Consider the following 57,671-nt stretch of genomic DNA (forward strand, 5'->3'; position numbering starts at 1 on the left):
GATTCTGGTGACAGTGCCATCACGGAAAAATCGCTGGCCGCAAATAATTACTTCAAGGATTTCTAAACTATCGGGAGCGGGTAAGATGCCGGCTTGCCGAGCGGGCGACTGCTTTCTGTAGGGGTGAATGAATTCGCCCCTACATCGTTCAATCATCCTCGGAGCTATCGATGTCCACCTCCATGCCCGACCTGAAACTCCTGCGCATCTTCGCCAGTGTGGTTCGCCACCAGGGCTTTGCCGCCGCCCAGCAGGAGCTGAACCTCTCCACCTCGGCCATCAGCACCTACATGAGCCAGCTGGAAGGGCAGGTGGGGCTCATCCTCTGTCACCGGGGGCGGGGCGGCTTCCGCCTGACCAGCAAGGGCGAGCTGTTCTATCAGGAGACCCTGCGTCTGTTGGGTGAACTGGAAAGCTTCGAGCGCTACTCGGCGTCGCTGAAGGGCGAACTGCGCGGAACGCTCAACCTCGGCGTGCTGGACTCCACCGTGAGCGACCCGGCCCTGCCGCTGGCGGAAGTGATCGGTGCCTACAGCCAGGAGCACGCGGCGGTGCACCTGCACCTGTCGGTGATGAGCCCATACGACCTGCAGCTGGGGGTGCTGGACAACCGCCTGGACCTGGCCATCGGCGCCTTCTCCACGCGCATGAACGGCCTGGTGTATCAGCCGCTCTACCGCGAGCAGCACTGGCTCTACTGCAGCGAGCGCCACCCGCTGTACAGCGAGCGGCGCATCCCCGCCGAACTCATCACCCAGCAGCGCATGGTGGGGCGCGGCTACTGGAGCCAGGCGGAACTGGCGCGCCACGGCTTCAAGCACAGCGCGGCGACGGTGGAGTCCATGGAGGCGCAACTGATCCTCGTGCTGTCCGGCGCCTATATCGGCTATCTGCCGGAGCATTACGCCCACCCCTGGATCGAGCAGAAGCGCCTGCGTGCATTGCTTCCGGCCACCTTCGGCTACCAGGCGCCGTTCTCCATGATCCTGCGCCGGGGCAGGGCCAAGGAGCCGCTGATTCTGACCTTCCGCGACCTCCTGCGGGCGCAACTCAACCTGCGTTGAACTCGTCTTTCTGACGACGGGCGGCGCAATCGGTGCTTTGCTGATAGTGCAGGCCGGAACTCACGCGCCAGCGGCTTGGATCGAGGGCCAGCCCCTCAAGCAACAACTCCAACAGGGAATGATTAGCCATGCGCCAGAACCTGCCCGTCACGCAGCGGGAACGCACTTTTGCGGCCGATGAAAGGCTGATCACCACCACCGATCTCAGCAGCAAGATCACCTACTGCAACGACGCCTTCGTCACCATCAGCGGCTTCTCTCGCGAAGAGCTGATCGGCCAGCCCCACAACATCGTCCGCCACCCCGATATGCCGCCCTCGGTCTTCGTCCACATGTGGGAGACCCTGAAGCAGGGCAAACCCTGGATGGGGCTGGTGAAGAACCGCTCCAAGAGCGGTGACTTCTACTGGGTCAGCGCGTATGTCACGCCGATTCTCGAGAACGGCCGCATGGTGGGTTACGAGTCGGTGCGTTCGCTGCCTACCCGCGAGCAGGTGACTCGCGCCGATGCCCTCTACACGAGCTTGCGGGACGGCAAGGCGCCATCGACGAACCTGGAATCCTGGACCCATGATCTGGTCCGCTCCTGGCCCGTGATCCTGACGGCATTGGTCCTGGTGGGCGGCAACCTGCTGCTGCAAGGCTGGCCCTTGATGGCGCTGACCCTGGTGACCCTGTTCGCCCTGGGGGGCTTCCAGCAGCAGCGCTACCACCAGACCATTCGCCAGCTGCTGGCCCAGCACCCGAAGGCCCTTACCAGCGCCCTGGTGGCTTTGACCTACTCCGACAATCGCGGGGCACAGGGTCTGCTGGACATGGCCATGATCAGCGAGAAGGCGCGCGTACAGGCTGCCCTGACGCGCCTTGAGGATGCGGGGGTAAGCGTCAAGCAGCGCGCCGCCGAGGCCGCCCGTCTGTCCCGCTCGGAAGCGGACCTGCTGGAGCAGCAGCGCAGCGAGACGGACCAGTCGGCCACCGCCATCAATGAGATGGCCGCCACCATCCAGGAGGTGTCCCATAACGTCACCCAGACCGCCCACGCCGCTGAAGAGGCCGAGCGCCTGGCGCGCCAGGGCAGCGATCTGGCCGGCGAGAGCCTCGGCGCCATGCGTCATCTGGCCGACGCGGTGAGCGAGATCGGCCGTGCGGTGCATGACCTGGCCGAGTCCACCCAGTCCATCGGCAGCGTGGCCGACGTGATCACCGCCATCGCCGAGCAGACCAATCTGCTGGCGCTGAACGCGGCCATCGAGGCGGCGCGGGCGGGGGAGCAGGGCAGGGGATTCGCCGTGGTGGCCGATGAGGTGCGCACCCTGGCCTCGCGGACCCGCCAGTCCACCGAACAGATCCACCAGATCATCGGCTCCCTGCGCTCCGGCGCCGAGCGCGCCGTGGCCACCGCCAGCCGAGGCGAGGACATCTCCCGCGAGAGTGTGGGCAGCGTGGAGGCGGTGCGCGAGGCCCTGGAAGGCATCAGCCAGGCGGTGACCCGCATCTCCGGCATGAGCCAGCAGATGGCTGCCGCATCTGAGCAGCAGAGCCATGTGGCGGAGGACATCAACCGGCAGATCACCCGCATCGCCCAGCTGTCCGACCACAGCGCCGGCCAGGCCCAGGAGGGCGCCGCCATCGGCCAGGACCTGGAGCGCATGGCCGATTACCTGCACAGCCTGGCGGAGCGTCTCAACCGATAGCCCACCGCTGGAGCGGATGGGGGCCTTGTAGGGGCGAATTCATTCGCCAAGGGTGGCGAAGCCGCCCCAGGCAGGGTTCAGGGCGAACCTGCGGTTCGCTTGGCGATTGCAATCGCCCCTACAGCATGCGGCCGGAGGGTCTGGCAGAATGCTCGCCCCAGGAGATTCGCCATGCCCCGCCCACACTGCCCGCGCTGCCAGCGCCCCGAAAGCCACTGCCTGTGCCCGCTGATCCCCCATCTGCCGAGCCGCACCCGTGTGCTGTTGCTGCAGCATCCCAGCGAGGTGAACCACGCCTTGAACACCGCGCGCCTGGCGGCCTTGGGGCTGGAGAACGCCGAGCTGCGGGTGGGCGAGCGTTTCGAGGATCTGGGCGAATGCCTGGCCGATCCCCGATACCGCGCCTGCCTGCTGTTTCCGGGCGAGGAGGCCCGATCCCTGGTGCATATGGCCGCCAGCGACCCGCGCCCGCTGTTGCTGGTGGTGCCCGACGGCACCTGGCGCAAGGCGCGCAAACTGCTGCACCTGAATCGTGAGCTCAGGGCTCTGCCCCGGGTGACCTTGCCCGCTGGATTGACCTCCCGCTACCGCCTGCGCAAGGCGCCCATGGCGGAGGCGCTGTCCACCATCGAGGCCATCGCCGCGGCGCTGGATATCCTCGAAGCGCCGGCGCGTTTCGATGAGTTGCTAAGGCCGTTCGAGGCGCTGATCCAGGGGCAGATCGAGGCGATGGGGGAGGAGACCTTCAGGAAGAACCACGGCCAATGACGAGCGATAGGGACGTAGGGTGGATGACGCTCTTTTCATCCACCATTGGCGTCAGCCCGGGCACCGATTGGTGGAAATAAAAAGCGATTTCCACCCTACGGGGGGCGGCGCCTTACCGCTTCCACCTGGTGTTCTGGTGTGCCTTGAGAAGTAGGGTGGATGACGCTCTTTTCATCCACCATCGGCGTCAGCCCGGGCACCGAACGGTGGAAATAAAAAGCGATTTCCACCCTACGGGGGGCGGCGCCTTACCGCTTCCACCTGGTGTTCTGGTGTGCCTTGAGAAGTAGGGTGGATGACGCTCTTTTCATCCACCATTGGCGTCAGCCCCGGCACCGAACGGTGGAAATAAAAAGCGATTTCCACCCTACGGGAGTATTCCCGCCTTACCGCTCCCGCATGGCTTCCTGGCGAGCTTTCAGCACGGGTTTGAGCAGGTAATCCAGCACGCTTTTCTCGCCGGTGATGATGTCCACGGTGGCGACCATACCGGGGATGATCAGCAGCGGGTGGTCGTCCTTGCCCAGGTGGTTCTTCTCAGTGCGCACCTGGATCAGGTAGAAGCTCTTGCCTTCCTCGTCCGTGATGGTGTCGGCGCTGATCAGTTCCAGGGAGGCCTTGAGGCCGCCGTAGATGGTGTAGTCGTAGGCGGTGAACTTGACCATCGCCTTCTGCCCCGGATGGAGGAATGCCACGTCCTGCGGGCGGATGCGCGCTTCGATGAGCAGGCTGTCCTCAAGGGGCACCACTTCCACCAGGTCGCTGCCGGGCTGCACCACGCCGCCGATGGTGTTGACCTTGAGTTGCTTGATCACCCCGTGCACCGGCGACACCACAGTGGTGCGGCTGACGCGGTCGTCGATGGCCTTGCTGGTTGAGGTGATCTTCGACAGTTCGGTGCGTGTCTCGTTGAGTTCCTTGAGGGAGTCGGAGCGGAAGGACAGGCGGCTTTCCTCCATCTTCCGCTCGATTTCCGACACGGCCGCCTCGGCGCGGGGGATGGCCAGGTTGGTGGCTTCCAGCTCACCCCGGGTTTCCACGGCGCTGCGTTGCAGGCGGAGGATTTCCACCTGGGAAATGGCGCCGGCCTTCACCAGCGGCTGGGACATGTTCAGCTCCTGCTGGATCAGCCCCAGGCTGGAGCGGTACTGCTGGCTCTTGGAGCGGAACTCGGCCAGTTCCTGCGACTTCTGCCGCAGCTGCTCACTGAGGATGTGCTGCTCACTGTCCAGGCGTTGCATGCGGGCGCCGTAGAGGGATTTCTCGTCTTCGGCCAGTTGCGGCGCTTCGCGGGTGATTTCCTCGGGCAGGTTCATCTCCCGGCCTTCGGCCTCGGCGGACAGGCGCTCGACGCGGGCCACCAGCGCCAGCCGGTCGGCTTCGGTCTCACCCTTGTTGGAGCGGAAGCGCGTGTCGTCCAGGCGCAGCAGCACCGCGCCCTTGTCCACCACCTGCCCCTCGCGCACGAGGATTTCCGAGACGATGCCGCCCTCCAGGTTCTGGATGACCTGGACCTTGCTGGAGGGGATGGCCTTGCCTTCGCCCATGGTGACTTCTTCCAGCACCGCGAAATGCGCCCAGACCAGCGCGACCAGCAGCAGGGTGCAGGCGACCCAGACGGTGATGCGGGTGGCCCGTGGCGAATCCTCGGCCATGGCGCCGGCCACTTCGGGCATGAACTCGGTGTCGGCGCTGGGGCCGTGCCCGAAATAGGGGTTGGGGGCTTCTGCGCGGGCCATGGCCGGTCTCCTCAAGAATTGCCTTGACCGACGCGGCCTTTGCGCAGGGCGTCGATGACGGTGTCTTTCGGCCCGTCGGCGACGATCTGGCCGTTGTCCATCACCACCAGACGATCCACCAGCGCGAGCATCGAACTGCGGTGGGTGATGAGGATCAGGGTCTTGCCCGCCGACCAGTTGGCGAGGCGTTGGCGCAGTTGCTCCTCGCTGCTGTTGTCCATGGCGCTGGTGGGTTCGTCGAGCACCAGCAGCGTCGGGTCCAGCAGCAGTGCGCGGGCCAGCAGCACCGCCTGGCGCTGGCCGCTGGAGAGCAGCTGGCCGCGCTCGCCCACCGGGCGGTCGTAGCCTTGCGGGTGCTGGCGGGCGAGGTCGGCGACGCCGGTCATTTCCGCCACCTCCAGCATGCGTTCGTCACTGACGTAGCGCGCGCCCAGGGTCAGGTTGTCCCGCAGGCTGCCGGCCAGCAGCGGCAGGTCATGGCTGACGTAGCCGATTTGCTGGCGCAGGTCGCCGATGTCGGTCTGCCGCAGGTCGATGCCGTCCAGCAGGAGCTGGCCCTGGTCCGGTGCGTAGAAACCGAGGATCAGCCGCGCCAGGGTGCTCTTGCCCGAGCCGCTGCGGCCGATGACGCCAACCCGCTCGCCGGCCGTCACGCGCAGGCTGACTTTGTTCAGGGCCGGTGCGTTCTGCCCCGGGTAGCGGAATTCCACCTGGCGCACTTCCAGGTTGCCCTTGAACGACTGGTGTTCCAGGGGCTGCTGACCCGCTTCGCGCTCCTGGGGCAGGGCCATCAGGGCGTCGGTGGATTTCATGGTCAGCCGCGCTTGCTGGTAGCGGGTGATGAGGCCGGCGATCTGCCCCAGGGGCGAAAGCACCCGGCTGTTGAGCATGTAGGAGGCGACCAGGGCGCCGACGCTGAGGTCGCCGGCGATGATGCTGTAGACGCCGCAGACGATCATGCTCAGGCCGGCGAATTGCTGCATGAACATGGTGCCGTTGGTGGCCAGGGCCGAGAGGAAGCGGGCGTGGCTGTCGAGGCGGGTGAGGGCGCCGTGGGTGCGTTCCCAACGGTGCTGGCGCTCGCTTTCGGCGCCACAGGCCTTGAGGGTTTCCAGGCCGGACAGGGTCTCGATCAAAAGTGCCTGGCGTTCGGCACCGAGGGCCAGGCTGCGCTGCACCGTGTCCCGCAGGCGCGCCTGGATGATGAAGGCGAAGATCGCGGTGATGGGGAAGGCGAGGATCGGGATCACCACCAACCAGCCCCCCAGCAGGCCGATCACCAGCAGCATGATCACGGAGAACGGCAGGTCGATCAGGCTGGTGAGGGTGACGGCGGTGAGGAATTCCCGCAGGCCCTGGAAGTCGTGGATGCTCTGGGCGAAGCCGCCGATGGTGGCGGGCCGCGCCTTGAGCGACATGCCGGTAATGCGCTCGAATAGGGTGGCCGAGAGTACGACGTCGGTCTTTTTCCCGGCGTTGTCCAGCAGGTTGGCGCGCAGCACGCGCAGCAGCAGGTCGAAGCCCGTGCCGATGAGCAGGCCGATGGTCAGCACCCAGAGCGTGGAGGTGGCCTGGTTGGGCACCACGCGGTCGTAGGTCTGCATGACGAAGATCGGCACCATCATGCCCAGCAGGTTGATCAGCAGGCTGGCCAGCATGGCGTCGGCGTAGAGCCAGCGGGACAGCGAGAGCGTGTCGCGGAACCAGGATTGCACCCTGGGCACCAGGGGGCTGTGGGCGTCCTCCAGTTCGTGGCGCGGGCGGGCGAACAAGGCCTGGCCGCTGTACTCCAGGGCCAGCATTTCACGGGGCACCCATTGTTCGCCGCCATCCGCCTCGCACGGCAGGATCAGTGCGCGGCCCTTGCCATCGAGCTGGGTCAGCACTGCGCTGCGGCCGCCCTTGAGGAGCAGCAGCAGGGGCAGGTTGAGGGGGGAGATGGCGTCCAGCTCGCGGCGCAGCAGGCGGCCCTGGAGACCGGCGCGAGCCGCCGCGCGGGGCAGCAGCTCAGCGGACAGCCGCTGGCCGGGCAGCGGCAGGCCGCTGCTCAGGCTCGCCCGGCTGGCGGGGCGACCGTGCAGGCGGCAGAGGATCAGCAGCCCGTCCAGCAGCGGGTCGTCATGACCCTGGCGCGGGTCTCGCGGTTTGTCAGCCCGCTCCATGGTGGTCATGGTTACGGTCTCCCACCTTGGCTCACTTCATGTCCGGCAGCTTGGCCTCGCTCTTCACTTCGGTGACAGCGACGGCTTCGGCGGGAACGACGACATTCTGATGGCGCAGCAGGTCGCCCATGGCGGAGAGCACTCGGTACATGGAGAACTCTTCGGTGTAGCGCACGTCCACGTAGCGGCGGTTGGCGGTGAAGAGTTCGTTCTCGCTGTCCAGCAGGTCCAGCAGGGTGCGCTGGCCGAGGCCGAACTGCTGCTGGTAGGCCTCGCGGACGCGGGCGGTGTAGTCGGCGTAGGCGCGGGCTTCCGGCGTCTGCTTGCGGGCGTTCTCCATGGCGTTCCAGGCCAGGTTGAGGTTCTCGTTGAGTACCCGCAGCGCGTTGTTGCGGATGTCCATGGACTGGTTGATTTCATAGGCGGCGGCCTGCAGCCGGGCCTTGTCGCGCAGGCCGTTGAACAGGTTGTAATTCATCACCACGCCGGCCCGCCACGTGTTGTTGTGGCCTTCCTCACCCCCGATGTCATTGTCGGCGGTGGTGGCCAGTTCGGCGTCAAAGCGTGGGTAGAAAGGCGCCTTGGCGGATTCGTACTGGCTTTCGGCGGCATGCACGTCCGCCTGGGCCGATTTCAGCAGGGGGTTGGTGTCCATCACGCCCTGGCGCGCGGCGGCCAGGTCGGCGGGCATCTCACCCTTGATGGTGGAGGGCGCCACCAGCTCGTCAGCGGGGATGCCGACGGCGCTGATGAAATTGGCTTCGGCGTCGGCCAGGTTCACTTCTTCCGTGTAGAGGTTGTTCCGCGCCAGGGCCAGGCGTGCTTCGGCCTGGTCGAGGTCGGCGGTGCTGCCCACACCTCGTTGGCTGCGCAGACCAATCTGGTCATGGATGCGTTCGTGGGCCATCAGGTTGTTCTTGGCCAGCGCCACCATTTCACGGCGCTTGAGCACGTCCAGGTAGACCTCCACGGTGCGCAGCGCCAGGCTTTCGGCGGTGCCCAGGGTGAAGTAGGCGCGGGAGTTGACCACGGCCTTGGTGCGTTCCACTTCGTTGGGCGTGTTGAAGCCGTCGAAGAGCATCTGCCGCAGGCGCAGTTCGGAGTCGCGGAAGTTGAGGGTTTCCTTGTTGTGATCGCCGAGTGCCCGGGTAGTCGGGCTGTCGGTCCCCTCGCGACCCGCACCGGCTATCAGGTCGACGGTCGGCAGGTATCCCCCTTTGGCGACTTTCGCCTCTTCGTCGGCGACGAGCCGATTCTGGCCGCTGGCCAGGAGTTCGGGGTGTTTGTCCAGGGTGCTCTGGATGGCGTCAGTCAACGTCATCGCCTGGATTTGCGTGGCCGTCAGCGCCAGCAGGAAGCCAGACAGCAGGGGGGTGGAAGTGCGCATTTCTAGTCGTTCTCCATGTCAGAGTTCTGATTCCTGGCGCCATTAATCTGGCGGAATTCCCTATCCAACCGTTTCAGGCCTGTAACATCAGAGCTAAGAACAACTTTTGCGCGGGCTAAGAAAAAATCGGAACAAGGCTTAGCAGGAAAAATTCTTATGCAGCCGTCGGATTTCCAAGACATCTTTTTGCCAGCACTTCGCGCGTTTTGGGGCTCGTGGCTCACGCGTGCGAATGCGTACTGTGGTCAAGCACAAATCAAGAGACTTCAGGGGCGGGGTTAAACCGGAGAAGTGGTTCGGCGCCGGATCGCGTGACGATTTATTGACTGCGTGATTTCTGTGGCGCTGTTCTTCGCCCTTTCGATGCTTCTTTTCGTACCCGTGGTTCGGTCCGGACGTGCTGTGACCCTCATTGACTGGGACTGGCGCTGTCCGGCTGACAGCACGCAGTGCGGGAGGAAGGATCATGGCAAGATCAATCGGGGTCGTGCGGCAGGTCGTGGGTGAAGTCTTTGCGGTGGGCGCGGACGGCTCACGCCGCATGCTTACCGAAGGCGACCGGGTATTCGCAGGCGAGCAACTGGTCACGGGCGACAACGGTGCAGTGGCCGTGGCCCTGGCCAACGGCCAGGAGCTGGTGCTCGGACGCGACAGCAGCGTGCCGCTCAACACTGCCATGCTGGCTGGCGACTCAGGCGCTGCACAGTCCAGCGCGGACCACGCGCCGGCTGCCCCCAGTCAGCAGGACCTCACCGACGTCGAGAAGCTGCAGGCCGCGATCCAGGCGGGCGCCGACCCGAGCCAGATTGGCGAAGCGACCGCAGCCGGGCCGGGCGCAGGTGGCGGCGCGGGCGGCGGCAATGCGGGCGGCGGCCACTCCTTCGTGCTGCTGGGCGAGACTGCCGGCCGGGTTGATCCCAACATCGGTTTCCCCACCGGCCCCATCGGCTTCGTGCCGGAATTCCCCGCACCCGAGGTGGCCGCACCTGCCGAAGAACCGGCACCCATTAATGGCGTGCCGCTGGCGCGGGACGATGCCCAGACGATCCAGGAGGGCAGCGACGGCATACAGGGCAATGTGCTGGACAATGATGATGGCGGTCCGGACGTGCCCACCGAGTTCGTGTCGTGGCAGGCCACCGGTTCTACCGCAGGCCCCAACGGCAGCCTGTTGGTGACGACGCCCTATGGCCAGGTGACGCTGAACCCGGACGGCACCTACAGCTTCGAGCTGGCCAACGGTACGACAGCGGTCGAGGGGCTGGCGGAAGGCGAGCGGGTCGATCTCAACTTTGGTTACACCATCCGGGACGGCAACGGCGACCAGAGCTCGGCGTCGCTGACCATCACCATCATCGGTCAGAACGACATTCCCACCATTGAGGTCAACTTCCCGGATGCCGAGGGCGGCGTGGTTCAGGTGTTCGAACGCGGCCTACCCGACGGTTCCAGCGCTGGCGATGGCAGCAACGTGGTGCACGGCACCTTCAAGATTGCCGACCCGGACGGGCTGGATACGCTGAAGAGCCTGGCCGTGGGTGGCCTGGGCCTGCAAATCGACTCGGCACATCCACTGGCAAGCCTTATCGGGCGGGGCTTTGATGCGGCGTTCGGCCGGGTGCAGATCACCGGGTTCGATCCCGATACAGGCACCTTCAGCTTCAGTTACACGCTGACCCGCCCCATCACCGACCTCCCCGCCGGTGCGGAGGCGGATAGTTTCCTCCTCAGTCTGAGTGATGGCCTGGGTCTGCCCGTAACGACCAATATCCGCATTGAAATCGTCGATGACGTGCCGCAGGCCAATCCGGATAGCCAGAGCCTGACCGAGAACGGTACCCCTTCCACCGTCAGCGGCAATGTGCTGGGCAACGATGTGGGCGGCGCGGACCAGCCGAAGGCCCTCACCAGTTGGAATGGCGTCGCAGACGCCGCCCCCGGCCCGAATGGCAGCCTGCTGGTGAACACCGCCTATGGGCAGGTGACCCTGAATGCCGATGGCAGCTACAGCTTCACCCTGGCCAACGGTTCGGCCGCGGTGGAGGCGCTGGACGACGGGCAGGTGGTGACGCTGCAGTACGCCTACACCATGCATGACGCCGACGGTGACCTTTCTGACTCCACGCTGACCATCACCATCAATGGCAGCAATGACGTTCCCACGGTGACCGTCAGTTCCCCCAACGGCGAGGGCGGCCTGGCCCAGGTGTTCGAGAAAGGCCTGGCGCCGGACGGCAGCAGCGCCGGGGACGGCAGCACCGTGGCGACCGGCACCTTCAGTGTCGGAGACGCCGACGGGCTGGGCGACCTGAAGAGCCTGACGGTTGGCAGCCTGACCCTGAACCTCGCTGGCGGAGGCGCGTTTGCCGACCTGGTGGGCCAGAGCTTCAACACCGCTCATGGCACGGTGGCGATCACCGGCTATAGCAACGGCACCTACAGCTTCAGCTACACCCTGACCGAGGCCACCACCGATGGCGCGGGTCTGGAAACCGACGGCTTCCAGATCACCGTGAGCGATGGGACGGCTCCGCCGGTGTCGGGCTCGGTAAGTATCGAAATCGTCGACGATGTGCCGCAGGCCCTGGCGGACAGCCAGAGCGTGACCGAAGACGTTGCCCCTTCCACCGTCAGCGGCAATGTGCTGGGCAACGATGTGGGTGGGGCGGACCAGCCGGCGGCCTTCACCAGTTGGAACGGCGTGGTCGGCGCAACCCCCGGCCCGAATGGCAGCCTGTTGGTGAATACCGCGTACGGGCAGGTGACCCTGAACGCCGATGGCAGCTACAGCTTCACCCTGGCCAACGGTTCGGCGGCGGTGGACGCGCTGGTCGATGGGCAGGTGGTAACACTGCAGTACGCCTACACCATGCACGACGCTGACAGTGATCCCAGCAATTCCGCGCTGACCATCACCATCAATGGCAGCAATGACGTTCCCACGGTGACCGTCAGTTCCCCCAATGGTGAGGGCGGGCTGGCCCAGGTGTTCGAGAAGGGCCTGGCGCCGGACGGCAGCAGCGCCGGGGACGGCAGCACCGTGACGACTGGCACTTTCAGTGTCGGTGACAAGGACGGCTTGGGCGACCTGAAGAGCCTGACGGTTGGCAGCCTGACCCTGAACCTCGCTGGCGGAGGTGCGTTTGCCGACCTGGTGGGCCAGAGCTTCAACACTGCTCACGGCACGGTGGCGATCACCGGCTATAGCAACGGCACCTACAGCTTCAGCTACACCCTGACCGGGGCCACCACCGATGGCGCGGGTCTGGAAACCGACGGCTTCCAGATCACCGTGAGCGACGGTCTGGCTCCGCCGGTGTCGGCTTCGGTGAGCATCGAGATCGTCGACGATGTGCCGCAGGCCCAGGCGGACAGCCAGAGCGTGACCGAAGACGTTGCCCCCTCCACCGTCAGCGGCAATGTGCTGAACAACGATGTCGGCGGGGCGGACCAACCGAAGGCCTTTACCAGTTGGAACGGCGTCGCAGACGCCACCCCTGGCCCGAATGGCAGCCTGCTGGTGAATACCGCGTACGGGCAGGTGACCCTGAACGCCGATGGCAGCTACAGCTTCACCCTGGCCAATGGTTCGGCGGCGGTGGACGCGCTGAACGATGGGCAGGTGGTGACGCTGCAGTACGCCTACACCATGCATGACGCCGACAGTGATCCCTCTGACTCCACGCTGACCATCACCATCAATGGCAGCAATGACACCCCCACGGTGACCGTCAGTTCCCCCAATGGCGAGGGCGGCCTGGCCCAGGTGTTCGAGAAGGGCCTGTCGCCGGACGGCAGCAGCGCCGGGGACGGCAGTACCGTGACGACCGGCACCTTCAGTGTCGGTGACCCGGACGGGCTGGGCGATCTGAAGAGCCTGACGGTTGGCAGCCTGACCCTGAACCTCGCTGGTGGAGGCGCGTTTGCCGACCTGGTGGGCCAGAGCTTCAACACCGCCCACGGCACGGTGGCGATCACCGGCTATAGCAATGGCACCTACAGCTTCAGCTACACCCTGACCGAGGCCACCACCGATGGTGTGGGGCTGGAAACCGACGGCTTCCAGATCACCGTGAGCGACGGCCTGGCTCCGCCGGTGTCGGCCTCGGTGAGCATCGAGATCGTCGACGATGTGCCGCAGGCCAACGCAGACAGCCAGAGCGTGACCGAAGACGCTGCCCCCTCCACCGTCAGCGGCAATGTGCTGAACAACGATGTCGGCGGGGCGGACCAGCCGGCGGCCTTCAGCAGCTGGAACGGCGTGGTCGGCGCAACCCCCGGCCCGAACGGCAGCCTGCTGGTGAATACCGCCTATGGGCAGGTAACCCTGAACGCCAACGGCAGCTACAGCTTCACCCTGGCCAACGGTTCGGCGGCGGTGGACGCGCTGGACGACGGGCAGGTGGTGACACTGCAGTACGCCTACACCATGCACGACGCCGACAATGATCCCAGCAGTTCCACGCTGACCATCACCATCAATGGCAGCAATGACGTTCCCACGGTGACCGTCAGTTCCCCCAACGGCCAGGGCGGGTTGGCCCAGGTGTTCGAGAAAGGCCTGTCGCCGGACGGCAGCAGTGCCGGGGACGGCAGCACCGAGACGACCGGCACCTTCAGTGTCGGTGACAAGGATGGCCTGGATGACCTGGCTTCCCTCAACGTCGGCAGCCTGACCCTGAACCTCGCTGGCGGAGGCGCGTTTGCCGACCTGGTGGGCCAGAGCTTCAACACTGCTCATGGCACGGTGGCGATCACCGGCTATAGCAACGGCACCTACAGCTTCAGCTACACCCTGACCGAGGCCACCACCGATGGCGCGGGTCCGGAAACCGACGGCTTCCAGATCACCGTGAGCGACGGGACGGCGCCGCCGGTATCGGCCTCGGTGAGCATCGAGATCGTCGACGATGTGCCGCAGGCCCATTCGGACAGCCAGAGCGTGACCGAAGACGCTGTTCCCTCCACCGTCAGCGGCAATGTGCTGGACAACGACGTGGGCGGGGCGGACCAGCCGGCGGCCTTCTCCAGCTGGAACGGTGTGGCCGGTGCTATCCCCGGCCCGAATGGCAGCCTGTTGGTGAATACCGCGTACGGGCAGGTGACCCTGAACGCCGATGGCAGCTACAGCTTTGCCCTGGACAACAGTGCGGCGGCGGTGAACGCGCTGAATGAAGGGCAGGAAGTGTCGCTGCACTACGCCTACACCATGCACGACGCCGACAATGATCCCAGCAGTTCCACGCTGACCATCACCATCATCGGCAGCAACGACGGCCCCACGGTGGAGGCCAGCTTCCCGGACGCCGAAGGTGGCCTGGCCAAGGTGTACGAAAAAGGGCTGGAACCGGACGGCAGCAGCGCTGGCGATGGCAGCACCGTGGTCCACGGTATCTTTACCGTTGCCGATTCGGATGGGCTGAACGACCTGACGTCCATCAGCTTTGACGGCCTGAGCTTTGACCTGACCAGCCGCAGCCTCAACAGCCTGGTGGGTGAGATCTTCACAACTGACCATGGCACGGTGGAAATCACCTCGTACAACGGCAGCGGCACTTTCGGTTTCAGCTACACCCTGACCGAGGCCACCACCGATGGTGCGGGGCTGGAGACCGATGGCTTCCAGATCACCGTGAGCGACGGGACGGGCAGTGACTCGGTCAACGTCAGCATCGAAATCATCGATGACCTGCCGCAGGCCCAGGCGGACAGCCGCAGCCTGACCGAAGACGGCAGCCCCTCCAGCGTCAATGGCAACGTGCTGGGCAATGACGTGAGCGGGGCGGACCTGCCGAAAGCGTTCACCAGCTGGAATGGCGTCGCAGACGCCACCCCTGGCCCGAATGGCAGCCTGCTGGTGAATACCCCCTATGGACAGGTGACCCTGGGCGCCAATGGCAGCTACAGCTTCACCCTGGCCAACGGCGCGTCGGCCGTACAGTCGCTGGACGATGGGCAGGTGGTGACGCTGCAGTACGCCTACACCATGCACGACGGCGACAATGATCCCAGCGACTCCACCCTGACCATCACCATCAATGGCAGCAATGACGGCCCCTCGGTGACGGTCAGCTCCCCGGATGCCGAGGGCGATCGGGCTCTGGTGTACGAGAAGGGCTTGCCGAATGGCAGCAGCGCCGGGGACGGCAGCAACGTGGTCAGCGGCAGCTTCACCGTCGCCGATGCGGACGGGCTGGACGATCTGGTTTCCCTCAAGGTTGGCAGCCTGGCGACTGTTGATCTCACCACCAGCGGCTTCGCCAGTCTGGTGGGCGAGACCTTCAACACCGCCCACGGCACGGTGGAGATCACCGGCTATAACAACGGCACCTACAGCTTCAGCTACACGCTGACCGGGGCTACCACCGATGGTGCGGGTCCGGAAACCGACGGCTTCCAGATCACCGTGAGCGATGGGACAGCGCCGCCGGTGTCAGGCTCGGTGAGCATCGAGATCGTCGACGATGTGCCGCAGGCCAAGGCCGACACCGCCTCGGTCACGGAAGGCACCAGTGTCAATGGCAACGTGGTCACCGGCGTCGGAGCCGGTTCGGTGGCTGACGTCTTCGGCGCTGATAACGCTCCGCCGGCCTCGATCGGTGTGGTGGGCGTGCGGGTCGGTGGAAATACCGCCACTCCGGCGTCGGGCAACGTGGGCGTGGCGATCAACACGGCCCTGGGCACCCTGACGCTGCATGCCGACGGCAGCTACACCTACGTCAGCAATGACGACAGCGTCACCCAGGGCGCGGTGGACACCTTCACCTACACGATCCGCGACGCCGACGGTGATCTCAGCACCACCACGCTGACCATCAACGTGGCCAACGTCACGGTAACCGGCAGCGTGGAGGCCGGTTCCGACCAAGGGGTACGCGAGGCCGCCCTGAGCTTCGGCAGCGACCCGGGCAGCAATGACGAGATTGCCGAGGGCAACCTGCAGGGCAACGGCGGCTCCGGGCCGTACAGCTTCAGCCTGGCCAATGGCGCCGGGCAGTACGGGACGCTGACCGTCGACAGCGATGGCCACTACCAGTACACGCTGACCTCGGCACCCAAGGTGAACCCGGGCGATAACGGCAACAACCTGCAGTTCACCGAGACGTTCACCTTCCAGGTGACCGACGCCAATGGCAACACAGGGACCGGCACCCTGACCGTCGACATTACCGACGATGTGCCCGAGGCCCGTGCCGACACCGCCTCGGTCACGGAAGGCACCAGTGTCAACGGCAACGTGGTCACCGGCGCCGGGGCGGGTTCGGTGGCCGACGTGTTCGGCGCTGATGGCCGGCCGACCCCCACCACGGGTGTGGTGGGCGTGCGGGTCGGTGGAAATACCGCCACTCCGGCGTCGGGCAACGTGGGCGTGGCGATCAACACGGCCCTGGGCACCCTGACGCTGCATGCCGACGGCAGCTACACCTACGTCAGCAACGACGACAGCGTCACCCAGGGCGCGGTGGACACCTTCACCTACACGATCCGCGACGCCGACGGCGATCTCAGCACCACCACGCTGACCATCAACGTGGCCAACGTCACGGTGACCGGTAGTGTGCAGGCCGGTTCCGACCAGGGCGTGCGCGAGGCCGCCCTGAGCTTCGGCAGCGACCCGGGCAGCAATGACGAAATTGCCCAGGGCAACCTGCAGGGCAACGGCGGCTCAGGGCCGTACAGCTTCAGCCTGGCCAATGGCGCAGGGCAGTACGGGACACTGACTGTCGACAGCAATGGCCACTACCAGTACACCCTGACCTCGGCACCCAAGGTGAACCCGGGCAATAACGGCAACAACGTGCAGTTCACCGAGACGTTCACCTTCCAGGTGACGGACGCCAATGGCAACACGGGGACCGGCACCCTGACCGTCGACATTACCGACGACGTGCCCGAGGCCCATGCCGATACTGCCCTGGTCGTCGAAGGCGCCAGCGTCAACGGTAACGTGGTCACGGGCGCCGGAGCCGGTTCGGTGGCCGACGTGTTCGGCGCCGATGGCCCGACTACCCCCACCACGGGTGTGGTGGGCGTGCGGGTTGGCGGGGATACCAGCACCCCGGTGCTGAGCGGCGTGGGCGTGGCGATCAGCACGGCCCTGGGCACCCTGACGCTGCATGCCGACGGCAGCTACACCTACGCCAGCAACGGCGCCAGCGTCACTCAGGACGCGGTGGACACCTTCACCTACACGATCCGGGATGCGGACGGTGATTTCAGCACCACGACGCTGACCATCAGCATCGAGGATTCCTCGCCGGTCATCGGCAGCGTGGATGAGGATGAACTGCCAGGCGGTATCACCGATGGCGATGCCCAGACCACCGTGGTGAGCGGCAGTCTCGGCGAGCTTCTGGTGGGTACGCCTGCGGCGCCACAGTTCGGCATCGCCGCGACGCCGCTGGCCATGCCGGCGCTCACCTCGGACGGGGTGACGGTCACCTATACGCGGGAGGGCGATACCCTGGTGGCCAAGGCCGGCAGCGATACCGTCTTCACCCTGAAGGTGGAAAGCAACGGCAATTACACCTTCACCCTGCTCGGCCCGCTGGATCACCCCGCTGGCGTGGGCAACGACGAACAGCTCCTCACCCTGAACCTCACTGGCGCGCTGCAGGCCAGCAATGGCTCGGGCAACTTGCCACTGGCGGGGGACCTGCTGATCCAGGTCGAGGATGATGTGCCGGCGATCGTCGCGGCCTCCAACCTCGTCTACTCCAACGGCGCCAATCCGGGCGGCGGGACGGGGATATTCCTCTACAGCACCGGTGCCGATACCCGGGGCAGCGGGCCGTACTCGGCCTCCGACTCGGACTTCACGCCGATCGGCCTCAGCGGCAGCGTGGGTGGGAACGCGATCTCGGCGTCTTCGGTGATCTGGGTATCGGAGTCCGCGACCACGGCGACCTTCGACATCACCTTCAGCTATGCCCCCAATCCGGCCAACCCCAACACGCTGGCAGAGGCCAATGGCACCCTGGTGTTCGACAAGGTCAACGGCACCTACTCGGTGTCGCTGGACCAGCCCATCCAGAGTTTCACCATCTTCCAGACCAGCAACTCGATCAGCATTACCGGCTACGAGGCGAACGGTACGGTGCCGGACAGTAGCCAGCCGGATGTGTCGGTGGTGAAACTGGATAACGACTTCTTCGTCCAGTACACCAGCTCTGCCGAACCCGGCGGCGGTACCGGTAACAACAATCTCCGCGCCGGCAACGTCGACCCCACGGAGTTCAGCGACGGTGAGCTGTTCAGCCAGTCGCCTTCCTGGGTCAGCGTGAGCAACACGGCCAACGGCGTGGGCGGCGACACCATTGGCAAGGGTGAGGTGCTGGACCTCAACTTCTACACCTCCGATCCCAAGGGCGCGCTGGGCGTCACGCCCGATGCCCGTGCCGCCGGGATGTTCCTCAAGTTCGACAATATCGGTAATACCGAGGACATCGTGGTGGTGCTCAAGCTGATCGGCCCCGGTGGGGTCCCGACCACCCGGGCACTGGTGGTGAACAGCGCAGACATCATCACCGCCAACAGCGTGGCGCTGGCCGCCTATGGCATCACCCTGGACAACAATGACGGGGCCATCATCATCGAGGGCAACGACTTCAACGCCCCCGGAGAGAACTGGCAGATCTACGGCGCGCAGATTCTCACCAGCGTCGAGGGCATCACCACCTCCAGCGCCATCAACTTCAACTCGGGACTCGGTGAGAGTGGCGCCTCGGATGTTTCCAATGGCATCAGCTTCACGGCCGGTGAGACGGATAACGATGTCATCAAGGTGTCGGATATCGGTTTCATCACCACCGAGAGCAACACGGTGGACACCGATCTGGACTTCCAGGTAGGCGTTCGCGATGCCGACGGCGATACGGCGCCGACCCAGGTGCTGCATGTGACGATGGAGGCGGGCAGCACCTTCATCGGCACCGCCACCGCCGACGTGATCCATGGCACCACCGGCAATGACACCCTCCAGGGCAATGGAGGGAACGATGTGCTGGTGGGCGGATTGGGGAACGACACGCTGGATGGCGGCGCGGGCATCGACACCGCGTCCTACGAAGGGGCCACGGCGGGTGTCACGGTCAACCTCTCGCTGCTTGGCCAGCAGAACACCGTCGGCGCCGGTTTGGATACGTTGGTGAATATCGAGAACCTGAAGGGTTCGGGGCTGGATGACACACTGATCGGCAACAGCAACGACAACCTGCTTGTGGGTAATGGCGGCTCTGACCACCTGACCGGCGGTGCCGGGGCGGACACCTTCAAGTGGCTGCTGGGCGACACGGGCACCACCACCATCACCGACTTCACGCCGGGTGTGGACAAGCTGGACCTGTCGCAGCTGCTGACCGGTGAACACAGCAATGCGGGCAGTCTGGACGATTTCCTGACGATGTCGTTCGGCACCAACACCACCATCACGGTGGACAGCAACTCGACCGCCAATCCGGGGGGAACCGGGCAGAGTGTCGTCCTGGAAGGGGTGAACCTGCAGGCCGCCTATTCGGCGCCGGACACGGCCTCGGTGATCACGCATATGCTCAATGACGGTACTTTGAAAGTGGACGCCTAGCGAAAGCTGCGAGACGGCCCGCTCCTCCTTGGGAGCGGGCCTGGCGCCAGATAGGAGAGGGGAGGGAGGGAACCATGGTTTATGTGCAACGCGACGAGAAAGGCAGGGTTCTGCGGGTGGAGCACGAACCCTTCGAGAGCATGACCCAGAGCATGTCTTCCAACGACCCGGAGGTGCGGACCTGGTTTGCCAGCCGCAGCCTCCATGACCACCTGATGTCGTTGCAGCATTCAGACCTGGAGCTGATTCGAGTGATCGAGGATCTGGTTCAGGTGCTGGTGAGCAAGGGGGTGATGAACTACACCGACCTGCCGGGTGCCGCCCGCAACAAGCTTCAGCACCGTGCCGTCACCCGCGCCAAGGTGGGTGACCTGGATGGCCTGGTCACGGATGAGTCGCGGCTGCCGTACTGAATCTGTTCGCTTCGCTCCGGCATGAGCGTGGCCGTGCCGGTCAATGTCCTGCCGGGGATGCGTTCCTGGCGGGGGAGGCCCAACGATTCCCCGTGCGTTGTCAGGCCTCGCAGGCTCTAACCCGACCGGGACGGCTCGCCTCCAGGCGCTCCGCAGGTCTCCATCACTCGCCACTCCACGGCGCCGGTGCTCCGATCAGGCGGCCCATCGCGCCTTTGATTCCCAGCTCTCGCAGCACATCCAGTTCTCCCTGGGTCTCCACCATTTCGGCGATCAGGGGCAGGTCGATGCTGTTGGTGGCGCGGAACAGGGCTTCGATGAACAGGCGCTTGTCACTCTCCTGGTCGATGGCGCGGATATAGGTGGCGTCGATCTTCAGGTAAGCCAGGCCCAGGTGGGCGAGGTTGCCGATCAGGCTGAAGCGTCCACCGAAGTGCTGCAGGCCGAGGCTGTAGCCGGTTTCACGGATGGCCTGGCAGACCTGCCCCAGTTCAGCAGCCGGCGGCAGGTGGCGTTCGTCCAGTTCCAGGGTGAGCAAGGGTGCCTGCTGCGGATGGGATTTGAGCAGGGCCAGCAGGCGTTCGCGGTTGCTGGTTTCGCGCAGGCTGGCGGCCGACAGGCTGAGGGCGATGGGCGCAGGGTGCTGTTCCAGGTGCGCCAGGCAGTGTTCGAGCATGGCCAGGTCAAAGCGCGGGCCCCAGCCCAGGCGTTCGATCCAGGGCAGGAAGCGACCGGCGGCCACGGCTTCGCCCTGGGGATCGAGCAGGCGAGCCAGTACCTTCTGGTGCAGGGCTTCGGCGGGGTTGGTGCACAGGCCCACCGGCTGGAAATACAGGCGCAGCTTGCCCTTGTTCAGCGCGTCGTCGATCCAGTCGCGCCAGTCGTGCAGGCTCTGGCCCGGCGCCGCGTCGTAGTCGTCCAGGCGCAGCCACGGCTGATCGGGGTTCTGCGAAGCCTGGGCCAGGGCCTGGTCCGCCCGGCTCATCACCTGCTGGGCCGCCTCTCCGGGGCGGTAGGCGGAGATGCCGAGGAAGCCAACCGGGCTGCGGTCGCTGGCTCCGGTGCTGTAGAGGTTTTCCAGCTGGTCGGAGAGTTCCCGGGCCAGTTGCTCGGCGTCGTCGCCGGTCAGGCCGGGGGTGAGCAGCGAGAATTCGCCACCGCGGCTGCGGGAGGCCAGCCAGTCGGCGGTGCCGCGTTGATGCATCAGGCCGCCGAGGATTTCGCCGACGTCGCGGATCAGGGCGTCGGTGCGCTGGCCGCCGAGGCGTTGGTTGAGGCCGCCGAGGTCATTGACCCGCAGGAGGAGGAGGTAGCCAGCGGCGTTCTGCTCGTTGGGCACCAGCTGGTTGGCCAGGCGGATATCGAATTGCCGGCGGTTGGCGAGGCCGGTGAGGCTGTCCTGGTAGGCCTCCTCCCGCAGGCGTTCGCTGCGTGCGGCTTCTTCGGCGAAGAGGTTGCGCAGCTTGTCCACCATCTGGTTCATGGCCAGCACCACGCGGCGCAGCTCGGGTGTGCGCGGCACCTTGGGCAGGGCGAGGAATTCCCGCCGGCTGATGGCTTCCGCCTGTTGCACCATGTTGTCCAGCGGGCGCAGCTGGGTGCGCAGCAGCCAGGCGCCCACCAGGGCGCTGATGACCCCGCAAAGCATCAGCCAGGCGAGGCTGCCGATGGCGCTGTCCCACAGCTTGGCGAGGGCGAACTGGGGATGGCTGAACACTTCCACCCGCGCGGCCTGTTGCCAGCCGCGCATGATCAGGGCATCCCCGCCCTGGGGGCGCAGGTTCACGAGGTGGGCGAACCAGGCCGGCACGTTCTCGGTGCTGGCGGTGGTGCGACGCTCGGCGATCAGGCTGCCATCGGGAATGCTTACCACGCGGATACTGGCGAAGTAGCCACTGTCGAAGATGGAGCTGACCATCAGCTCGATCATCGCCGGGTCGTCCACGTGCGGCGTCATCGACAGGCCGAGGGCGGTGGCGGCGTCCTGGGCATGGGAGCGCAGCTGGCTGAGCAACTGCTCGCGTGAGCTTTCCACCCCCGCGAGGAAGCTGCCGGCAAAGGCCAGTGCGAGCAACAGGCAGATGGCCAGGAACAGTTGCTTGAGTAACGACATGGGCTAACCCTCTCCAATGGCGAAGCCTTCGGCTCTCATCTTTTTCAGCAGGTCCTGCCAGCGCGACAGTTTCTTGGTGTCACCCGCCCGCTTGCTGCCGGTATAGAGCCCCTCGGCGTTGAAGGCGTAAACCGGCAGCAGGTCGGTGCGCTGGGAGGCGGGGCGGATTTCGCCGATCAGGTTGTCCAGCACCAGGGGATCGGCGGTGGGGCTCTTGTAGTAGGTGAGCACCATGTGGGCCTGGTTCTGGCGCAGGGCCTTGACGTAGGTGATGCGCAGCTTTTCGGCGGGAATGCCGAGGCGGCGCAGGGTGAAGTATTTGGCGATGGCGTAGTCTTCGCAGTCACCCGCCCCCTTGATCAGCGCTTCCACCGGGGTGGCCCAGTAGTCGTTATCGCGCCAGGTGCGGATGTCGTCGGTAAAGCGGATCTGGCGATTGAAGAAGCGGTTCACCGCGCTCAGCTTCTCGGCTTCGGGGAGTTCGATGCTGGCCTGGATCAGTTCGCTCCAGGCGAGGATGCGCGCCTTGGCGGGGCCCAGGTTGCCGTAGCGCTGCTCGGCATTCTGGATGATCAGGTCGAAGTCCCAGTTGGCCAGGACACTGGCGAGGCACAGCAGCAGGCCGACGAGCAGGCAGCCGCCTCGCCAAGCCAGCCACGAGGGGCGTCGCAGTCCCTTTGCCAACCTCCCTTGCCCCATCAGCCTTCTCTCCCCCAAGGATGCACAGAGTCTAGGCAGGACTTGGCGGATTTGCCGGGGGTTTTCCCGGTTTCAGTGGGTGCGCAGGGTCTTCTGGCGAAGGATGTAGATGCTGACCAGCACGGCACTGGTGAGCATGAAGCCGCGCGCCCAGGGTAGGGGCACGAGGAAGCAGGAGAGGGTGATGCTGGCCCACATCAGCACCAGGGCGTACACCTTGCCCTTGAGCGGGATGCCCTGGCCTTCCAGGTAGTCGCGGATCCAGGGGCCGAGCCTGGGGTGCTCCACCAGCCAGACATAGAAACGTCGCGAGCTGCGCACGAAGCAGGCCGCGGCGAGCAGCAGGAAGGGCGTGGTGGGCAGTACTGGTACGAAAATGCCGATCACGCCCAGGGCGACACTGAGCCAGCCAATGATCAGGAGAACCATGCGCAGCGCCGGGTGGCGCTGCTGCTGGATGTCGCTGTGCGCCATGCGCGCGGTGCCTTAGTGGTGGCGGGGCTTGAGCAGGGCGGGTTTTTCTTCCGGGGCGTTGCAGAGCAGGAAGAGGGCGGTCAGCAGCTCGGGGATCTGCTCGATCATTTCGTCCACCAGGTTGCGATCCTTGGCGATCTCGGCGAACTCGGGCTGTTCGTCGAACAGGCCGGAACCCACCATGATCGGCAGCAGCAGCTCGCTGACTTCTTCCTCGGCGTTCTCGAACCAGGTTTCCTCGCGCAGGAAGACACCTTCCATGAAGCCGATGCACCAGCCGCGCAGGTCGGAATCGTCCGGCTCGTCACCCAGGTCCAGGTCGCAGGGCATTTCCGGATCTTCGTCGCTGGCCAGTTGCCGGGCGATGTGCGCCTTGAGGGCCAGCAGGGTAGTTTCGATTTCCTCGCGCTCGGCGTCGCTGCGGTAGTGCGGCGGTTCGGCGAACAGGGCGTCGATCCACTCGCGCTCGGGCACCTGGTCCGGGCAGATCGACAGGGCGGTCAGGTAGCCGTGGGTGGCCACGTAGTCCAGAGCCTCCTCGTGCAGGTCATCGGCGTCGAGAAAGGCTTGCAGGCGGGACAGTTGCTCAGCGAAGGACATCGTGGGACTACCTTGAGGAATAAACGACGCTGAATTCTAGTCGAGTGCGAGGGCTGCGGCAAAAGGCACGGCCGATAGGCGAGGGCAATTTGCCGGAGCGGCTGACGTATAATGCGCGGCTTGCTCCGGAGACCCCCATGCTCGACCAGGCACTGCGCATCCTCAAAGACGTATTCGGCTACGACGCTTTCCGCGGTAATCAGGCCGCGATCATCCAGCGCGTGGCCTCCGGGGGCGATGCCCTGGTGCTGATGCCCACCGGCGGTGGCAAGTCCCTCTGCTACCAGGTGCCGGCGCTGCTGCGCGATGGGCTGACGGTGGTGGTCTCGCCGCTGATCGCCCTGATGGAAGACCAGGTCGCCACCCTGGACGAACTGGGCGTGCCGGCCGTTGCGCTGAATTCCACGCTGTCTCCCGAGGCCCAGCGGGATATCGCCGATCGTCTGCGCGGGGGGGAGATCAAGCTGCTCTACCTCGCACCCGAGCGCCTGGTTCAGCCACGCATGCTGGCATTCCTGCAGCGCCTGCCCATCGGCCTGTTCGCCATTGACGAAGCCCACTGCGTGTCCCAGTGGGGGCACGATTTCCGTCCCGAATACCTGCAGCTGGGCCAACTGGCCGAGCTGTTCCCCAGTGTGCCGCGCATGGCGTTGACCGCGACGGCCGATATGCGTACTCGCGAGGAGATGGTTCAGCGCCTGCATTTGCAGAATGCCGAGCGTTTCCTCTCCAGCTTCGACCGGCCGAACATTTTCTACCGCATCGTCGCCAAGGATCAGCCGCGCAAGCAGCTCCTGGGGTTCCTCGCCGAGCGCCGCGGGGATGCCGGCATCGTCTACTGCATGTCGCGCAAGAAGGTGGAGGAGGTGGCGTCCTTCCTCTCCGAGCAGGGATTCCCGGCGCTGCCGTACCACGCGGGCCTGTCCAACGACCTGCGGGCGTACCACCAGAAGCGCTTCCTCAATGAGGAAGGGCTGATCATGGTCGCCACCATTGCCTTCGGCATGGGCATCGACAAGCCCAACGTGCGTTTCGTCGCTCACCTGGACCTGCCCAAGTCCCTCGAAGCCTATTACCAGGAGACAGGCCGCGCTGGCCGTGATGGCCTGCCGGCGGATGCCTGGATGGCCTACGGCCTGCAGGATGTGCTGCTGCTCAAGCAGATGCTGAGCAACTCCGAGGGCGACGAACGCCACAAGCGCATCGAGCAGCACAAGCTGGACGCCATGCTCTCCCTCTGCGAGGAGACCCGCTGCCGTCGCCAGACCCTGCTGGCCTATTTCGACGAGGAACTGCCCCAGCCCTGCGGTCATTGCGATATCTGCACCGACGGCGTGCAGACCTGGGATGCCACCGAGCCGGCGCGCCTGGCGCTGTCGGCCATCTACCGCAGCGGCCAGCGCTATGGCGTTGGCCATCTGGTGGATGTGCTGTTGGGGCGCGACAACGAAAAGGCGCGCTCCGCGGGTCATCAGCACCTGTCGGTGTTCGGTGCCGGCAAGAATCTATCGGAAGGCGAGTGGCGCACTCTCTACCGCCAGCTGGTCGCGCGCGGCTTGGCGGACGTTGACCTGGAAGTCTTCGGCGGCTTGCGCCTGACCGAAACCTGTCGCCCGCTGCTGCGGGGCGAAGTGAGCCTGGAGCTGCGCCGTGATCTGTCCACCAAGGCGCCCAAGCCGGCTGCCAGCGCAGCCAGCCAACTGGTACGAAGCGAGGAGCGCGAGCAGTGGGAAGCCCTGCGGGCACTGCGTCGCAAGCTGGCGGAAGAGCACAGCGTGCCGCCCTACGTCATCTTCCCCGACGCCACACTGCTGGAAATGCTCCGCAGCCAACCCCGCAGCCTGGCCGAGATGGCGCGGGTCAGCGGTGTGGGCGCGCGCAAGCTCGACCGCTATGGCGAGGCCTTCCTCGAAGTGCTCAATGGCGCAGGGGAGGCCCCGCGCGCGGTTACTGACCTGCGCCACGAACTGGTCAGCCTGGCCCGTGCCGGCATGACGCCGGCGCAGATCGCCCGCCAGCTGAATTGCAGCGAGAAGAACGTTTACAGCCTGCTGGCCGAAACCATTGCCGGCCAGCAACTGAGCCTGGAACAGGCCCTGGATCTGCCCGAGGACCTGTTGGGTGAGATTCAGGACGCCTTCCTCGACGGTGAAGGCGAGCTGCCGCCGGTGGCGGAAATCGCCGAGCTCTTCGCCGGCCGCGTTCCTGATGGCGTCCTGCACTGCGTGCGCGCCGCCCTGCAGGCAGAGTTCGAAGCCTGACCGCCGGCGCGTCGCGCGCCCTCGAGGATGGAGGCCGAATGCGGATGCGGGCTGTCGGAAATATGACGGGGCAAAACGACGAACTTGTGACGTGCTTCTCTAGCGGCTAATGTGCGTCGGAGGCCTCCGACAGAAGAGGTAGACGTGCCCTACAACAATAATGCCGCATGGCTGAATGACGCGCGCCCCAGTCCGTACGCTGACCAGTTGGTCCTGGGATTCCGTCATTTGCGATTTACGCGTTCCCTGGAGCGCGAATACCGCAGCTATTTCCTCGAAGAGAATTTCGATCTCAAGCGCATCGCCCTCAGCGTGGGTCTGCTGATCTGGGTGGCGTTTGCCGTGCTCGATTTCTACCTGATCAGCAGCGACGCCCGCTGGGGAATGCTCGCTGTACGGATCGGCGTGCTGGGGCTGCTGCTGGTGTGTGGCGTGCTCATGGTCCAGCGCCGCCACCGCCACCTGCTGGCGCCCCTGAGCCTGGTCTGCATCGGTGCCCTCGGCATAGGCGCCGGGGCGGTGGTGGCCATCGCCCATCGCAGTGACCCCTCGTTCCCCTATGAAGGGTTGTTGCTGGTGTGCATGGCGGCCTACTTCCTGGTGGGGCTGCGCCTGGTGGAAGCGCTGGGTGTTTCACTGGTGATACTGCTGGCCTATGTGGGCCTGGAACTCTGGGCCGGGCTGCCCTGGCCGCGCCTGGTCAGCAATCTGCTGTTCCTGTTGTTCGGCAATCTGGCCGGGGCCGTTGGCTGTTACCTGCTGGAGTTCAAGTCCCGCGAGCATTTCCTCATCAGCCACCTGATGCGCGTCCTGGCCGACCACGACAGCCTTACCGGCCTCTACAACCGACGCAGTTTCAATCGTCAGCTGGAACGGTTGTGGCGCCAGGCCCAGCGTGAGCAGCATGGCCTGGCGCTGCTGCTCTGCGACGTGGACCACTTCAAGGCCTACAACGACCGCTATGGCCACCAGGCTGGCGACCAGGCGCTCCAGCAAGTGGCCCGGGTGCTGGAGGAAACCGCCCGGCGTCCCCTCGATATGGCGGTTCGCCTGGGGGGCGAGGAATTTGCCGTGCTGCTCTATGGCATCAGCGAATCGGAAGCCCGTATGTGCGCCGAAAGACTGCGTGCCGCGCTGGAAAACCAGGCCATCAGCCACGAGGCTTCGCCCACCGCGCCGGTGCTGACCATGTCCATCGGCGTCGCCTGCGTGCATCCGCTACCGGGCATGCCGCTGGCCAAGCTCTATGAGTTGTATGAGCACGCGGATCGCGCCCTGTACGAGGGCAAGGCGTTCGGACGCAATCGGGTGGTGGCCTAGTTCGTCGCTCCAGATGGCGCACACCGTGACTGTCCGGCACGGAGGCCGGTGCTAGCATCGCGGCTTTTCCCGCCACGAGCTCTGCGCATGGATAAGCTGATCCAGCCCGACGGCCAGCCCCACTACGGCATCTTTCCCGCCGCGCCGGGCCACATCAATTACCGCGACTTCGATTTCCGCTCACCCATGGGGCGTCGCCTTGGCGCGCTGGCGAAATGGCGGCGCTTCCACCAGTTTCAGTACTTCGGCCTGCTCAGCGACGAACTGATCGGAGGCTGCGCCCTGGCCAACCTGAGCCTGGTGGGGGTGGGTTTCGTCTACCTCTTCCATCCCAGCAGCGGGCGCATGATCGAGCGCCAGTTCAAACTGCCTCTGGGATTTGGCACCAGGTTCTCCCAGACCCCGGATGACGGCGTCTGCGAACTGCGCCAGGGCGGCAATCTGCTGCGCCTCGAGAACCATGCCGCCACCCGGGAAAAGCGCCTGCTGGTGGAGCTGGACGACGGCACGCGCATCGATGCCTGCTTCAGCGAGCGGGAACCGGCCTTCCAGCCCATGTGCATCTGCACGCCGACGGCGGTGAACGGCTGGGTCTATGCGCAGAAGGTCGCGGGTGTCGCCTGCCGAGGTGAAGTGAGGAGCGAGCTGGGGAATTTCGACCTCGGCCAGATAGGCGCCTTCGCCCATCACGACTGGTCCGCTGGCTACATGCGGCCGGAAACCAACTGGAACTGGGCGTGTCTGTCCGGCCTCGCCGATGGGCGGCGGGTAGGCCTGAACCTGTCCTGTGGGGTGAACGAGACCAGCTTCACCGAGAACTGCTTCTGGCTGGACGGCGAATTGCTCAAGGTGGACAGCGTGCGCTTCGAGTTCGATCGCGATCGGCCGCTGCATACCTGGACCATCACGTCCCAGGACGGCCAGGTGGCGCTGACCTTCGAAGGCGAGGGCCTGCATCAGGAGCGTCTGAACCTTGGTGTCATCGCCAGCAATTTCAAACAGGTATTCGGACGGTTTTGCGGCGAATTGCGGCCGTTTGGGCGTCCTCCAGTCGTGATCGACGAGATGTGGGGCTTCGTCGAGGACCAGTATGTGAAGTGGTAAGACAGAGGGGGCTTGCTCGCGGCAATCGGCTATGATTAGCTGGCTAATAATTAGTATAAGAAGTCCGAGTCATTCCGATGTCTTACCCCGATCAACACCGTTTCGCGATGCAGCTCGCGCAGATGTCACGCGCGTGGCGTGCCGAACTTGACCGCCGCCTTGCCGGCATGGGCCTTTCCCAGGCTCGCTGGCTGGTGCTGCTGCACCTCTCCCGTTTCAGTGAACTGCCCACCCAGCGTGAGCTGGCCAAGAGTGTCGGTGTCGAAGGTCCGACCCTGGCGCGCCTGCTGGACAGTCTGGAAGCCCAGGGCCTGATCCAGCGCATGGCGGTGGCTGAGGATCGCCGGGCGAAGAAGATCTCCCTGTGCCCGCCGGCCCGTCCGCTGATCGAGAAGATCGAAGCCATTTCCAGTCAGTTGCGCCAGGAACTCTTCGCCGGCATTGACGACGAGGAGCTGCGCCACTGCCAACAGGTCCACGCGCGGATACTGGCGAACCTGGACCGGCTCTGATGGGGCAGGACCTGGAAGCGCTGCACGGGCGCTTCGGCGCCCGCTATCCGCAATGGCTGCTGGGCCTGTTGATGCTCGGCAGCATGGCGATGATCCTTGCCTCCACCAGCATCAACGTCGCATTGCCGGCGATCATGGCCGACTTCCACGTTGGACGGCCGCTGGCGCAATGGCTTTCCACCGGGTTCCTCGCGGCCATGACGGCCGGTCTGCTGCTGGCTGCATGGTGCCAGGCGCGACTGGGGGCGCGGCGTACCGTGCAGCTCGGTCTGGGTTTGTTCAGCCTGGCGTCGCTTCTGGCACTGGTGGCGAGCTCCGCCTGGCAATTGATCGCCCTGCGCATCCTCATGGGGGCCTGCGCCGGCATCATCCAGCCCCTGGCCATGGTGCTGATCTTCCGCGTCTACTCCGACGGCGGGCGAGGCATGGCCCTGGGCATCTATGGGCTGGGCATCATGGTGGCGCCGACCCTGGGGCCGACCGTAGGTGGCTTCCTGATCGACCATTTCGGCTGGGGAGCGGTGTTCTGGCTGCCGCTACCCTTGTGCCTGCTGGCACTGCTGGGCGCCCAGTGGCTGATGCCCAGCGACCGTAACCGCAGCACCCCCGGCGTCGACTTGCCGGCCTTCGCCATGCTGAGCATCGCGCTCTTCGCCGTGCTGGGCGCTCTGGCGGAGGCGCAGCGCTTCGGCTGGCTAGCCCCGAGCGCCTGGATACCGGGGCTGCTCGGCCTGGCCAGTGCTGCCGCGTTCCTGCGCCGCAGCCGGACCTCTGCGAGGCCCCTGTTACCGTTGCCGCTCTGGCGTCATGCGGCGTTCCGCAAGGCCAGCTGGGTCGCCCTGGTGCTGGGCCTGGGACTCTACGGTTCTACCTACCTGATCCCGCTGTACCTGCAAACAGTCGAAGGCTACAGCGCTGGCGAAGCGGGGCTCCTGCTACTGCCGGCTGGCGTGGTGCTGGGTCTGGCGTCGTTCCTGGGGGGCTGGGCCAGTGATCGGCTGTCGGCAGCGTCGATGCTGGTTGTCGGTCTGCTGGTCTTTGCCTTGTCCTCGGCGGCCCTGGGGATGGCGGGGACGGGCGCGTCATTCCTGGCGCTTTGTGGCTGGACCTGCGTCGGCCGCCTGGGGCTCGGCTTGCTGCTACCGGCGATGAGTACCGGAGCCCTGGACGTTCTCAACCCGGATGAGCTGGCCCTGGGAGCAGGCGCCATCACGTTCGTGCGCCAATTGGGTGGTGCCTTCGGGGTCAATCTGCTGACCTTCTTCCTCGAGTGGCGTCACGCCGCCGCCGGAGGTGACGCGGCGGCCGAATTCCTGGCCTTCGAGCAGAGTTTCTGGCTGGTTGCGCTACTCTTCCTGATGGCCGTTATTCCGGCCCGGGGCGTGCGTCCTGCAAGGACTTGAGCGTGCAAATCGCACGATGAAAAATTTGTCAAGTCCCTAGCGAAATCTTTCCTATAGTGGAGTAAGCTACACAGCAAGTTTGTGGCCAGCTGCCATTATGGCGGATGAGGGAGCAGGAAGCCCGCCATTACTGATCTGCAGTGGGATGGATAAGGAGTGACGTCCCACTATCATCGCGGTTTTTAGGTCAACGCATTTCGCGTCGTTTCAAGGGTGCCCGGACGTGGCATCAGAAGCGTGGAACGTGAGTGCGATTGACTGGGGAGGACATATGGCAAGGGTTCACAAGCTCCTTCTGACGCTTGCTTCCGGCTCTGCGCTTTATTCAGGCCTGGTACCGGCTTTGGGGCTGGGCGAGATTACCCTGCACTCCGCCCTGAACCAGCCGCTGGATGCCGAAATCGAACTCCTCGAGGTCGGTGACCTCAACGACAGCGAGATCAAGGTCAGCCTGGCCTCTGCCGACGCTTTCCAGCGTGCTGGCGTCGATCGCTACATCTTCCTCAACGACTTGCGTTTCAGCCCGGTGATCCGTGGCTCGTCCAGCCGCATTCGTGTGGTGTCCAGCAAGCCGGTCGTCGAGCCCTACCTGAATTTCATTGTTGAAGTGGCGCGCCCCAACGGCCGCCTGTTGCGTGAATACACGCTGCTTCTGGATCCCCCGGGGTCCGCCGCCTATGCCGCCAGCGCCGCGCCGGTCAGCTCGATGCCAGCGCTTCCCGTGGCAGCCCGGCCCCAGGCGCCTGTGTCGCCCAAGGCCGCGCCGGCAGCCACCCAAGGCAAGCGTTACCAGGTCGTTCGCGGCGACAGTCTCTGGGCTATCGCCAAGCGGCTCAGTGCCGGCAGTGGCATGACTCAGAAGCAGATGGCGGATGGCATCCACGCACTCAATACCCAGGCTTTCCCCGGCGGCGACATCAATCGCCTGCACGTCGGCCAGTCGTTGCTTCTGCCGGATGACGCCGTCCTGGCCAGCGCCCCGGCGCCGGTTGCGGAGACCGTTGAAGCCGTGGCTCCTGTCGCAGCACCCGTCGAGTCTCCAGTCGCTGCCACTCCCGCGGGCCCGTCCCTGGCTGAGCTGAACCAGGTGCAGCAGAGCGTGGACAGCCGCCTCGCCCAGAGCGAAGCCGAGCGCGCCCAGCTACGCCAGGACATCGCCGCCCTGGAAGCCCAACTGGAAACCATGCAGGAGCAGTTGAAGGGCAGCGACCAGCAGATGGCTGCGCTGCAGGCCCAGGTTCAGCAGGCGGCCACCGCACCTGTCAGCGAGCCTGAGAAGACCCAGCCTGCACCTGTGGTCGTTCCGGCGGTCCAGGCTGCCGAGCGGGTGGCACCGGTGACGGAAGGCAATTCCGGCATCAGCCCCGTGTGGTGGGTGGTCATGGTGTCCGGCCTGTTCCTGCTGTTCCTGCTGGATTGGGTGCTACTGCGCCGCTCCCGTCGCGAGGCCCAGCAACAGGAGCTGGAAGAGGCTCAAACCACCGGCAAGGCCAAGGTCTCCTTGCATCGCCACCACGACGTTCAACCGCAAGCCCCGGCAATGCCCGCGCCGGCTCCAGTGGCCGTCAAGGTTGCCGTACCGCTGCAACTGGTTACGACGCCGAGCGCCAAGGCCAGCCCCGACGCCCTGGAAGGCGCCAACATCTACATCGCCTATGGTCGTTGGCGTGAGGCCGAGGCTGTGCTGACCCCGGCGGTTGCCAAGGAACCCCAGCGCGTCGATCTGCGCTTCCGCCTGCTGGAGGTGTTGGGCGAATTGCGTGATCCGGTGGCATTCACCTTGGAAGCGGCCGCACTGCGCGACCTTCATGCCGACGAAGCGCGTCTGGCCGCCATCTGCGCCCGCTTTGTCGACGTCGGTTCGGCGCAGGCCCTGGCCGAGCCCGAGTTCGTTCTGGACGACGTTGCCCCGGCGTTGGTCGAAGCGAGCGAACAGCCCCAGGACAGCCTGGCTGCGGATTTCGATGGCTACCCGCTCGATGCCAACTGGGATCAGGTCAGCCCCTTCAAGATTGCCGAGCCCAAGCGCAAGGCTGCTGCGGCCCAGGCACTCCCGACCGTGGAAGAGGACCTGGCGTTCCCCACCAACCTCCAGGAACTGCCGGAAGTCTTCGAGCTGACCCTGGATGCCGACATGCTGAGCCCGTTCGGCGAACTGCCCGAACTGTCCCAGGCCGAGGCCCTTGATGAACTGACCGACGAGTTCGCAGACCCCATGGTCAGCCTGGAAGAGCTGGACAAGCTGGATGCCCGCCAGGAGAACATCATCAAGCTCAACCTGGCTCTGGCCTACATCGAGCAGGGCAATATCGAGGCGGCCTGCAGCATCCTCAACGAGGTGATCAGCGAAGGCGACGACGAGCAGAAGCAGGAAGCTCGGGATCTGCTGGCGAAGATCGCCTGAAGCCTCTCAGCCTGAATGAAAAAGCCCGGACCTGGTCCGGGCTTTTTGTTTTCGAGTGAAGCCTTGGTGCTCTATATGGCCTCCTACAACGGCCGCGACGGTGCTGACTGCACCAGGCCCGGCAGCCGCTTGGTCGCCAGCACCAGCCAGCAGGCAAGGATGAAGGGCGCGGTCATGGCCGGCAGGCCGACCAGTGCAAAGCAGGGTTGCAGTGTCACGCCCAGCAGGATGCCGGCCAGCACCCACCAGGGGCGGCGGAAATCCTTGCCCAGGGCGAGGGCGATCAGCGCGCCATTCAGGCTGAACAGGCCCTCCAGCACCGCCTGTTCAGGCATGCCCTGGAGCATGGCGAGGACCAGGGCGGTGACCGAGCCCAGCAGCGCCCAGAGCGCCACCCGCCAACCCGCGAGGAAGAGGGCGCCCAGCACCAGGATGCCGGCCAGGGGTTGGTCGAGGAAGATCACTTGGCCGATACCCCGCACGACCGCCAACGGCGTCTCGACCCAGCTGGGCTGCAGGCTAACGGCAGCGGCGGCGGACGGCGTCAGCTCCAGCGGACCACCCAGGGCCAGCAGCAGCCAGCCCAGGCCGACGAAGGGCGAGGTGTAGGCCGGCAGCCAATTGCGTTGGCGCACCGCCTTGAGCAGCGGGTTCAGCAGCAGACTCGACAGGCCGCCTGCGCAGAGGATCAGCAGCGCGAGATAGAGCGACGGTTCGAAGCGCACGCTGAGCAGCAGGCCCAGGAGTGCCCCGTTGTAGCCATAGAGGCCGGCTTCGATGTCTTCGCGGGCGTAGTGCCGGCGCACCGCCGTAAGCCAGGCGGCGGCACCGCCGAGCAGGGCTCCGCCCAGGAGGCTGGGGGCGCCCACGGCGATGGCGAGCAGGATCAGGGCACCGCACCCGGGGTGGCGCTGGAGGAAGATCTGGCTGAAACCGTTCAACTGGGCGGAGGCCCAGCTGCGGACTTCGGGTCGTAGAGGCAGTCGATGCATGGCTGTTTGAAAAAAAGAGGCGCCCCGGTGAAAGGGCGCCGACTAACTGGCAGTGGCCAGATGGGATGCTCAAGTCCGTCCGGACTGGCCGGTGCGGGGAGCGCGGGTTCTCTTCGGACCCCGGCGCTCCGGGTCATTCACATCAAATCAGGGTTTCGATCCGCAGGCTGTTGGTACTGCCCGGCTGGCCGAAAGGCACGCCGGCGGTAATTACCACGGTATCGCCACGTTTCGCCATGCCCTGGGCCTGGGCGATCTCCAGCGCAGTGCTGGTGACCTCCTCGACCTTGTGCAGGCGTTCATTGACGACCGAATAGATGCCCCAGGCCACAGTCAGACGACGCGCGGTGTTGAGGTTCGGCGTGAGGCTGAGGATCGGCGCCTTGGGCCGCTCGCGGGAGGCGCGCAGGCTGGAGCTGCCCGACTCGGTGTAGTTCACCAGCGCGACTACCGGCAGGATGCTGCTGATGCGGCGGATGGCGCAGCTGATGGCGTCCGAGGCGGTGGCTTCGGCCTGCGGTCGGCTGACGTCGAGCTGGCTCTGGAAGTCCGGGCCGTTCTCCACCTGGCGGATGATCTTGCTCATCATCTGCACGGTTTCCAGCGGGTAGTCGCCGGAGGCGGTTTCGGCGGACAGCATGACTGCATCGGTGCCCTCGGCCACGGCGTTGGCGACGTCGGTCACCTCGGCACGGGTCGGCGCCGGGGAGAAGCGCATGGATTCCAGCATCTGGGTGGCTACCACCACCGGCCGGCCCAGCTGGCGGCAGGTGCGGATGATGTCCTTCTGGATACGCGGCACGTTCTCGGCCGGTACTTCGACGCCCAGGTCACCACGGGCGACCATGATGGCGTCGCAGAGGCGGGCGATCTCTTCCAGGTGCACGACGGCCGACGGTTTCTCGATCTTGGCCATGAGGAAGGCGCGGCCTTTGATCAGCTCACGGGCTTCGACGATGTCTTCAGGGCGCTGTACGAAGGACAGGGCCACCCAGTCAACGCCCAGCTCCAGACCGAAGTCCAGGTCGCGGCGGTCCTTGGCGGTCAACGGGGAGAGCTGCAGCACCGCTTCCGGCACGTTGACGCCCTTGCGGTCGGACAGCTCGCCGCCGGCAATCACTTGAGTCTCTACCGCGTCGGCGTGCTTGGCGGTTACCTGCAGGCGCAGGCGGCCGTCGTCCAGCAGCAGGTTCATGCCTGGCTCCAGCGCCTCGATGATCTCGGGATGGGGCAGGTTGACCCGGCGTGCGTCGCCCGGCGTGCTGTCCAGGTCCAGACGGAAGGCCTGGCCGCGTTCGAGGTTGACCTTGCCATCGGCGAAGCGGCCTACGCGGAGCTTCGGGCCCTGCAGGTCCATGAGGATGCCGATGGGGTAGTTCAGCTGGCGCTCTACCTCACGCACCCACTGGTAGCGCTGGGCGTGGTCGGCGTGCTCGCCGTGGCTGAAGTTCAGGCGGAAAAGGTTGACGCCGGCCTCCACCAGCTGGCGGATGTCGTCGATGCCTTTGATTGCCGGACCGAGGGTGGCGAGGATTTTTACTTTCTTGTCAGGCGTCATTTTTCAGGGCTCTCGAGGATCAGGATGGCGCGGAAGTCGTTCACGTTGGTGCGGGTAGGTTCGGTGACGATAAGGTCGCCGAGGGCGGCGAAATACCCGTAGCCGTTGTTGTTGTCCAGTTCATCGCTGGCGGAAAGGCCGAGCTTGGCGGCGCGGGCAAAACTGCAGGGGGTCATGATGGCGCCGGCGTTGTCTTCCGAACCGTCGATGCCGTCAGTGTCGCCGGCCAGGGCGTAGACGCCCGGCAGGCCCTTCAGGGTGTTGGTCAGGCTCAGCAGGAACTCGGCGTTGCGCCCGCCGCGGCCATCTCCGCGCACGGTCACGGTGGTCTCGCCGCCGGAGATGACCACGCAGGGCGGCTTGATCGGCTGGCCATGCAGCACCACCTGGCGGGCGATACCGGCGTGGACCTTCGCCACCTCGCGGGATTCGCCTTCCAGGTCGCCGAGGATCAGCGGGGTCAGCCCGGCGGCGCGCACTTTCTCGGCGGCGGCGTCGAGGGACTGCTGGGGCGTGGCGATCAGCTGGAAGTGGCTACGCGACAGGCAGGGATCACCGGGCTTCACGGTTTCCGAGCGCGGGTCCTGCAGCCAGGCGCGCACATGGGCCGGCACCTCGATCTTGTAGCGGGCGAGGATGGCCAGGGCTTCGGCAGAGGTGGTCGGGTCGGCCACGGTGGGGCCGGAGGCGATCACGGTGGCCTCGTCACCGGGCACGTCGGAAATGGCGTAGGTGTAAACGGTGGCCGGCCAGCAGGCCTTGGCCAGGCGGCCGCCCTTGATCGCCGAGAGGTGCTTGCGCACGCAATTCATCTCGGAGATGGAGGCGCCGGACTTCAGCAGGGCCTTGTTGATCGCCTGCTTGTCCTTGAGGGTGAGGCCTTCGGCGGGCAGGGCCAGCAGGGAGGAGCCGCCGCCGGAGAGCAGGAAGATCACCCGGTCGGATTCCGACAGCCCGCTGACCAGCCTGAGCACGCGCTGAGCGGTTTCCAGGCCGGCGGCATCCGGTACCGGATGGGCGGCTTCCACCACTTCGATTTTCTTGCAGTCGGCGCCGTGGCCGTAGCGGGTCACCACCAGGCCGGAAATCTCGCCCTGCCATTCGCGCTCGATCACTTCGGCCATGGCCGCGGCGGCCTTGCCGGCGCCGATGACGATGACGCGGCCGGAACGGTCGGCGGGGAGGTGGTCGGCCAGCACCTGGCGTGGGTGGGCGGCGGCGATTGCGGTGGCGAACAGGTCGCGCAGGAAGGCTTTGGGATCGAGGGACATGGCAGGCTCCAGGTGGCCGGATGCTTCTTGTAGGACGGCATGCCGGCGAGTGGAGTCGCCGGGCGTGTCTGGCCGATTTCAGTCCCGAACCGCCGCGCGCAGCGGCTCGGGACTGGAATCGACCTTCCTGGTCGTTGGCGCCGTGTCACCGCGGGCCAGGAGGGTCGAAAGGGGCCCACCGGCAAGGTCGGGCTTTGGTAGGTGGGTGCCGAGCCTGCGAGGCTCAACGATCGGAGCTGCCGGCTCGATGTTGGGCTTCGCTTCGCTCAGCACCCACATACGGGGTATTTCAGCTCAACCTTGCAGTGGGTAACGCATCACTCCTCGCGAATCGAGAAGTTGGCCATGTGCTCCAGACCCTTGATCAGGGCGGAGTGGTCCCAATTGCTGCCACCCAGGGCCGCGCAGGTGCTGAACACTTGCTGGGCGTTGGCGGTGTTCGGCAGGTTCAGGCCCAGTTCGCGGGCGCCGGACAGTGCCAGGTTCAGGTCCTTCTGGTGCAGGCTGATGCGGAAGCCCGGATCGAAGGTGCCCTTGATCATACGCTCGCCGTGAACTTCGAGGATCTTGGAGCCGGCGAAACCACCCATCAGGGCCTCGCGTACCTTGGCCGGGTCTGCGCCGTTCTTGGCGGCGAACAGCAGGGCTTCGGCAACGGCCTGGATGTTCAGGGCAACGATGATCTGGTTGGCGACCTTGGCGGTCTGGCCGTCACCGTTGGCACCCACGCGGGTGATGTTCTTGCCCATGGCCTGGAACAGCGGCAGGGCGCGTTCGAAGGCGTTCGGGCAGCCACCGACCATGATGCTCAGGGTCGCGGCCTTGGCGCCTACTTCACCGCCGGAAACCGGGGCGTCCAGGTAGGCGGCGCCAGTGGCCTTGATCTTCTCGGCGAAGGCCTTGGTGGCGGTGGGGGAGATGGAGCTCATGTCGATCACGACTTTGCCGGCGCCAACGCCTTCGGCCACGCCGTCCTTGCGGAACAGGACGTCCTCGACCTGGGGGGTGTCCGGAACCATGACGATGATGAACTCGGCTTCCTGGGCCACTTCTTTCGGGTTGGCCAGAGCAACGCCGTTGTTGCCCAGAAGGTCGGCCGGAGCCTTGTCGAAGTGCTCGGAGAAGAACAGGGTGTGGCCGGCGTTCTGCAGGTTCTGAGCCATGGGCTTGCCCATGATGCCGGTGCCGATGAATCCGATTTTTGCCATGAGAGAGTCTCCTGGTGTCGCGATGTCTGTTGTGGAACCGAACTTCGTAGGATGGGTGGAGCCTGCGATACCCATCATCGGGGCCAGGCCTGGCACGACGGGTATCGCTTCGCTCCACCCATCCTACGAACAGCAAACGGTCAAACTGCGTTATGGGTTTTCAGCCAGCCCAGGCCGGCAACGGTAGTGGTAGCCGGCTTGTATTCACAGCCGACCCAGCCCTGGTAGCCAATGCGGTCCAGGTGCTGGAAGAGGAAGCGGTAGTTGATCTCACCGGTGCCCGGCTCGTTGCGGCCCGGGTTGTCGGCGAGCTGCACATGGTTGATCGCGGCCAGGTTGGACTCGACGGTACGCGCCAGGTCACCTTCCATGATTTGCATGTGGTAGATGTCGTACTGCAGGAACAGGTTGGCGCTGCCCACTTTCTCGCGGATGGCCAGGGCCTGCTTGGTGTTGTTCAGGTAGAAGCCGGGGATGTCGCGGGTGTTGATGGCTTCCATCACCAGCTTGATGCCGGCGGCCTCGAGCTTCTCGGCGGCGAATTTGAGGTTCTCGACGAAGGTCTGCTCGACGGTGGCGCAGTCGTAACCCTGCGGGCGGATACCGGCCAGGCAGTTGATCTGGGTGTTGCCCAGTACCTTGGCGTAGGCGATGGCCTTGTCCACGCCGGCGCGGAATTCTTCCACGCGATCGGGATGGCAGGCGATGCCACGCTCACCCTTGCCCCAGTCACCGGCCGGCAGGTTGAACAGCACCTGTTCCAGCTTGTTGGCGTCCAGGCGGGCGCGGATTTCCTCTACCGGGAAGTCGTAGGGGAAGAGGTATTCGACACCGCTGAAGCCGGCTTCGGCGGCAGCGGCGAAACGGTCCAGGAAGTCCACTTCGGTGAACAGCATGGACAGGTTGGCGGCAAAACGGGGCATGAGTGTCTCCTTCTGGTTCCCCTCTCCCGCGAACGGGAGGGGGAGGTGAAAGCCCCTCTCCCACCACGAATAGGAGAGGGGAAGACGGCAATCAATCCAGCAGCGAGATGGCGGTCGGAGCGTCGGCGCCGCTCTGGGCCAGTTCCTCGAACTCGTTGATGGCGTTGATCTCGGTACCCATGGAGATGTTGGTGACACGCTCCAGGATGACCTCGACCACGACCGGTACGCGGAACTCTTCCATCAGCTGCTTGGCCTTGGCGAAGGCGGCCTGCAGGTCGTTGGCGTCGTGCACGCGGATCGCCTTGCAGCCCAGGCCCTCGACCACCGCGACGTGATCCACGCCATAGCCGTTGAGTTCCGGTGCGTTGACGTTCTCGAAGGACAGCTGCACGCAGTAGTCGATCTCGAAGCCGCGCTGCGCCTGGCGGATCAGGCCCAGGTAGGAGTTGTTCACCAGCACGTGGATGTAGGGCAGGTTGAACTGCGCACCCACGGCCAGCTCTTCGATCATGAACTGGAAGTCATAGTCGCCGGACAGGGCCACGACCGGACGGGTCGGGTCGGCCTTGACCACGCCCAGGGCTGCCGGAACGGTCCAGCCCAGCGGGCCCGCCTGGCCACAGTTGATCCAGTGGCGCGGCTTGTACACGTGCAGGAACTGGGCGCCGGCGATCTGGGACAGACCGATGGTGCTGACGTAGCAGGTGTCCTTGCCGAAGAACTCGTTCATCTCTTCGTACACGCGCTGCGGCTTGACCGGCACGTTGTCGAAGTGGGTCTTGCGCTGCAGGGTGCGCTTGCGCTCGCGGCAGGATTCAACCCAGGCGCTGCGGTCCTTCAGCTTGCCGGCGGCCTTCCACTCGCGGGCGACTTCCAGGAAGGCGTCGAGTGCGGAGCCGGCGTCGGAAACGATGCCCAGGTCCGGGGTGAACACACGGCCGATCTGGGTCGGTTCGATGTCCACGTGGATGAAGCGGCGACCCTGGGTGTAGACGTCGACGGAACCGGTGTGGCGGTTGGCCCAGCGGTTGCCGATGCCGAATACCAGGTCGGATTCCAGCAGGGTGGCGTTGCCGTAGCGGTGCGAGGTCTGCAGACCGCACATGCCGGCCATCAGCGGGTGGTCATCAGGAATGGTGCCCCAGCCCATCAGGGTCGGGATGACCGGTACGCCGGTGATTTCAGCGAATTCAACCAGCTTGGCGGACGCGTCGGCGTTGATGATGCCGCCACCGGCGACCAGCAGCGGGCGCTCGGCGTCGTTCAGCATGGCCAGGGCCTTCTCGGCCTGGATGCGGCTGGCGGACGGCTTCTGTACCGTCAGCGGCTGGTAGGCGTCGATATCGAATTCGATCTCGGCCATCTGCACGTCGAACGGCAGGTCGATCAGCACCGGGCCGGGGCGGCCGCTGCGCATTTCGTAGAAAGCCTTCTGGAAGGCGTAGGGCACCTGGCCCGGTTCCAGAACGGTGGTCGCCCACTTGGTGACCGGCTTGACGATGCTGGTGATGTCGACGGCCTGGAAGTCTTCCTTGTGCAGGCGTGCACGCGGGGCCTGGCCGGTGATGCAGAGGATCGGGATGGAGTCGGCGGATGCCGAGTACAGACCGGTGACCATGTCGGTGCCGGCGGGGCCGGAGGTGCCGATGCAGACGCCGATGTTGCCCGGGTTGGTGCGGGTGTAGCCCTCAGCCATGTGCGAGGCGCCTTCGACGTGACGGGCCAGTACATGGTCAACGCCGCCGATCTTGTTCAGGGCCGCGTACAGCGGGTTGATGGCAGCGCCGGGGATGCCGAACGCGGTGTCGATGCCTTCGCGGCGCATCACCAGGACGGCAGCCTCAATTGCTCTCATTTTGGCCATGTTTTGTGCCTCTTTCTTGTGAAAATTGTATACAAGCTACGTGGCTGGATTCTATTCATCAGCTGACTGGGGGGTCAAGGCCATTTGTGAGGTGAAACGTCGCAGGGCGGCGCCTCTTTTAAAACGCCCGTTTCACGGGGCTCTACAAGGGCTTTCAAAACGCTGATGGAAATACTGTATACAAAAAATAATGTGATTGTATCTATCTGTTGATTTTTTTGTGTTCGGTGGGATAGTGGTCTACAGCTTTCGGATGCGCCGCAGGACGGGCTGGAAAATGCCCGCGTGGACCCAGGGACGCGCCAGCCCTGGCCCGGACGACGCCGCACAAGGTTCAACCACTCACGAGGAACGCTTGAAAATGACCACCCTGACCCTGGAAACCGCTGTGAGCATTTCCAATCACGCACTGTCCGTTGGACGGGAGCTGCGCACTGCGCCGCTGACCATCGCCGTGCTGGATGCCGGCGGGCACCTGATCACCCTGCAGCGCCAGGACGGCGCCAGCATGCTGCGTCCGCAGATCGCTATCGGTAAGGCCTGGGGCGCAGTGGCCCTGGGCAAGGGGTCGCGCCTGATCGCCGCCGACGCCCAGCAGCGCCCGGCCTTTATCGGCGCGGTGAACAATCTGGCGGACGGCAACCTGGTTCCCGCCCCCGGTGGGGTGCTGATCCGTGATGGTCAGGGCCAGGTGATCGGCGCCATTGGCATCAGTGGCGATACGTCGGATATCGATGAGCAGTGCGCCGTGAGCGCAGTGGAAGCCGTTGGCCTGAAGGCGGACGCCGGCGCGGCTTGATATCAGGCGGGGGCTGCTGCGCAGCCCTCAGCGAATGAATTCGCCCCCACAGGGTAGGTGCCGGCCGGCGCCTATCTTGTGGGGGCGAAATGCTTTTGGGGTGAATGCGTTTTGTAGGGTCAGGCCTGAGCCTTCTCCTCGACCTCACAACCCTTGATCACCAGGCGAATGATGGTTTCCGCCGCGGCGTCGTAGTCGGCGTCGCTCAGGTTGGCCTTGCCGGTAACGGTGGAGATCTGCCAGTCGAAGTCAGCGTAGGTCTGGGTTGCGGCCCAGATGCTGAACAGCAGATGGTGCGGGTCGACCTTGGCCATCAGTCCCTGGTCGATCCAGTGCTGGATGCACTCGATGTTGTGCTTGGCCTGCAGGTTCAGCTGCTCGGTCTGCTCCGGGGAGAGGTGCGGAGCACCGTGCATGATCTCGCTGGCGAACACCTTGGAGGCGTAGGGCAGGTCGCGGGAGATGCGGATCTTGGAGCGGATGTAGGCCGTGAGCACCTCAAAGGGGTGGCCGCCCTGGTTGAACGGCGAGGATGCCTGCAGCAACGGCTCGACGATGCTCTCGAGGACCTCGCGGTAGAGGTTCTCTTTTGACTTGAAGTAGTAGTAGACGTTGGGCTTGGGCAGGCCAGCCTTGGCTGCGATGTCGCTCGTCTTGGTGGCGGCGAACCCTTTATCGGCGAATTCCTCGCTGGCCGCGCGCAGGATCAGGTCTCTGTTGCGCTCGCGAATGCTGCTCACATCGGCTCCTTCTTTGGCTCGTCGGGGCGCCAGGAAGGCCGGCCGGCGAGAGGTCGGGCATGTTATCACCCGCTTTGTAGCGCTCTCAAGCGAGCCACTGGATGAATTTCCTGTATACAAAATGTTTTGATTCTGTTTCCATTCGGCATCCGTCCATGTCACTGGAGCCCTGTCCAGTGCGTGCTGCGGCAGACTTCACCCATGCAAGACAACCACTTGCTCGACCCCTTCGGGCGTCGAATTTCCTATCTGCGTCTCTCGGTCACTGACCGCTGCGACTTCCGTTGCACCTATTGCATGAGCGAGGACATGGTCTTCGCTCCCCGGGCGCAGATTCTCAGCCTCGAAGAACTCTATGCCGTCGCCGACGCCTTCATTGGTCTGGGCGTGAAACGCATCCGCATCACCGGTGGCGAACCGCTGGTGCGCAAGGGGCTGACCTCGCTGCTGGCTCGCCTGGGTGCCCGCGAGGAACTGGAAGACCTGGCCATCACCAGCAATGGCTCCCAGCTCGGGCACATGGCTGCCGACCTGCGCCGGGCCGGAGTCACGCGCCTGAATATCAGCCTCGATTCCCTGCAGCGCGACCGCTTCGCCGCGTTCACCCGTCGCGATCGCCTGGACCAGGTGCTGGCCGGGATTAAGGCTGCGCGCGAAGCCGGCTTCCGTCGTATCAAGCTGAACACCGTGGTGCAGAAAGGGCGCAACGACGACGAGGTCCAGGACCTGGTGGCCTTTGCGGTGGAGCGGGGGCTGGACATCAGCTTCATCGAGGAGATGCCGCTCGGCAGCATCTCCAGCCACGAGCGCAAGGTCACCCTGTGCACATCGGAAGAAGTGCGCGAGCGCGTCGAGCAGCGCTTCCCTTTGCTGCCCAGCAGCTACCGCACCGGCGGGCCGTCGCGCTATTTCCAGGTAATCGGCAGCGAGACCCAGGTCGGTTTCATCTCACCCCACAGCCGCAACTTCTGCGGCGACTGCAACCGCGTGCGCGTGACGGCCGAAGGCAAGCTGGTGCTCTGTCTCGGTCATGAAGGTGCGCTGGACCTCAAGGCGCTGATCCGCCGTCATCCCGGCGATGGCCAGAGGCTGCGTTCGGCATTGATCGATGCCCTCAGGCTCAAGCCCGAGCGGCACTTCTTCGACTCGGACCAGCAGGTGCAAGTCGTGCGCTTCATGAGCATGACCGGCGGCTGATCGCCCTCGCATTCCGAATTCCAAGCAGTACATACGCTTATGCGTAGGGTGCGCCGTGCGCACCGACAACTTCCTGTCCGCCTACCGGTGCGCGAGGCGCACCCAACAAGGAGCCCTGTATGGCCAAGACACTCTTGATCAAGAACGCCGACCTGCTGGTGACCATGGACGGCCAGCGCCGGGAAATCCGGCAGGGCGGGATGTTCATCGAGGACAACCGCATCGTCCAGGTGGGGCCGAGCAGTGAACTGCCGCAGTCCGCCGACGAGGTGCTGGACATGACCGGCAAGGTGGTCATTCCCGGCCTGGTCAACACCCACCACCACATGTACCAGAGCCTCACCCGCGTAGTGCCTGCAGCTCAGGACGGCGAGCTGTTCAACTGGCTGACCAACCTCTACCCGATCTGGGCGCGACTGACCCCGGAGATGATCGAGGTCTCCACCCAGACCGCCATGGCCGAGCTGATCCTCTCCGGCTGTACCACTTCCAGCGACCACCTCTACATCTACCCCAACGGCTGCAAGCTGGACGACAGCATCCATGCCGCCAAGGAGATCGGCATGCGCTTCCACGCCGCGCGCGGCAGCATGAGCGTCGGTCGCAGCCAGGGTGGCCTGCCGCCGGATTCGGTGGTGGAGAAGGAGGCCGACATCCTCAAGGAGTCCCAGCGCCTGATCGAGGACTACCACGACGCCTCCCATGGCTCGATGCTGCGGGTGGTGGTGGCGCCGTGCTCGCCGTTCTCGGTGAGCCGTGACCTGATGCGCGAAGCCGCCGTGCTGGCGCGCCACTACGGCGTGTCGCTGCACACTCACCTGGCGGAGAACGTCAACGACATCGCCTACAGCCGCGAGAAGTTCGGCATGACGCCGGCCGAGTACGCCGAGGACCTGGGCTGGGTCGGCCACGACGTCTGGCACGCCCACTGCGTGCAGCTGGACGAGCACGGCATCGAGCTGTTCGCCCGTACCGGCACCGGCGTTGCCCACTGCCCCTGCTCGAACATGCGCCTGGCCTCTGGTATTGCACCGGTACGGCGGATGCGTGATGCCGGCGTGCCCGTGGGGCTGGGGGTGGATGGTTCCGCCTCCAACGACGGCGCGACCATGATCGGCGAGGTGCGCCAGGCACTGCTGCTCCAGCGTGTGGGCTTCGGTCCTGACGCCATGACCGCTCGCGAGGCCCTGGAAATCGCCACCCTGGGCGGTGCCAAGGTGCTCAACCGCAACGATATCGGCGCCCTCGCGCCGGGTATGGTGGCGGACTTCGTCGCCTTCGACCTCAATCACATCGCCTATGCCGGCGCCCTGCACGATCCGCTTGCGGCGCTGGTCTTCTGCACCCCGACCCATGTCTCCACCAGCGTGATCAACGGCAAGGTGGTGGTCCGCGACGGCCAACTGGTCACCGTGGACCTGCCCCGTGTGCTGGAGCGCCACAACCGCCTGGCGCGGCAACTGGTGTTGGGCGAGTAACACCCTCAGGAGCGAGCTTGTTCGCGAAAATTGGCGCACGCCCGTTCGCGAGCACGCTCGCGCCTGCCTGTCAGTACCCCCGGAAAACAAGGAGAAGGTAATGAAGCCTCAGGTTTTAGGCTGGCTGGCTGCCGGCTTGTTGTGCGCGAACGGCGCCTCGGCGCAGACCTATGTGATCGGAGTGGAGAAGCAGAATTTCCAGCCCCACTACTGGGTCAGTGACCAGGGCGAATACCAGGGGTTCGCCCGTGATCTGCTGGACTTGTTCGCCCGTAGTGCCGGCCTGGATTTCCAATACCAGCCGCTGCCGGTCAATCAGCTGACCCAGCATCTGCTCAATGGCAGTGTCGACTTCAAATACCCGGATAACCCCAATTGGGCGGGGGATCTGAAGGGCGGCAAGGGCATCGCCTACAGCCTGCCGGTGGTGCAGTACGTCGACGGGGTGCTGGTAGCGCCCAAGCGCCAGGGCAAGGGTGTCGAGCAGTTGCAGCGGCTGGCGGTGGTGGACGGCTGGACGCCCTGGTCCTACCAGGGCCGCATCGATGCCGGCGAGACCCAGGTGGTGCGCAGCGCCGACCTTGGCCAGATGATCAAGCAAGCGATGAAACAGCAGGCCGATGGCGCCTACTACAACGTGGTGGTTGCCACCTACTACCTCGACAACATCCGTGCGCGCCCAGGCGCCCTGGTGTTCGACCCGAAGCTGCCGCACACGCGGGGCACCTTCAACCTGTCCAGCCTGAGATACCCCGAGTTGATCCAGCGCTTCGACCGGTTCCTCACCGAGCACCGGCAAGAGGTGGATGCGCTCAAGGCGCGCTACCAGGTGGAAGCCAACCTGGACTCCGAATACCTCGGGATGGAGCAGTGGAAGATCGACTTCCTCAAGCGCCAGAAAGAGAAGGGCACCCCTTGATCGGCATCGCGCCAGAACGCCCGTGGCAGGCACGTCGGGCTTGAATCGAGGAGTCTCCGCTCGGCGGTTTGTACACAATTCTGAAAGAAAGTGTTGTTTGCGTTGTTCACAGCGTGTATATAATTTGGAAAATCCTGACCGCCAGATCAGCTTTTTCTGATGACGTAACTGCATGGGGTGTTCATCGCCACCCTGTAAGCCCACGACCGACAAAAACAATAGGCAGGCTTTACCCATGAGTTCATCCGACAAATCCGGGGTTCGCTCCGTCCCCCGATACGACCTTGAAGACCCTCCCGTGTCGAGGCGTTCCCGCTTCTCGGTTCTCCATCTGTTGCTCGCCGGCACCAGCACGCCCGGGGTAATCGCCGGTGTGCTGTTCGGGCTGCCGGGCCTCGTACTCGCGTGCGTACAAGCAGAAGAAATCAAACCCTGGGCCTTGATGAATGAGGTCCTGCAGAACTCCCTGGATGCAGCCGAACAGCGCAACGCTGAAGACAGCCCGTCCGGTATCGCCCGCCACTCCAGCCTCGGCCTGACCGGCTGACGCCTGGCGCGCGCAACCCCCTCCAGCTCCGAACCCCTCTGCAGCCTGCCCTGATTCCAGGGCGGGTTTCGGGTGGGTGCGGCGCGGAAAAACCTGAAAGCCAACTACAACAAGGGAACAACCATGAATGCCAAGTATCTGCCGCACTGCCTCGCCCTCTCGACTGGATTGCTCGGGGGCGGCCAGGCCATCGCCGGTGACCTGCTGTTCTGGCAGAACAACAGCCTGACCTACCTCTATGGCCAGGACTACAAGGTCAATCCGGAGATCCAGCAGACCGTGACCTTCGAGCACGCCGACGGCTGGAAGTACGGCGATAACTTCTTCTTCCTCGACAAGATTTTCTACAACGGTGACAAGGACGCCATGGTCGGCGACAACACCTACTACGGCGAATTCCAGCCGCGCCTTTCCCTGGGCAAGATCTTCGATCAGAAGATCCAGTTCGGCCCGGTGACCGACGTGCTGCTGGCCATGACCTACGAGTTCGGTGAAGGCGACGTCGAGTCGTACTTGATCGGTCCGGGCTTCGACCTCGCCATCCCCGGCTTCGATTACTTCCAGGTCAACTTCTACAACCGCCAGACCGACGGCAGCCGTCCCGGCGACGACGTGTGGCAGATCACTCCGGTGTGGAGCTACACCATCCCGGTGGGCAACTCCGACATCCTGATCGACGGCTTCATGGACTGGGTGGTGGACAACGACGAGAACGATCGCGGCACCTACCACGCCAACCTGCACTTCAATCCGCAGGTGAAGTACGACCTGGGCAAGGCCATGGGTTGGGGCGAGAAGCAGCTCTACGTCGGTGTCGAGTACGACTACTGGAAGGACAAGTACGGCATCGACAGCGAGAGCTTCCTGGGCGACGAAATCCTGGGTGGCACCGACCAGAACACCGCCAGCCTGCTGGTCAAGGTGCACTTCTGATCCCATCGGGAAAAAGACCGGGGGAGGGCGCGGTGCGCCTTTCCCTCGGTTAGAAGGGGAGATGGAACATGTCGCGGGCTCTTGTAGGAGCGAATTCATTCGCGAAGCAGGCCGAAGGCCTGCCCTTCATGCGCGGGCGATCGCGAGTGAATTCGCTCCTGCAGATAGCGGTCCGAGCGGAATCAGAAGGTGAATTCCAGGTTCACCGTCGGCGTCGAGGTACGGCTGCCCCGGCCGCCGTCCACGCCGAACTTGTTGTGCCAGTACTCGTAGCCAACGCCGAGCCAGAGGTTCGGCTTGCGCTTGGCGCCGGGCAGAGTGGCGAACATGAGGGACGTGCGCATCAGGGTTTCCGGGGCGGTGTCCTTGTCGAAGTAGTCCTCGCCTTTCTCGCCGACGTAATTGACGAAGCCTTGGAACTTGGCGTCGTGGTCAGCCAGCTGGAACGGCTTGAGCCACGTCAGGTTGACCATGTAGGTGGCGTCGAAGGTGTGGTCGGGGTGCTTGGCGCCGGGGATGCCCGAATGGTTTTTCTCCCGGTAGTACATCAGGCTCAGGTCCAGCACGGCGGCACCGTTGAGCTTCAGGGTCGGGCCGAATACCAGGGCGCGTTTCTTGGCCGAAGCGCGGTTGTTGTTGCGGTTGGCGTCGAAGCCGAAGGTGAAGGCGTAGTCCTTCACGAGGCCGGTGCCCAGGGGTTGGTCGAACACCCGCGAAGCGAAGAGCTGGTGGCGGTAGACCGCATAGACTTCGCTGCCGCCATGGTCCGTTCCCTTGCGCGGGTCACGGCTGTCGGAGAGGAACACATCCAGGTTGAAGAAGTTGCTGCCGTACCGGTAGCCGTCGGCGTGGGTGAAGTTGTAGATGCGCTTGGAAAACTTGTCCGGGTTGTTCGGGTTGGTGAATTGCTGGCCGTAGCGGAAGCCGACGCTGTTGCTCGTCCACTCGAAGAACTTGCCGTCTTCGGCGGCAAAGCCGGTCGGGCTGGTGGAGAGCAGGGCGGCGCCGAGCGCCAGGGCGGGATAGCGAAGCATTCAATGACTCCTTCTTGTTGTTGTACTGCCGAAATCGTGGGTGAACGCCTCCTGAGCGGCCTTGCGCAGATGCGGGCCGGTACCAGGAAAGTGCTTAAAAGAGCCCGTCGGGTAGACGGGCTGTGGAGTTCCCGCCGCGCCTCATGGGCACGGCAGGATGGGAGCAAATAGGGTTAGTGGGCGGCGCAGTGCTGGCTGCGGTCCTTCTCGCCCAGGATGTTGAACAGCAGGTTCAGGGTGAGGGCACTCACGGTGGCCATGGCGATGCCGCTGTGGGTGATCGGTTCCATCCAGTGGGGCAGCTGAGCGAAGAACTCGGGGCGTACCACCGGGGCCATGCCCATGCCGATGCTCACGGCAACCAGCAACTGGTTGCGTCGATCGGCGATGTCCGCTTCATGGAGGATCTTGATGCCGGTGGCGGTCACCATGCCGAACATGGCGATACCTGCGCCGCCGAGTACCGCCGGCGGGATCGAGGCCACCAGGAAGGCCGCCTTGGGCAGCAGGCTGAGCACGATGAGGAAGGACCCTGCGGCTACGGTCACGTAGCGGCTGCGCACGCCGGTCATCTGCACCAGACCGATGTTCTGGGCGAAGGACGAGTGCGTGAAGGTGTTGAAGAAGCCCGCCAGGAAGGAAGCGCCAGCGTCGCACAGCAGGCCTCGGCGCAGGGCGTTGGGGCAGACGTCGCGGCCGGTGAGCTTGCCCAGGGCGAGGAACATGCCGGTGGACTCGACGAAGATGATCACCACCACCAGGCACATCGAAAGCACCGACGCCAATTCGAACTTGGGCATGCCGAAATGCAGGGGTTCCACGATCTGGAACCACGGCGTCTGCTCCAGTCCTTCCAGGTCCACCATGCCGCAGGCGCCGGCCAGCGCATAGCCCAGGGCCATGCCGATCAGCACCGAGACGTTGACCCAGAAACCCTTGAGGAAGCGGTTCACCAGCAGGATCACGCCCAGGACCAATGCGGCGATGGACAGGTATTCCAGGGCACCGAACTGAACCGCCTTGCTACCGCCGCCGGCCCAGTTCACCGCGACGGGGAACAGGGTGAGTCCGATGGACGTGATGACCGTGCCGGTCACCAGCGGCGGGAAGAAGCGCACGATGCGCGACATGAAGGGGGCGAGCAGCAGGCCGAAGAAGCCGGCGGCGATGGTGGCGCCGAAGATGCCCTGGATACCCACGCCCGGCATCCCCGCCATCACCACCATGCTGCCCACGGCGGCGAAGCTGGCGCCCATCATCACCGGCATGCGGATGCCCATCGGGCCGATCCCCAGGGACTGCACGATGGTGGCGATGCCGGCAACCAGCAGGTCGGCATTGATCAGGAAGGCGATTTCTTCACGGGAAAGACCGGCGGCCTGGCCGACGATCAGGGGGACGGCAACGGCGCCGCCGTACATCAGGAGAACATGCTGGAAACCAACGAGCAGCAGTTGCATCAGGGGCAGGCGCTGGTCAGCAGGCGAAAGGGCGGTATCCCGCTCTGTCGGAGTGGTCATGCAACACCTCTGGCGATTTTGTTCTTGTAAGTCGCTTGGCCAGGCCGCGCTTCGTGGGGGCGGCCTGCCGGGTAGTCATGTTGCTGGCCGGGTGCGGACACCCGGCCGGGTACTACGGTACTGCGAGGAATAAAAAAAGCCCGCCTGGGGGCAGGCTTAAGAGCGGGCGTTGCTTGGGGTCACCGCCCGCCGTGGTCGTGCGCGAGAAGCTGGAGCGACGCTACGCCCCAGTCTCTCGCCGATGCTCAGTTGGTCTTCGCACCCTGGGCGATCCAGCGACCGATCAGATCACGCTCTTCCTGGGTCATCTGGGTGATGTTGCCCAGCGGCATGATCTGGCTGGCGACAGCCTGGGCCTGGATCTTCGGAGCGAGCATCTGGATCTGCTGCGGGGTGTCGAACATCACGCCGCCCGGCGCCGCGGTGAACATCGGGCTGGTGGGCTTGGCGGAATGGCAGACGGCGCAGCGCTCCTTGATGACGCTGTGGACCTTCTCGAAGCTATCGCCGGCAGCGCTGGCCTGGGCCGGTGCGGCTGCAGCCGGTTGCGACGGGGCAGCGGCCTGTTCGGCAGCCTGGGGCTTGCTCTCGGTGGCAGCCGGAGCGGCCTGTTCCTGGTGGGCGGGTTCCACGGCCAGGCTGGGTTCGGCGGCCTTGTAGTTCGGCGCGGTGACGAAGGCCAGGCAGATCATGCCCAGGGCGCCGGCCGGCAGGGTCCAGGCGAACTTGTTGCTGTCGTGGCGGGTGTTGAAGTAGTGGCGCACCAGCACTGCAATCACCGCGATCCCCGCCAGGATCAGCCAGTTGTACTGGCTGCCGTAGGTGCTCGGGAAGTGGTTGCTGATCATGATGAACAGCACCGGCAGGGTGAAGTAGTTGTTGTGGCGCGAACGCAGCAGGCCCTTGGCCGGCAGTACCGGATCGGGGGTGCGGTTCTCTTCGATCGCCTTAACCAGGGCACGTTGGGCCGGCATGATGATGCGGAACACGTTGCCGACCATGATGGTGCCGATCAGCGCGCCGACGTGGATGTAGGAACCACGGCCGCTGAAGACATGGGTGAAGCCCCAGGCAGCGCCAACAACCAGCACGAACAGCACGAGGCCGAGCAGGGCAGGGGTCTTGCCCAGCGGCGAGTCGCAGAGGAAGTCATAGATGAACCAGCCTGCGACCAGCGAGCCGATGCCGATGGCGACGGCTGCAGCCGGGGCGATGTCCACGCCGGGTGCGATCAGGTACAGGGTCGGGTTCAGGTAGAACACCACGGTCAGCAGGGCGACGCCCGACATCCAGGTGAAATAGGCTTCCCATTTGAACCAGTGCAGGTTCTCCGGCATTTTCGGCGGAGCGAGCTTGTATTTCTCCAGGTGGTAGATACCGCCACCGTGGATGGCCCAGAGATCACCCGAAAGACCGTCGCGCGGGTTCGCACGGTTAAGGTTGTTCTCCAGCCAGACGAAGTAGAACGATGCGCCGATCCAGGCGATGCCGGTGATCATGTGAACCCAGCGAATGCTCAGGTTCAGCCATTCGGTCAAATGTGCTTCCACAGTTTGTTACCTCTTTCCCGCTGACCGGCACGCCGATCATTGGGCTTCTCTTATTAGTGGTGGGGGTCGAGGAGGAGCTGCTCGTCCTCGGTGAAGTAATGCTCGTCGCAGTTGTTGCCAGAACCACTGCGATCAACCACCAGGAAGTCATCCCGCTTTTCGATCGTCAGCACCGGGTGGTGCCAAACGCCGCGATGGTAATTAACGCCCTGCCTGCCATTGGAAATGAAGGCACGGACCAAGCCCGGTACAGGTACATCGCCAAGTGGCGCGACCACGACCAGAAAGGGGTTGCCGAGCAGCGGAATGAAGGCCTGGCTGCCCAGCGGATGTCGTTCAAGCATGCGGATGCGCAAGGGCATCTCAAGGGATTCGGCGCTGAAGATGCTGATGATCGCCTTGTCGTCGGGCTGGGCGGTCTCGACCGTCGCCAGCTTGTGATAACGGCGGGTGGAGCCGTTGTTGATCATGAAGTACTCGCTGCCGTCGGTTTCGATCACATCTCCGAAGGGGGCGAAGGCTTCTTTGGTCAGGGGCTCGATCTTCAGGGTTCGCATGGCTGTTCTACTGGTTCGTTGCTGGTTCCCGTCCCTCGGTGGGGGCGGGGCCGGGAGTGGAGGTGGTCAATCCATCCTCCCCCCAGGCTCTCCGATTCGGCGGAGAGCCGATGGGCGGGCCGAAGCCCACCCGGTCGTCAAAAGCGGCGGTGCGGCTGCGGCTTACATCTGCTGCAGACGGAACAGCGCGATCTTGTTGATCTCGTTCAGGGCCCTGGTGAACTCGGCTTCGGGGGAGTTGTGGATCCGCTCCTCGAAGGCCGCCAGGATCTGGTGCCGATTGCTGCCTTTCACCGCCATGATGAAAGGAAACCCGAACTTGGCCTTGTAGGCGTCATTCAGTTCGGTGAAGCGCGCGAACTCTTCAGCCGTGCACTCATGGATGCCGGCACCGGCTTGTTCGCTGGTGCTGGCTTCGGTCAGCTCGCCACGGACAGCGGCCTTGCCGGCCAGGTCCGGGTGAGCGTTGATCAGCGCCAGCTGGGCGTCATGGCTGGCGCTGAGCAACAGGTCGGCCATGCGCTGGTGCAGGCCGTCGATTTCGTTGATGCGGTCATCCTGACCCAGGTCGAATGCCTTCTCGGCAACCCAGGGCGAGTGCTCGTAGATGTCGGCGAACGCGCTGACGAAGGCTTCGCGGGACAGGGTGGATGGGGTCAGGGTCTGAAAGCGGCTCATTTCGCTTGCTCTTTGAAAGGGTGGGTGGCGTGCCAGTGGCGGGCGATGTCGACGCGGCGGGCGAACCAGACCTTTTCATGGCCTTTCACGTAGTCGATGAAACGCGCCAGGGAGGCGAGGCGTGCCGGACGGCCCAGCAGGCGGCAGTGCATGCCGATGGACAGCATCTTCGGCGCGCCAGCGGCACCTTCGGCGTAGAGCACGTCGAAGGCGTCCTTGAGGTATTCGAAGAAGTCATCACCCTTGTTGAAGCCCTGCACCTGGGTGAAACGCATGTCGTTGGTGTCCAGGGTGTAGGGGATGACCAGGTGCGGCTTCTCGGCGGTGCTGGCCGGGTCCCAGTAGGGCAGGTCGTCGTCGTAGGTATCGGAATCGTAGAGGAAGCCGCCTTCCTCCATCACCAGGCGACGGGTGTTCGGGCCGGTGCGGCCGGTGTACCAGCCCACCGGGCGCTCGCCGGTCAGTTCGGTGAGGATGCGGATGGCTTCGAGCATGTGCTCGCGCTCCTGGGCCTCGTCCATGTACTGGTAGTCGATCCAGCGGTAGCCGTGGCTGCAGATCTCATGGCCGGCCTCGACCATTGCACGGATTGCGTCCGGGTGGCGCTGGGCGGCCATGGCGACGGCGAAGATGGTCAGGGGGATGTCGTGCTGCTTGAACAGGTTCAGCAGGCGCCAGACACCGGCGCGGCTGCCGTACTCGTAGAGGGATTCCATGCTCATGTTGCGCACGCCCTGCAGCGGCTGGGCGGCCACCATCTCGGACAGGAAGGCTTCGGATTCCTTGTCGCCGTGGAGCACGTTGCGCTCGCCGCCTTCCTCGTAGTTGAGGACAAAGGACAGGGCGATGCGGGATTCACCCGGCCATTGCGGGTGGGGAGGATTGTTGCCGTAACCGATCAGGTCGCGTGGGTACTCAGCGCTCACTGCAGTCTTCCTTCTTGTCTATTGGGCGATCCGCGACAGCCTGAGAAGTGGTGCGCGACCGTGGATGGGGTGATTGTATACAAACTGTCTTGCGTTTTGTAAATCAAAACTTTGTCGAAGTCGTGAATCGGCAAGTGATTGCGCATCCTGTCCGACTGGTCAGGAGTTCTGGCCGCAGGGCACACTGGCTGGCCATTTCGTGCAAATCAAGATTGGGTGGGGACCGTAGGCGGCTCAGCAGAATTCGATGGCGAGATTGTGTACAATTTTTTGAGTTTATGTCTTACATTTCGTCGGTCGCATGTTATTCTGCGAACCGTACCGGGGCCTCAGCCCTCATCACACACCGATTTGAACAAGCAGAGGAGGTGTGGCGTTCCGATCGCGGCCAGCGCAATGGCCCGGAGGACGCCCAGCGAGCAATGGGACGTTTGACCACTCATGTACTGGATGCCGCCCACGGTTGCCCCGGCCGTGACATCAAGATCGAGCTCTACCGCGTGGAAGGCGCAGGCATGGAGCTGGTCGCTACCGCCACCACCAATGACGACGGGCGCTGCGATGCACCTCTGCTGCAGGGCGCCGATTACCAGAGTGGCGTCTACCAGATCCACTTCCATGCCGGTGACTACTACCGCGCCCGTGGCGTTGCGCTTCCCGAACCCGCATTCCTGGACGTGGTCGTGCTGCGCTTCGGCATTTCCGCCGAGCAGGATCACTACCACGTGCCGCTGCTGATCTCCCCCTATAGCTACTCCACCTATCGCGGTAGCTAGTTTCCGGATCTCGTTACCCTCGACTCATTGGAGTCTTTCCTGGCCCGTTCACACTGCGGGCCTTTTTTTCGCCTGCAGAAAAGTGGTGCGAAGACGCCGCTGGGCGTTCCCGGACCAAAAAGAAGCCCGGCACGAGGCCGGGCTTAAACGCATCACGGGGAGATGCGCAAGGGAGTGTGTCGATCCAGCGGGCAAAAGCTCTACGCAGCCGGATAGGGCTGTACCTGTGTCTGGGAACCTCTTCGGAATAGGGGAGAGTCTAGGCGGCATTTACGAGTTCGCTGGCCAGCGGTCGGAAATCGAAGGTGCGCGTCGTTACCGGATACGGGAAGGGACAGCTGTGCGAGGGAGGAAGGGCGTCAGCGCGAGAGCAGGGAAGCAGCGCGAGTGGTACCGGCAGACTTGTAGGATGGGTGGAGCGGAGCGATACCCATCAGCCTCGTCCGCATGGGTATCGCTCCGCTCGCGGAACGCCGCCCGACCCATCCTACGAAGTACACCAAAGCGACTCCGCGCCCAAATGAAAAGGCCCTGCCGCAATGCGGCAGGGCCCGGTCGTTGCCGTGGAGCAGTTACAGGAAGATGAACTTGGCGACGAAGATGGCGCAGAGGGCGTACAGGCTTACCGACACATCCTTGTACTTGCCGGTGAAGGCCTTCATGGCCACATAGGTCACGAAGCCCAGGGCGATGCCGTCGGCGACCGAGAAGGTCAGCGGCATCATGATGACGGTGACGATGGCCGGGATGGTTTCGGTGTGTTCTTTCCAGTCGATGTGGGCCATGCCGCCCATCATCAGCATGGCGACGTAGATCAGCGCACCGGCGGTGGCGTAGGCGGGGATCATGCCGGCCAGCGGGGCGAAGAACATGGCGGCGATGAACAGGATGCCCACGGTCACGGCGGTCAGGCCGGTACGGCCACCGGCGGCAACACCGGCGGCGCTTTCCACGTAGCTGGTCACCGGCGGTACGCCGAGCACGCCACCGAACACGCTGGAGGCGCTGTCAGCCTTCATGGCCTTGGACAGGTTCTCGATGCGGCCGTCTTCCTGCACCAGGTTGGCACGCTGGGCCACGCCCATCAGGGTGCCGGCGGTGTCGAACATGTGCACGAAGAGGAAGGCCAGGATCACGCTGACCATGGTCACGTTGAAGGCGCCGCTGATGTCCATGGCCATGAAGGTCGGGGCCAGGCTCGGGGGCATGGAGAACACGCCGCCGAATTTGACGATGCCGATGCCTACGCCGATCAGGGTCACGGTCAGGATGCTGATCAGGATGCCGCCGAAGATACGACGGTATTCCAGCACCGCGATCATCAGGAAGCAGATGGCGGCCAGCAGCGGACCGGGGGAGGTCAGGTCACCGATGTGCACCAGGGTGGCCGGATGGGCAACCACGATGCCGGCGGTCTTCAGGCCGATCAGTCCGAGGAACAGGCCGACACCCGCACCCATGGCGAAGCGCAAGCTGCTGGGGATGCTGTTGAGCAGCCATTCGCGGATGCGCGAGAAGGTCAGGATCATGAACAGCACGCCGGAGAGGAACACCGCGCCAAGCGCGATCTGCCAGCTGTAGCCCATGGTGTTGACCACGGTGTAGGTGAAGAAGGCGTTCAGGCCCATGCCCGGGGCGAGACCCACCGGCCAGTTGGCGTAGAGGCCCATGAGGAGGCAGCCGAAGGCTGCGGCGAGGCAGGTGGCAACGAAGGCTGCGCCATGATCGATCCCGGCATCGGCCATGATGTTCGGGTTGACGAAAATGATGTAGGCCATGGTGATGAAGGTCGTCAGACCTGCAGCCAGTTCGGTCTTCACGGTGGTGCCGTGAAGGCTGAGCTTGAAGAGACGTTCAAGCAGACCGTTAGCGGGCGGTGTTGCGGCGTACGTTCCTTGTTCTTGTTGTTTGATGCTTTCCACAGCGTGGTACTCCTCATCTCTTTTGTTTTGTTCACCCAGAGCCTGGAGTGGGCTCCGGACTGACTGAGGCGGATGGCGTGAGTGGTGGTCTTCCTCAAATACTTGACCGCAGGGTCAGGAAGTCACGGCGCGATTATGCCTTTGTATACAAAAAAAACAAATAATGTTTTCAATGTTCGATAAAACGCACCAATCGCAAAAACCTGACCGGAAAGACAAAAAATGTCGCGACAATTTGCAACCTAACGAATTTTGTAAATCGTTATAAAACAATGAGTTATGAAAATTTAAGAAAATCGGGGAGGCGCCGGTGGTGCGGGTTGAAAGCACTGATTGGCGCTGAGATAGGCGTGCTTATGACAAAAAAATGTAGGGAAGCCGCTGATTTTTCCCTCGATTACCCGGGGCAAAAGCGGGGAGGGGATCTGTCGGAAAAAGCTGTGCAACTGGTCAGGAATGGGATTGGAGCTGCATCGAAACTGTTCAAGGCGGGTTGATTGTGTACAATATCCCTCGATTTTTCCCTGATTTCCCTTGCTGACACACCTGCTCAGCCCGGCGGAGAGGGGCAAAAAGGGCCCTGGAACACCGCCGACCCTACTGACGTGAGCACCCATGAACGAACAGTTGCAGCCACTCAAGAAGCAGCCGCGCACCGCCAAAAGCAACCGCAGCGGCACGCAGGATGACGTTGTCTACGCGCATATTTTCGATGCCATTCTCGAGCAGCGCCTGGCCCCCGGCACCAAGTTGAGTGAAGAGGCCCTGGGCGAGATCTTCGGTGTCAGCCGCACCATCATTCGTCGCGCCCTGTCGCGCCTCGCCCATGAAGGCGTGGTGCTGCTGCGTCCGAATCGCGGCGCCGTGGTGGCCAGCCCCAGCGTCGAAGAAGCCCGGCAGATCTTCTATGCCCGCCGTCTGGTTGAGCGCGCCATCACCGAGTTGGCCGTGGAGCATGCCACTGCGGAGCAACTGCAAGAGCTGCGGCAGATGGTCAACGAGGAGCAGGCCTGCTTCTCCCGTGGCGACCGCGGCGCCGGTATCCGTCTTTCCGGCGAGTTCCACCTGAAGCTGGCCGAAGCGGCGATGAACGCCCCGCTGGTGAGCTTCCAGCGCAGTCTGGTGTCCCAGACCTCGCTCATCATTGCCCAGTACGAAAGCGGCAGCCGTTCCCACTGTTCCTTCGACGAGCACAATCGCCTGATCGACGCCATCGAGTCCCGCGACGCTGAGCGCGCGGTGATGCTGATGATGCATCACATGGACCACATCGACGACAAGCTGAACCTGGATGAAGGCGGCGCCTCAGATGACCTGCACGCGGTGTTCTCGCACCTGCTGCAGACCAAGAAGAAGCCCGGCCGCGGCACCAACCGCAGCGCCTGATCCGGCACCAGCAAAAAGCCCCGCTAATGCGGGGCTTTTTCGTTTGGATGATGCGGAGAGATCGATTGTGAGGGCGAATTCATTCTGGAACGACGGAGCGGGCCGGTAGGGTGCGCCGTGCGCATCGGTGGTCGAGCGTCGCGCGGTGCCGGTCCCGCGGTTGGTGCGTACAGCGCACCCTACGGTCAACC

At 64.5% G+C, this 57,671-nt stretch carries 41 protein-coding genes; 19 read left to right on the forward strand and 22 right to left on the reverse strand.

Annotation, left to right across the window (positions count from 1 at the left end; translation table 11 throughout):
- The first annotated feature begins 170 nt into the window (after window positions 1-170).
- Window positions 171-1,064: a LysR family transcriptional regulator gene (locus TQ98_RS08180; RefSeq protein WP_044874854.1), complete on the forward strand. Its 894-nt coding sequence runs from the start codon at window positions 171-173 to the stop codon at window positions 1,062-1,064.
- Here TQ98_RS08180 and TQ98_RS27745 read toward each other — a convergent pair.
- Window positions 1,051-1,194, reverse strand: a complete 144-nt coding sequence (locus TQ98_RS27745; RefSeq protein ID WP_158249349.1) for a hypothetical protein — start codon at window positions 1,192-1,194, stop codon at window positions 1,051-1,053. The genes TQ98_RS08180 and TQ98_RS27745 overlap by 14 nt on opposite strands.
- Between TQ98_RS27745 and TQ98_RS08185 the strand changes: the two genes are divergently transcribed.
- Both TQ98_RS08185 and TQ98_RS08190 read left to right on the forward strand, forming a co-directional pair.
- Window positions 1,193-2,758 carry a PAS domain-containing methyl-accepting chemotaxis protein gene (locus TQ98_RS08185; protein ID WP_044874855.1) on the forward strand — a complete coding sequence of 522 codons (1,566 nt, stop codon included), beginning with the start codon at window positions 1,193-1,195 and terminating at the stop codon, window positions 2,756-2,758. The genes TQ98_RS27745 and TQ98_RS08185 overlap by 2 nt on opposite strands.
- A 171-nt stretch (window positions 2,759-2,929) precedes the next feature.
- Window positions 2,930-3,526: a DTW domain-containing protein gene (locus tag TQ98_RS08190; protein WP_044874856.1), complete on the forward strand. Its 597-nt coding sequence runs from the start codon at window positions 2,930-2,932 to the stop codon at window positions 3,524-3,526.
- 386 nt (window positions 3,527-3,912) lie between these two features.
- On the opposite strand, the gene TQ98_RS08195 is transcribed toward TQ98_RS08190, so the two are convergent.
- Genes TQ98_RS08195 through TQ98_RS08205 form a run of 3 tightly spaced genes read right to left on the reverse strand, consistent with a single transcriptional unit; the run spans window position 3,913 to window position 8,814 of the window.
- Entirely contained in the window at window positions 3,913-5,265 is a 1,353-nt protein-coding gene (locus TQ98_RS08195; protein ID WP_044874857.1) for an HlyD family type I secretion periplasmic adaptor subunit, read from the reverse strand.
- A gap of 11 nt (window positions 5,266-5,276) precedes the next feature.
- Window positions 5,277-7,436, reverse strand: coding sequence for a type I secretion system permease/ATPase (locus tag TQ98_RS08200; protein WP_044874858.1), 2,160 nt, complete (start codon window positions 7,434-7,436; stop codon window positions 5,277-5,279).
- A 22-nt stretch (window positions 7,437-7,458) separates the two neighbouring features.
- Window positions 7,459-8,814, reverse strand: a complete 1,356-nt coding sequence (locus tag TQ98_RS08205; RefSeq protein WP_044874859.1) for a TolC family outer membrane protein — start codon at window positions 8,812-8,814, stop codon at window positions 7,459-7,461.
- A gap of 466 nt (window positions 8,815-9,280) precedes the next feature.
- Here TQ98_RS08205 and TQ98_RS08210 point away from each other — a divergent pair, with 466 nt between their 5' ends.
- Both TQ98_RS08210 and TQ98_RS08215 read left to right on the forward strand, forming a co-directional pair.
- A complete protein-coding gene (locus tag TQ98_RS08210; RefSeq protein ID WP_103102910.1) occupies window positions 9,281-19,396 on the forward strand; it encodes a retention module-containing protein in 10,116 nt (3,371 codons plus the stop codon).
- A gap of 74 nt (window positions 19,397-19,470) precedes the next feature.
- Window positions 19,471-19,809 (forward strand): hypothetical protein, encoded by a 339-nt coding sequence (locus tag TQ98_RS08215; protein WP_044874861.1) that lies wholly within the window; start codon window positions 19,471-19,473, stop codon window positions 19,807-19,809.
- A 163-nt stretch (window positions 19,810-19,972) separates the two neighbouring features.
- Here TQ98_RS08215 and lapD read toward each other — a convergent pair whose 3' ends face one another.
- The 4 genes from lapD to TQ98_RS08235 all read right to left on the reverse strand — a co-directional run bounded on the left by lapD (window position 19,973) and on the right by TQ98_RS08235 (window position 23,695).
- Window positions 19,973-21,922, reverse strand: a complete 1,950-nt coding sequence (gene lapD, locus TQ98_RS08220; protein WP_044874862.1) for a cyclic di-GMP receptor LapD — start codon at window positions 21,920-21,922, stop codon at window positions 19,973-19,975.
- Between the two features lie 3 nt (window positions 21,923-21,925).
- Window positions 21,926-22,576, reverse strand: a complete 651-nt coding sequence (gene lapG / locus TQ98_RS08225) for a cysteine protease LapG (protein WP_242443191.1) — start codon at window positions 22,574-22,576, stop codon at window positions 21,926-21,928.
- Between the two features lie 117 nt (window positions 22,577-22,693).
- Entirely contained in the window at window positions 22,694-23,095 is a 402-nt protein-coding gene (locus TQ98_RS08230) for a YbaN family protein (RefSeq protein WP_044874864.1), read from the reverse strand.
- 12 nt (window positions 23,096-23,107) lie between these two features.
- Window positions 23,108-23,695, reverse strand: a complete 588-nt coding sequence (locus tag TQ98_RS08235) for a YecA family protein (protein WP_044874865.1) — start codon at window positions 23,693-23,695, stop codon at window positions 23,108-23,110.
- 137 nt (window positions 23,696-23,832) lie between these two features.
- Here TQ98_RS08235 and recQ point away from each other — a divergent pair, with 137 nt between their 5' ends.
- From recQ to TQ98_RS08265, 6 genes are all read left to right on the forward strand, one after another.
- Window positions 23,833-25,956, forward strand: coding sequence for a DNA helicase RecQ (gene recQ / locus TQ98_RS08240; RefSeq protein WP_044874866.1), 2,124 nt, complete (start codon window positions 23,833-23,835; stop codon window positions 25,954-25,956).
- A gap of 171 nt (window positions 25,957-26,127) precedes the next feature.
- Window positions 26,128-27,276 (forward strand): GGDEF domain-containing protein, encoded by a 1,149-nt coding sequence (locus tag TQ98_RS08245; RefSeq protein ID WP_044875452.1) that lies wholly within the window; start codon window positions 26,128-26,130, stop codon window positions 27,274-27,276.
- Between the two features lie 87 nt (window positions 27,277-27,363).
- Window positions 27,364-28,380, forward strand: a complete 1,017-nt coding sequence (locus TQ98_RS08250) for a DUF2804 domain-containing protein (RefSeq protein WP_044874867.1) — start codon at window positions 27,364-27,366, stop codon at window positions 28,378-28,380.
- A gap of 77 nt (window positions 28,381-28,457) precedes the next feature.
- On the forward strand, window positions 28,458-28,892 hold the full coding sequence (locus tag TQ98_RS08255; RefSeq protein WP_044874868.1) for a MarR family transcriptional regulator: 435 nt from the start codon (window positions 28,458-28,460) through the stop codon (window positions 28,890-28,892).
- Window positions 28,892-30,295 (forward strand): DHA2 family efflux MFS transporter permease subunit, encoded by a 1,404-nt coding sequence (locus tag TQ98_RS08260; protein WP_044874869.1) that lies wholly within the window; start codon window positions 28,892-28,894, stop codon window positions 30,293-30,295. Before TQ98_RS08255 ends, TQ98_RS08260 begins: the two co-directional genes overlap by 1 nt.
- 271 nt (window positions 30,296-30,566) lie before the next feature.
- On the forward strand, window positions 30,567-32,699 hold the full coding sequence (locus TQ98_RS08265) for a FimV/HubP family polar landmark protein (protein ID WP_052659253.1): 2,133 nt from the start codon (window positions 30,567-30,569) through the stop codon (window positions 32,697-32,699).
- 83 nt (window positions 32,700-32,782) lie between these two features.
- Here TQ98_RS08265 and TQ98_RS08270 read toward each other — a convergent pair whose 3' ends face one another.
- The 6 genes from TQ98_RS08270 to gcl all read right to left on the reverse strand — a co-directional run bounded on the left by TQ98_RS08270 (window position 32,783) and on the right by gcl (window position 40,518).
- On the reverse strand, window positions 32,783-33,691 hold the full coding sequence (locus TQ98_RS08270) for an urea transporter (protein ID WP_103102911.1): 909 nt from the start codon (window positions 33,689-33,691) through the stop codon (window positions 32,783-32,785).
- 142 nt (window positions 33,692-33,833) lie between these two features.
- The gene (gene pyk, locus TQ98_RS08275) at window positions 33,834-35,249 is read right to left on the reverse strand and encodes a pyruvate kinase (protein WP_044874870.1); all 1,416 of its coding nucleotides are present in this window, start codon (window positions 35,247-35,249) and stop codon (window positions 33,834-33,836) included.
- Window positions 35,246-36,520: a glycerate kinase gene (locus tag TQ98_RS08280; RefSeq protein ID WP_103102912.1), complete on the reverse strand. Its 1,275-nt coding sequence runs from the start codon at window positions 36,518-36,520 to the stop codon at window positions 35,246-35,248. Before TQ98_RS08280 ends, pyk begins: the two co-directional genes overlap by 4 nt.
- Window positions 36,521-36,837: 317 nt before the next feature.
- A complete protein-coding gene (locus TQ98_RS08290; RefSeq protein ID WP_044874874.1) occupies window positions 36,838-37,728 on the reverse strand; it encodes a 2-hydroxy-3-oxopropionate reductase in 891 nt (296 codons plus the stop codon).
- A gap of 140 nt (window positions 37,729-37,868) precedes the next feature.
- Complete coding sequence (gene hyi / locus TQ98_RS08295) at window positions 37,869-38,651, reverse strand: hydroxypyruvate isomerase (protein ID WP_044874875.1); 783 nt, start codon at window positions 38,649-38,651, stop codon at window positions 37,869-37,871.
- Between the two features lie 91 nt (window positions 38,652-38,742).
- Window positions 38,743-40,518, reverse strand: coding sequence for a glyoxylate carboligase (gene gcl / locus TQ98_RS08300; protein WP_044874876.1), 1,776 nt, complete (start codon window positions 40,516-40,518; stop codon window positions 38,743-38,745).
- 361 nt (window positions 40,519-40,879) lie between these two features.
- Here gcl and TQ98_RS08305 point away from each other — a divergent pair, with 361 nt between their 5' ends.
- On the forward strand, window positions 40,880-41,317 hold the full coding sequence (locus tag TQ98_RS08305; protein ID WP_044874877.1) for a heme-binding protein: 438 nt from the start codon (window positions 40,880-40,882) through the stop codon (window positions 41,315-41,317).
- Window positions 41,318-41,436: 119 nt separating this feature from the next.
- Here TQ98_RS08305 and TQ98_RS08310 read toward each other — a convergent pair whose 3' ends face one another.
- On the reverse strand, window positions 41,437-42,057 hold the full coding sequence (locus TQ98_RS08310) for a TetR/AcrR family transcriptional regulator (RefSeq protein ID WP_044874878.1): 621 nt from the start codon (window positions 42,055-42,057) through the stop codon (window positions 41,437-41,439).
- A gap of 201 nt (window positions 42,058-42,258) precedes the next feature.
- Between TQ98_RS08310 and moaA the strand changes: the two genes are divergently transcribed.
- The 5 genes from moaA (at window position 42,259) to TQ98_RS08335 (ending at window position 47,131) form a co-directional block, all read left to right on the forward strand.
- Window positions 42,259-43,254: a GTP 3',8-cyclase MoaA gene (moaA, locus tag TQ98_RS08315; RefSeq protein WP_044874879.1), complete on the forward strand. Its 996-nt coding sequence runs from the start codon at window positions 42,259-42,261 to the stop codon at window positions 43,252-43,254.
- A 119-nt stretch (window positions 43,255-43,373) separates the two neighbouring features.
- Entirely contained in the window at window positions 43,374-44,732 is a 1,359-nt protein-coding gene (locus TQ98_RS08320; RefSeq protein ID WP_103102913.1) for an 8-oxoguanine deaminase, read from the forward strand.
- Window positions 44,733-44,832: 100 nt separating this feature from the next.
- On the forward strand, window positions 44,833-45,651 hold the full coding sequence (locus TQ98_RS08325; protein WP_044874882.1) for a transporter substrate-binding domain-containing protein: 819 nt from the start codon (window positions 44,833-44,835) through the stop codon (window positions 45,649-45,651).
- Between the two features lie 298 nt (window positions 45,652-45,949).
- On the forward strand, window positions 45,950-46,198 hold the full coding sequence (locus TQ98_RS08330; protein WP_044874883.1) for a hypothetical protein: 249 nt from the start codon (window positions 45,950-45,952) through the stop codon (window positions 46,196-46,198).
- A gap of 123 nt (window positions 46,199-46,321) precedes the next feature.
- A complete protein-coding gene (locus tag TQ98_RS08335; RefSeq protein ID WP_044874884.1) occupies window positions 46,322-47,131 on the forward strand; it encodes an outer membrane protein OmpK in 810 nt (269 codons plus the stop codon).
- Window positions 47,132-47,313: 182 nt separating this feature from the next.
- Here TQ98_RS08335 and TQ98_RS08340 read toward each other — a convergent pair whose 3' ends face one another.
- From TQ98_RS08340 to puuE, 6 genes are all read right to left on the reverse strand, one after another.
- Window positions 47,314-48,165 carry a nucleoside-binding protein gene (locus tag TQ98_RS08340; RefSeq protein ID WP_103102914.1) on the reverse strand — a complete coding sequence of 284 codons (852 nt, stop codon included), beginning with the start codon at window positions 48,163-48,165 and terminating at the stop codon, window positions 47,314-47,316.
- Between the two features lie 173 nt (window positions 48,166-48,338).
- On the reverse strand, window positions 48,339-49,685 hold the full coding sequence (locus TQ98_RS08345; RefSeq protein ID WP_044874885.1) for a nucleobase:cation symporter-2 family protein: 1,347 nt from the start codon (window positions 49,683-49,685) through the stop codon (window positions 48,339-48,341).
- 245 nt (window positions 49,686-49,930) lie between these two features.
- The gene (locus TQ98_RS08350) at window positions 49,931-51,235 is read right to left on the reverse strand and encodes a urate hydroxylase PuuD (RefSeq protein WP_044874886.1); all 1,305 of its coding nucleotides are present in this window, start codon (window positions 51,233-51,235) and stop codon (window positions 49,931-49,933) included.
- Window positions 51,236-51,288: 53 nt separating this feature from the next.
- A complete protein-coding gene (locus TQ98_RS08355; protein ID WP_044874887.1) occupies window positions 51,289-51,792 on the reverse strand; it encodes an ureidoglycolate lyase in 504 nt (167 codons plus the stop codon).
- A gap of 162 nt (window positions 51,793-51,954) precedes the next feature.
- The gene (gene uraD / locus TQ98_RS08360) at window positions 51,955-52,470 is read right to left on the reverse strand and encodes a 2-oxo-4-hydroxy-4-carboxy-5-ureidoimidazoline decarboxylase (RefSeq protein ID WP_044874888.1); all 516 of its coding nucleotides are present in this window, start codon (window positions 52,468-52,470) and stop codon (window positions 51,955-51,957) included.
- On the reverse strand, window positions 52,467-53,396 hold the full coding sequence (gene puuE / locus TQ98_RS08365) for an allantoinase PuuE (protein ID WP_044874889.1): 930 nt from the start codon (window positions 53,394-53,396) through the stop codon (window positions 52,467-52,469). Before puuE ends, uraD begins: the two co-directional genes overlap by 4 nt.
- 422 nt (window positions 53,397-53,818) lie before the next feature.
- Between puuE and uraH the strand changes: the two genes are divergently transcribed.
- Window positions 53,819-54,172: a hydroxyisourate hydrolase gene (gene uraH / locus TQ98_RS08370; protein ID WP_044875456.1), complete on the forward strand. Its 354-nt coding sequence runs from the start codon at window positions 53,819-53,821 to the stop codon at window positions 54,170-54,172.
- Between the two features lie 572 nt (window positions 54,173-54,744).
- On the opposite strand, the gene TQ98_RS08375 is transcribed toward uraH, so the two are convergent.
- The gene (locus TQ98_RS08375) at window positions 54,745-56,094 is read right to left on the reverse strand and encodes an NCS2 family permease (protein WP_044874890.1); all 1,350 of its coding nucleotides are present in this window, start codon (window positions 56,092-56,094) and stop codon (window positions 54,745-54,747) included.
- Window positions 56,095-56,709: 615 nt separating this feature from the next.
- Between TQ98_RS08375 and TQ98_RS08380 the strand changes: the two genes are divergently transcribed.
- Window positions 56,710-57,480: a GntR family transcriptional regulator gene (locus TQ98_RS08380; RefSeq protein WP_044874891.1), complete on the forward strand. Its 771-nt coding sequence runs from the start codon at window positions 56,710-56,712 to the stop codon at window positions 57,478-57,480.
- The last annotated feature ends 191 nt before the right edge of the window (window positions 57,481-57,671 follow it).

Source organism: Pseudomonas sp. LFM046, from assembly GCF_000949385.2.
Taxonomy (GTDB): domain Bacteria; phylum Pseudomonadota; class Gammaproteobacteria; order Pseudomonadales; family Pseudomonadaceae; genus Metapseudomonas.

What these genes read in the sequence shown, in the direction of transcription:
- TQ98_RS08340 (WP_103102914.1), bottom strand. Translation starts at nt 48,165, where the DNA reads ATGCTTCGCTATCCCGCCCTGGCGCTCGGCGCCGCCCTGCTCTCCACC.
- TQ98_RS08180 (WP_044874854.1), top strand. Translation starts at nt 171, where the DNA reads ATGTCCACCTCCATGCCCGACCTGAAACTCCTGCGCATCTTCGCCAGT.
- TQ98_RS08355 (WP_044874887.1), bottom strand. Translation starts at nt 51,792, where the DNA reads ATGCGAACCCTGAAGATCGAGCCCCTGACCAAAGAAGCCTTCGCCCCC.
- moaA (WP_044874879.1), top strand. Translation starts at nt 42,259, where the DNA reads ATGCAAGACAACCACTTGCTCGACCCCTTCGGGCGTCGAATTTCCTAT.
- TQ98_RS08335 (WP_044874884.1), top strand. Translation starts at nt 46,322, where the DNA reads ATGAATGCCAAGTATCTGCCGCACTGCCTCGCCCTCTCGACTGGATTG.
- TQ98_RS08235 (WP_044874865.1), bottom strand. Translation starts at nt 23,695, where the DNA reads ATGTCCTTCGCTGAGCAACTGTCCCGCCTGCAAGCCTTTCTCGACGCC.
- TQ98_RS08265 (WP_052659253.1), top strand. Translation starts at nt 30,567, where the DNA reads ATGGCAAGGGTTCACAAGCTCCTTCTGACGCTTGCTTCCGGCTCTGCG.
- hyi (WP_044874875.1), bottom strand. Translation starts at nt 38,651, where the DNA reads ATGCCCCGTTTTGCCGCCAACCTGTCCATGCTGTTCACCGAAGTGGAC.
- TQ98_RS08210 (WP_103102910.1), top strand. Translation starts at nt 9,281, where the DNA reads ATGGCAAGATCAATCGGGGTCGTGCGGCAGGTCGTGGGTGAAGTCTTT.
- uraH (WP_044875456.1), top strand. Translation starts at nt 53,819, where the DNA reads ATGGGACGTTTGACCACTCATGTACTGGATGCCGCCCACGGTTGCCCC.
- TQ98_RS08320 (WP_103102913.1), top strand. Translation starts at nt 43,374, where the DNA reads ATGGCCAAGACACTCTTGATCAAGAACGCCGACCTGCTGGTGACCATG.
- TQ98_RS08230 (WP_044874864.1), bottom strand. Translation starts at nt 23,095, where the DNA reads ATGGCGCACAGCGACATCCAGCAGCAGCGCCACCCGGCGCTGCGCATG.
- TQ98_RS08185 (WP_044874855.1), top strand. Translation starts at nt 1,193, where the DNA reads ATGCGCCAGAACCTGCCCGTCACGCAGCGGGAACGCACTTTTGCGGCC.
- TQ98_RS08325 (WP_044874882.1), top strand. Translation starts at nt 44,833, where the DNA reads ATGAAGCCTCAGGTTTTAGGCTGGCTGGCTGCCGGCTTGTTGTGCGCG.
- TQ98_RS08260 (WP_044874869.1), top strand. Translation starts at nt 28,892, where the DNA reads ATGGGGCAGGACCTGGAAGCGCTGCACGGGCGCTTCGGCGCCCGCTAT.
- TQ98_RS08205 (WP_044874859.1), bottom strand. Translation starts at nt 8,814, where the DNA reads ATGCGCACTTCCACCCCCCTGCTGTCTGGCTTCCTGCTGGCGCTGACG.
- TQ98_RS08255 (WP_044874868.1), top strand. Translation starts at nt 28,458, where the DNA reads ATGTCTTACCCCGATCAACACCGTTTCGCGATGCAGCTCGCGCAGATG.
- TQ98_RS27745 (WP_158249349.1), bottom strand. Translation starts at nt 1,194, where the DNA reads ATGGCTAATCATTCCCTGTTGGAGTTGTTGCTTGAGGGGCTGGCCCTC.
- TQ98_RS08215 (WP_044874861.1), top strand. Translation starts at nt 19,471, where the DNA reads ATGGTTTATGTGCAACGCGACGAGAAAGGCAGGGTTCTGCGGGTGGAG.
- TQ98_RS08380 (WP_044874891.1), top strand. Translation starts at nt 56,710, where the DNA reads ATGAACGAACAGTTGCAGCCACTCAAGAAGCAGCCGCGCACCGCCAAA.
- gcl (WP_044874876.1), bottom strand. Translation starts at nt 40,518, where the DNA reads ATGGCCAAAATGAGAGCAATTGAGGCTGCCGTCCTGGTGATGCGCCGC.
- uraD (WP_044874888.1), bottom strand. Translation starts at nt 52,470, where the DNA reads ATGAGCCGCTTTCAGACCCTGACCCCATCCACCCTGTCCCGCGAAGCC.
- TQ98_RS08305 (WP_044874877.1), top strand. Translation starts at nt 40,880, where the DNA reads ATGACCACCCTGACCCTGGAAACCGCTGTGAGCATTTCCAATCACGCA.
- lapD (WP_044874862.1), bottom strand. Translation starts at nt 21,922, where the DNA reads ATGTCGTTACTCAAGCAACTGTTCCTGGCCATCTGCCTGTTGCTCGCA.
- TQ98_RS08280 (WP_103102912.1), bottom strand. Translation starts at nt 36,520, where the DNA reads ATGTCCCTCGATCCCAAAGCCTTCCTGCGCGACCTGTTCGCCACCGCA.
- recQ (WP_044874866.1), top strand. Translation starts at nt 23,833, where the DNA reads ATGCTCGACCAGGCACTGCGCATCCTCAAAGACGTATTCGGCTACGAC.
- TQ98_RS08195 (WP_044874857.1), bottom strand. Translation starts at nt 5,265, where the DNA reads ATGGCCCGCGCAGAAGCCCCCAACCCCTATTTCGGGCACGGCCCCAGC.
- TQ98_RS08290 (WP_044874874.1), bottom strand. Translation starts at nt 37,728, where the DNA reads ATGGCAAAAATCGGATTCATCGGCACCGGCATCATGGGCAAGCCCATG.
- pyk (WP_044874870.1), bottom strand. Translation starts at nt 35,249, where the DNA reads ATGACGCCTGACAAGAAAGTAAAAATCCTCGCCACCCTCGGTCCGGCA.
- TQ98_RS08190 (WP_044874856.1), top strand. Translation starts at nt 2,930, where the DNA reads ATGCCCCGCCCACACTGCCCGCGCTGCCAGCGCCCCGAAAGCCACTGC.
- TQ98_RS08270 (WP_103102911.1), bottom strand. Translation starts at nt 33,691, where the DNA reads ATGCATCGACTGCCTCTACGACCCGAAGTCCGCAGCTGGGCCTCCGCC.
- TQ98_RS08250 (WP_044874867.1), top strand. Translation starts at nt 27,364, where the DNA reads ATGGATAAGCTGATCCAGCCCGACGGCCAGCCCCACTACGGCATCTTT.
- TQ98_RS08345 (WP_044874885.1), bottom strand. Translation starts at nt 49,685, where the DNA reads ATGACCACTCCGACAGAGCGGGATACCGCCCTTTCGCCTGCTGACCAG.
- TQ98_RS08200 (WP_044874858.1), bottom strand. Translation starts at nt 7,436, where the DNA reads ATGACCACCATGGAGCGGGCTGACAAACCGCGAGACCCGCGCCAGGGT.